Below are 57,201 nucleotides of genomic sequence, written 5' to 3'. Positions count from 1 at the left end.
ATGCCAAAGTCACGCAAAGCAACGACAAAAACACCCTGCAATACGCCCTGCTTTCTTTGCAAAAATTGCTTAACCAAAATATCGCGCTAGATTCTTTAGAATCCTTGCGCCCACAGGATTTAAACGCGCTAAATTTTGAGCGCGCAAAGTTAGAAGATTCAATGTTGCACTCACGCTCGGAATATCTGTATTTATGCGCGCTTTTAGATTCTTTGCAATATGAAAAGAAAATCGCGCAAGGTGCATATTTGCCAAAGTTTGACGCTACCTTTTCGCGCCTTTGGTATAGTAATGATGTAAGCACGCTCAATCGCCTCGGCACAAACCTGCAATCGCAAGCAAAACTTAGCATTACATGGAATGTTTTCAATGGCTTAAGCGATAGGTATGTTATAGAATCTAAGCATTTTGAGATTCTCTCTGCCCAAAGTCGTTTGGTGGATTTGAAGCGTGAGCTAAACTTGGCACTTGATAAGGCGCTAAGTGATTTAAATATCGCAAAAGAACAATATGAAGTCTCTAAAAATGCTGTGAGTTTGGCGGAAGAGAGCTATAAAATCGTGCAAAATCGCTACAAGCAAAATATTGAGACTTCAAGGGAATTGCTAAACTCTGAAGTCGCGCTTTCTCAAGCAAGATTGCATTTCAATCAATCCGAGCACCGCATAAATCTTGCTTTGGCAAACTTAGAGCGCATCGTGCAAGATTCTCTAAATAAAATCTAGCGCAATAACTTTTTAAGAGAATTTGCCCTATAATTGCGCCTTTTTAGAACGCAAAAAAGCATAAAAACAAAGGAGAGCAAATGAAAATTCTTGTCATTCAAGGTCCAAATCTCAATATCCTAGGGCATCGCGAGCCACACATTTATGGCAATATTAAGCTAGAGCAAATACATGAAAATCTCAAAGCTCAAGCAACTCAAAATAACGCACAAATCGAGTTTTTTCAAAGCAATTTTGAAGGCGAGATTATCGATAAGCTCCAAGAGTGCATAGGTGGGGAATATGATGGCGTGCTGATTAACCCAGCGGCGTATTCTCACACTTCAATCGCAATTGCAGATGCGATCGCTAGCTGTGGCGTGCCGGTGGTGGAAGTGCATATTAGCAATATCCACGCGCGCGAGGATTTCCGCGCTAAAAGCCACACAGGGCGCGTGTGCGCGGGCGTGATAACAGGCTTTGGCGCGTTTGGCTATCATTTGGGCTTAATTTCACTTTTCCAAATCATTAGCGAAATCGCGCACCTAAAAGCCCAGCAAGAGCAACAAGCGCAAAAGGCGTAGATTCTAATGAAAGCAGAATCTTATTTTGTGCTGTCCCAAAGCGCGCAGTATTATGAATGCGGGTTTGACTGCGATAATGCTATCGTGCTAAAAACGCCAGAATCTAAGTTTTTTTTCACCGATATGCGCTATGTTTTGGAAGCGAAACAAAATATTGCGAAAAATTTCGAGCTGGTAGAATCTCAAACAACAAGCCAACATTATAGAATCCAAGATTCTAAGCAACAAAGCAAGGCAGAGTGTGTGCGCGAAGCGGAGCCGAAGCGGAATTCACTTCCGCGAGGCGATACAATTGAAGTAGTGGATTCTGCGGATTTATGCGCTACTTTGGCACAGGCGATTAAAAAGCTCAAACTCACAAAATTAGGCTTTGATTCTTTAGAAGTCTCGCTTGATTTTTATCACTCTCTTTGTAAGCATTTGGAAAATCTAGGCGCAAAATGCGAGCTTGTCGCAATGCCAAATTTTCATCAGCATTTGCGCGTGTGTAAAAATGAGGCGCAAATCGCGCTTCTCAAACAATCTCAAAAACTCAATAAAAAGGCTTTTAAGAAGTTTGCAAACTTCGTAGCAAAGGCAATTGCGGATAAAAAGCCAATGAGTGAGCAGAATCTGCATTTTTATGCCAGCACATTTTTAAGCGCGAAAGGAAAATATGAACTAAGCTTTAATCCAATTGTCGGGCTTAATGCCACAGGTGCGAAGCCTCACGCCCTGCCAAGTGCAAAAATTAACTTAGCCAAAAATGATCTTTTGCTTTTTGATGCGGGGATAAAATTTAAGCATTACTGCTCGGATATGACGCGCACCGCGCGCGTGGGCGAAAATATGGATTTTAGCAAGAATCAAAAGTTTAAAAACAAAAAACAGCAAAAAATCTATGACATCGTAAGAAAAGCCCAAGAAAACGCCATCACAAAAGCACGCGTGGGAATGAAAGCAAAAGAGATCGATTCTCTTGCGCGCAGTGTTATAGAATCTGCTGGCTATGGGGAGTTTTTCGTGCATTCCACCGGGCATGGCATAGGGCTTGATATACACGAGCTTCCGCGCATTTCTGCACGCAGTGAAATGGTGATAGAAGAGGGCATGGTGTTTTCTATTGAGCCCGGGATTTACTTAGGCGATGAATTTGGCGTGAGGATTGAAGATTTAGTCGTTATGCGTAATGGCGTCGCTGAGGTGTTATGAATCTTTCTGAAATCCTGCATACAGGCAATTTTGCGCGCTTAGATTCTTATATGAGTGCGACTTTTGCGCGCAATATGGCGTTTTTTAGCACACTTAATCCCCGCTTGTTTGCACAGCTTCAAACTCCGCCCACAACGCATAATCTCTACTTTGATGGCAAAGAGCTAAATATTCTCAACCTTAGCGATGGTGCGTTTGTGTATAAACAAGGCGAAATGCTAGCCTTGCAACGCGCCCTAGCGCTAAATCCGCTCAATAACACAAGCTATGAGCTTTATACAAATAATCTCACACTCCAAAAGTTAGATGAAGAGAAAATCCCGCTAACTGCGAAAGTTTGCAATAATCTTATTGATCTTATGTTTGCTTCCCCTTGTCAAAAAGAGTTTCTTTTGAGTGCGAGTTTTTTACCAAGCCTTACGATTTTTGGTGCGTTGGGCGGGATATTTTTGCAGATTCTCTTAGAATCTGGCGTGTATTTTCACTCACTACTACTTTTTGAAGAATACCTTGATATGTTTCGCATTATGCTGTATTTTGTGGATTTTGAGTTGCTTTTTGCGCGCGTTGGGGAAAAGTCGTGCTATTTGTTTGTGGAAAATCTCATCAACAAAGAGTTTGTCAATAGCTACTTTAGCACGCATAAGATTACGAATAATTTTTTGCGCCTTGAGCTGTATTTGTATGAAAGCCCTAAGATTGCCAGCGCGCGCAGTATCGTACATGAGGCGTATAAAATCAATGCGCGCGGGTGGGGGAGCTTTGATGATGAGATGATAGGCGTGAAAAATAGCGTGAAAAATTTTCATGCAAATTTTGGAATCCTAAACCTTCCAAAGCGTGTGAATGTGCCAATTTGCGTGGTGGGAAATGGGGTGAGTTTAGATTCTTTGCTTCCTTTTATTAAAAAAAACGCGCCAAATATGCTGATTTTTTCCTGTGGCACAGCGCTAAAACCGCTCAAAGCTTATGGGATAGAGCCTGATTTTCAAATCGAAATCGAGCGTATTTCTTATCTTAAAGAAGTGCTAGAGGGTGCGCCACTAGGCGACACGACGCTTTTATGCGGAAGTGTGGTGCAACCAAATGCGCTAAATCTCGCCAAAAAAGGCTTTTTGTTTATGCGTGGCGGGAGTGCGAGCGCGTATATGTTTAGGGCAAAAAGCGTGGTTGAGTTTAGTGCGCCCTATGTTGGGAATGCGGGCTTTGCGCTTGCGGCACTTTTGGGCGAAGAGGTGCTGATTTGCGGGCTAGATTGTGGCTATATCGAGGGCAAAAGCAAGCATGCGAAAAATTCTTTTTATGGGAAAGAATCTAGCGCCATTCCAGCAAATGCCTTTGAAGTGCGCGCAAATAAGAGTAAAAAAGTCTTTTCTGATGCGCTTTTTTCGCTAAGCGCGCAGAGCATTGAGCGCGCGATTAAGGTTTTTGCGCCAAATCTTGTGCTAAATTTGGGCGAGGGTGCGTATCTACAGGGAAGCAAGGCGTGTGATGTCGATGCGTTTGAACTAAGGAAAGTCAATAAGGCGCGCGCTATTAAACAAATAGAATCTTACTTCCAAAAAGACTATAACAAGGTGTTTAAAGAAAAAAAATTTGCAGATTTATACACAAAAGAGGTGCTGGAGTATAAAGATGAGCTATTAAAAGCGTTGCGCGTAAATGTGGGGAGCAAAAAAGAGCTGTTTGCGCTTGTGGATAGGGTGCATCGCTTAAGCCTTAGGAAAAGTGCGAGCGCGCCATTTGTGGGGATTTTGTTTGAAGGCTCAATCGCGCATATTTTGCATACGCTTATGGTGTGCGTGCTGCATTTAAGCAGTGATGATATTAGTGAGTTTTATACAAAAGCTTACGCGCTCATCGAGCAGGGCTTAGGCACAATGGGCGTGAGCTACCGCCTCTTTGCGATGCAAAATAAAATGGCAGAATAATAAGCAAAACTTATCATCTTTTAAGTTTGTATTATATTTTTTAGCTTATATTTGCGTTTTGGTTTGACTTTTTTATTTCAATTTTTAGGGGGAATGTATGTCAGAAATCACGCATGATTCTATCGCAAAGCTTATGGATATTTTTTATGAAAAAATCCGCAAAGACGCCAACCTAGCGCCTATTTTTAATGCCAAAATCGGGGAATCTGATGGCAAATGGCAACACCACAAAAAGCATATTGCGAATTTTTGGAAGCAAATGCTTTTGGGAGAATCTACTTTCAATGGGCAACCACTTAAAAAGCATTTGGAACTTCCGCCATTCCCGCGTGAGCGCTTTGATGATTGGCTTGCGCTGTTTGAAGAGTCCTTGCATCAAGTGTATGATGAGCCCACAAGCGCGCATATTTTGGAGATTGCGCGCGGGATTGCGGGGCGCTTTCAGATGATGATTTATGATATGCCTCACTAATGCTAGAGCTTAGGCAAAGCGCGGATTTGAGCTTTAGCGCGTATAGCGCGGAGTTTGATGAGTGCTACCATAGCTTAAAAGAGGGCGCGCTTAAAGAGAGCTTGCACAAGCACATACAGCCTGCATTTGCAAAAATCTTGCAGAATCTGCGTGCGCAAGGGGCTTTGCAAAGTGTTTCCGCAAATGGCGCTTCTGTAAATGGCGCAAATGGCGCTTTTGGTGGTGTGCGTGATAAAGCGCCAGCGCGCGAGGTTGAAGCAAGCATTAATATTTTAGATATTTGCTTTGGGCTAGGTTACAATAGCTTTGCGACTTTGCTTTATTACGCCACTTACGCGCCAAAGATGAGGCTTAAAATTTATTCCCCAGAAAAAGATTGCGCGCTTTTAGATTCTCTGCTTTCTTTTCCTTATCCGAGCGAGTTTAGCGCGCTTGCTTTAGATGAAATTTTGCACACGCTTATAAATCATGGAATCTATAAAGGCAAAAACGCGGATATTGAGCTTTATAAGGGTGATGCGCTAGAATATGTCAAAAGTCTGCAAAATGCGAGCTTTGATATTATCTACCATGACGCCTTTTCACCGCGCAAAAATCCCGCGCTTTGGAGCGAGGAATATTTTATGCAATGTTTTAGAATCTTAAAGCCAAATGGGATTCTTACTACTTATTCTCAAAGTGCGCAAATCCGCCAAAACGCGATAAACTGCGGATTTTTTGTCTATGATTTTAAACCACAAATTTGTGAAGGCGCAAATAAAATCCGCGGTGGCACACTTTTGCTAAAAGAGCCACTTTTAAAGCTAGAAAACTACATACTTAAAAGCATCGCAAAGCGAGGGTGAGTAATTATTTGAATTATTGGATTGCTTGAGATTTTGCAAATCCGCAATGATGAGAATCTTTGCACGCATACATAAACATTTTTTATTGATGAAACTTAAAAGATCTAAGTTAGGTAAGGAAAAGTAAGTAAGAGAGGGCTTTTAAGCGGGGGTTGCCCGCTTAAAAATTGAAAGGTTAGAACGCGAATTTTACTTCAGCGCGTGCAATGTGAAGCTTCATATCGCCTACAGTTTGTCCATACCAGCTTGTGAAAGTAAAGCGATCATTGAGCTTATAGACAAGTGAAGGTGTGATTTCCACAAAGTTTGTGTTTTTGTTGCTAAGTGATGAAAGCGTGAAGTTATTTTCGTTTCCATGAATGTTGTTTGCACCACCTACATAAGCTACATCAATGCCGAGCTTGAGCTTTTCAGTCGCATCAAGGACAAATTTCGCATAGCCTACCATGAGATTTGTGCCATTTTTACCACCAGAGCCAAACATACTTGCGCCATTTCCACCATAAATTAGCATGTTATGCCATACCATACCACCGAGGTTGAACTCACCTTGATTGTCGATTAGCGCACCATAGCTATCGCCAAAGCTTCCTGTGAAACCAGCTTTTAGCATAAAGCTTCCTTTGCTTGCATAGCTTGCTTGGATATTATACAAACCAGCATTTTTTGCTAAGCCATTATTAAATAAGCCTGCATCTGTTTTGTGGTTACCTACATTAGTAGCACCACCAAGTCCATTATACGCAAGCGCATTACCTGTTAAACCAGCATTATTAATGCTTCCATATTCACCGCTATATTTGCCAAATTGTGTGTAGGCTACTTGCGCACCGATTCTAAAACCGCTTGCGTTGTATCCTAAGTCAAGATAGGCTGCTGCATCTACCATGCGTGAAATATGTGAAAGGTAGAGTTTATAATCTAGCCCATTGCCTTCAACTGCTGGCTTTTCTACCCCAACATAAAAGAGGTTGTTTTTAAAGGAATTGTTGCCGTAGCTATTTGGGGTTGCATTGTTAGTGTAGCCATCAGCTGCTGTATAGCCACCTAGAGTTTGCATAAATGACCAGTCCATTGATGACCATGTGTCGTATGCTGCAGCTTTTAGTGTGGTATTGCCAAATTTAAAGGCTGTGCTTGCACCCACAGCTCTATCCATAGTGCCATCAGTGAAAGGAGTTTTTAAGAACATCATTCCCACTTTCGCGCTGTATTTGCCATCTTCATCAAACTTTTTGCTTAAGAATGCTTCAGACACACCAAACATATTGAGGTTGTCAGCGATACCGCCACCATTGCCTAAGTGTGAGCCACCACTGCCTAGCAAGTCGCCATGTGCGCTATTGCTAGAAGCAGAAAGAGGCATACCACTACCTTGATTATAGTAGAGTCCAAAGCCTGCTTGATAGCCTTCAAAATCCTGTGTGAGGAAGTTTAGATATGACTTAACTTGAAAGCGTGAGCCAGATGCGCGATCGGCTGCGCTTCCTAAACCTGTCTTTTCTGTATAGCGCACAAAAGTTGTGTTTGAAATGCTTGTGCCTTCTAACGCTTCTAAGAAACTCATTGCATTAGCGCTACTAAGCGCACCAAGAGCTGTCAATGCTGCTAGAGAAAGTTTGAATGTTCTGCTCATGTAGAACTCCTTTGTTTTGTTGTTTGCTTAAAGCAAGTTTCATTATAGGTTAAATTGTAAGATTTTTGTAAAGTATCGCTTTATGTCTTTTAAGAATGTTACTTTTTGCGCTATATAGTTTTTTATAGTGTGAAAATATATGCTAGAATTTGGCGTTTGTTAATCAAAATTACAAAGTAATTTCACATAAGAATTTTATTGAGGGACAGCAATGATAACACTCGCGGTAAATGGGCTTGGACGGCTTGGGCGCAATATCATATGTGCGGCGCTAAAGCGCGATGATATAGAGATAAAAGCAACGCATGATATAGCCGATGGCGCGATGCTGGCGTATTTGTTTGAAAATGACAGCGTGCAGGTGCGGGATTTTGTCAAAGTGGCATATGTGGAATCTAGCGGGGATTGTGCGGATTCTGACGGGCAATCTGATAAAGGTGTAGATTCTAACGCGCGCGCGGGCATGCTTGAGTTTGAGCTAAAAAATGGAGTGAAAAAAAGCTTTGCGCTTTTGCAAAATGTCGCGCGTGAAAATCTTAACTTTGGCGCGGTAGATGTGGTGGTGGAATCTAGCGGGAAATATTTGGATTCCCAAAGTGTGGCGATGCACTTAAAAAACGGCGCAAAAAAGGTGATAATCTCCGCCCCCGCAAGCGATGATACGCCAACCTTTGTGCTTGGAGCGAATGAAAATCTCTATAAAGGCGAATCTATCATCTCAAATGCTTCTTGCACGAGCAACGCGCTTGGGGCGATTTGTAAAATGCTAGATTCTGCGTATGGGATAGAATCTGGGATTCTCACCACAATTCATAGCTACACAAATGATCAAAATCTCCTTGATAACGCGCATAGGAGCGATAAAAGGCGTGCGCGCGCTGCGGCGCTTAATATAATCCCAACAAGCACAGGCGCGGCAAAGGCGCTATATAAGGTGCTACCAAATTTAAAAGGCAAGTTTCACGGGCATAGCGTGCGCGTGCCGGTGGCTGATGTGTCGATGATTGATATAAATTTGAAACTAAAAAAAAGCGTGAGCGCAGAAGGAGTCAATGCGCTTTTTACAGAATCTACTAAGGGCGCACTAAGCGGGATTGTGGCGATTGATAAGGAATATAAAGTAAGCAGTGATTTTATCGGAAATAGTCATAGTGCAATCATCGCGGAGGATTTGACTTTTTGCCTACCTTGCGAAAATGGCAGTATGCTAAAGCTCATGGCGTGGTATGATAATGAATGTGGCTACGCGCATAGAATCTTAGATATGGCGGTTTTCATCACGCGCACGCGCTAGGTTTTGCAAGGGGTTTGTGGCGCGCAAAAATTATACAGGGAATGAGGGAAAATGACGCATTTACTTTTGCAAAAAGCGGATTTGAGCAATCCTTGCTTTTCTCTCACGCCAAAAGAGCTAGATTGCGCGCGCAAAGTGGGAATCTCGACGCTGTATGACATTGGACTAAATCCGCCAAAAAACTACGAGCAGAAAAATTTATTGCAAACTTTGAGCGTGTTTGAAAAGCAAAATGCGCTTGAATGCGCGCTACGCGTGGAAATAACGCAGTGCAATAAAGCAGGTTTTGGCAGAAAGGCGTATTTGAAAATAAGCGCGTATAGCTTGGAATTTGATATGCCGATAAATCTTGTCGTTTTTAATCCTAAGCCTTTTATGTATGGCGCGTTTGGCGTGGGGAAAGAGTGTGTGATTTATGGGAAATTGGAGAAAAAATTTTCTCAATATTCTATGGTGCAACCAAAGATTCTCAACCAAAGCGCGGTTGAAAATCTTGGGAAAATTGAGTTGCAGTTTAAAGCGCAGGATTCTAAGAATCTGCGCGCTGTGGTGGAAATGCTAACGCAAAAAGTCTATAACATGCAGAATCTGCTTGTCTGTGGTGTGAGTGAAGCGCATGCAAGGGAATTATTAAGGATTTTTCAGCCAGATGGCGCGTTTGTGAGGGAGTTTAGAGAAAATGGCGGGTTTAGCGCGCAAAGTTTGAATGCTTTGAAGTTTAATGAGATTTTGCGCTATATGCTTATTTTGCGCTCAAAGCGTTTGGAATTTCAGGCAAATTTTGTGTGTAATGGCGAGTATGAAAGCTTTATTAACGCGCTGCCTTTTAGCTTGACAAAGGGGCAGAGGAGTGCGATTGATACCATTGCAAAGGATCTTAACTCACAAAAAGCCGCTAGACGCCTTATAATGGGCGATGTGGGCTGTGGGAAGACGATTGTAATCTTAAGCGCAGTAATGATGGCGTATCCCAAAAAAAGCGTGCTTTTAGCGCCTACAAGTGTGCTAGCAAAGCAACTCTATGAGGAAGCGCGGAAGTTTTTACCAGAATCTGTAAAGGTGAAACTCGTGCTAGGGAGCAATAAGGAATTTACGCAAGGTGCTTTGGAGCGGGAGGATTTGGAACAAGAGAGCTTATTTGCGTTTGCGGATTTGCGAGATTCTGCGGATTCCCAAAATGCGTTGCAGAATCCAAAGCAATCTACAAAAAACCTTACGCAACCAAAATGCGTTGCAGAATCTAAGAAGTCAAAAAATATCGAGTATGAACGCAAAGGTGATATATTAAAAGACATAAATCCTACAGCTACCAACGGCGTTGCAGAATCTACAAATCTAACCAACCAAAAAACGCCGAGTATGAGCGCGCAACGCAGTGGAGCGGAGCCGAGCGGAATTCACTTCCGCGAAGGTGATACAATTAATGAAATAAGCGCGCATTTTATCATCGGCACGCAAGCGCTTTTGTATCGCAATCTTGACTTTGAGGACTGCGCGCTTGTGATGAGCGATGAACAGCATAGATTTGGCACAAATCAGCGCTACAAGCTAGAAAAAATGTTTAGCGCGCAAAGTGGCGCAAATCCTAGCAAACCGCATTCTTTGCAGTTCTCTGCTACGCCTATCCCGCGCACGATGGCAATGATAAACTCGCAGTATATCAATGTCAGCAATATCACGGATTTGCCTTTCAAAAAAGATATCACAACTTCTATCATCGGCAAGAGCGAGTTTAAGGGGCTTATCGCGCATTTGCAAAGTGAGTTTGCGCTTTCTCATCAGGCGATTATCGTGTATCCTTTGGTGGAGGAGAGCGAGCATATTAATTACCTGTCTTTGAGCGAGGGGCGCAAGTTTTGGCAGAAGCATTTTGAGGGCGTGTATGTGACTTCTGGCAAGGATAAGCAAAAAGAGCGCGTGCTGGAGGAATTTAGGCAAAAAGGGAATTTGCTTCTTGCGACTACGCTTATTGAGGTGGGAATCTCACTTCCGCGCTTAAGCACGATTATTATCGTGGCGCCTGAACGGCTGGGGTTGGCGACTTTGCATCAATTGCGCGGGCGGGTTAGTCGTAATGGGCTAAAGGGCTATTGCTTTTTATACACGCATACGACAAATACCGAGCGGTTGGAAAAGTTTGCAAGCACGCTTGATGGGTTTAAAATCGCCGAGCTTGACTTGAAATATCGCAATAGTGGGGATTTGCTAAGTGGCACACGCCAAAGTGGCGATGAGTTTGTGTTTTTTAGCTATAAAGATTCTGAAATTTTAACCGAGGCAAAAAGTGCGATAGAGAATGTGGAATCTTAAAATTCCAATCAAGCAAAAAGGATAAAATATGAATGCAGAGTGTGAGCTCGTTAGTTTGTGCTGGTGTGCTACAATTTAGGAATTTAAAATCTCACAAACACTCTTAAACACACAAAGGCAGGGCGATGAAGCATTTTTGGGATTCTATATTTTTTAAAATTACTTTTTTATTTTTCTGCGCGTTGCTCGGGTTTTTTGCCTTTTCTTACTTCCTTATCAAGGACAAAATCGAGGAAGACAGCAACGCTAATCGCATAAAATACAATCAAATCGTTTCAATGATTAATGAAATCTCGCGCTTTGGCGGAGGCGTGGATATTGTGAAGCGGTATTTGAGTGATTTTGGCTTTGTGGAGGTTGAAGATGGCTTGAAAAAAGAGCGCCTGCAAGAAGAAGACAAAATCCCGCAAAACTTCCCCGGCACGATTGCTAAGGTGCGTAACACGCAACAAGGAATCTACATCCTGCTAGAATCCAACAAAGAAGCCATTTTGTATAAAGACAAGGCGTCGCATTCTTATGAGAGATTTTATTTCATCACACTTGCGGGCGTGGTGATTCTCACCTTTATTTATGTATTGCTCCTCAAAGCGCTTATCCCGCTAAATACCTTGCGCGCGCAGATTTCAAACTCTGAGCAAGACACCATTTTGCGTGTGAAAAAAAATCCAAAAGATGAAATAGAGCTTTTGGCAAATGAGTTTTATAAATTTTCAAACAAAATAAAAGCGCTCAATGAATCGCGCCTTTTGTTCCTGCGCTCAATCATGCATGAACTAAAAACACCAATCACTAAAGGCAGAATCACCGCTGAAATGGTGGAAAATCCCGTGCAAAAAGAGCGCCTTTGCTCGGTGTTTAGCAGGCTAAATGAGCTTATTGCGGAGTTTGCAAAGCTAGAGCAACTAAGCTCAAAAATGTATAAAATCACAAAAAGCGAGTTTTTGCTAGAAGATCTCATACGCGCAGCAGAACAGATTCTCTTAATTGATAAAAACGCGCCTAGCCCAATCACGCTAGAATCCCCTTATGCACTTATCAAGGCAGATTTTGAACTTTTTGTGATAACGATTAAAAATATGCTTGATAACGCCATAAAATACGGCGAGGACGGCAAAGTGCGCGTTTATACCAAAGATGATGGGCTGTATGTGGAAAATAAGGGCGCGCCGCTAAAATTCAAGCTTGATGAGTATTTTAAGCCCTATTTTCGGGATTCTAAAAAGAGCATTCAAGGCTTTGGCTTAGGAATGTATATCATCAAAAACACGCTAGATAGCCAAAATTTCAAACTTCGCTATATCAATGAGGACGGGAAAAATAAATTTATCATCAAAGGTTGTGTAGTGGATAATTTCTGCGCGCTAGAGGATAGACCAAAGCCAAAGGCGCTGGAGATTGAAAAACTCTAATCCCAAAATTTAGGAGGCAAAATGTTTAGACGCTTTAGGAGACTACGCTTAAATCCCTTAAGCAGGGAGCTTGTGCGAGAAAATGCATTGCGTGTGAGTGATTTTATTTATCCGCTTTTTGTGGTGGAGGGAAGTGGTGTAAAAAATGAGATAGCTTCCATGCCCGGCGTGTTTCAGCTTAGCATTGATATGCTTTTGAAAGAAGTTGATGAGTTGCAGAATCTTGGGATTTTCCATATCTTGCTTTTTGGTGTGCCAGAGCACAAAGATTCTTGCGGAAGCGAGGCGCTAAGCGATAGGAGCGTGACTGCACGCGCGCTAAAAGAAATCAAAAAACACGCGCCGCAAATGTTTGTAAGCCTTGATTTATGCTTTTGTGAATACACAGATCACGGACATTGCGGGATTTTGGATAAAAATGGGATTGTGGATAATGACGCGACTTTGGAAATTTCCGTGCAACAGGCAATCGTGCTAGCAAGTTGTGGCGCGGATATGATAGCGCCAAGCGGTATGATGGATGGGATTATTAGCGCACTGCGCTATGGGCTTGATAAAGCAGGATTCCCAAATCTGCCTATAATGGCGTATTCCACGAAGTTTGCAAGTGCGTATTATGGACCATTCCGCGATGTGGCGCAATCTAGCCCTAGCTTTGGCGATAGAAAAACCTACCAACAAGATCCTGCAAACCGCAGAGAAGCGATAATTGAAAGCCTAAATGATGAAAGTGAGGGCGCGGATATTTTGATGGTGAAGCCCGCACTTGCCTATCTTGATGTGGTGCGCGATATTAGGGAGCGCACGCTTTTGCCCCTTGCGGTGTATAATGTGAGCGGTGAATACGCGATGTTGCAATGTGCCAAGCGCGCGGGCGTTATTGATTATGAAAAAGTGATGATGGAAAGCCTTGTGGGAATGAAGCGCGCCGGGGCTGATATCATCATTTCTTATCACGCAAAAGAGGTGGCGGAGATTCTCAAAAAATAAAGAGATTTTAGGGCGCAAGTCCCATGCCACGCAAGCCTGTTACTACCATTTTTGTCCCCATCGCAATAATAAAAACTAGCGCAATACGCGAAAGGATATACAGCACAAGCTTGCCGAGCACGCGCTCAATCATCGCGGCAAAGTGAAAAAGTGCTAACATAAACACAAACGAGCATACAACGCTACCAAGAGCCACGATCATGCCTCGTTCTTCAGAAATCACCACAATCGTAGAAAGTGTCCCCGGACCCACGAGCATGGGAAACGCCATAGGGATAATGCTATGCTTAAAAAGGGTTTCAAAATCTAGCCCTTTGTAATGCGAGTAGTCTTTGTTGGCATTTGCAAATAAGAGGCTTTTTAGGCTCATCACAACAAGGATAAGCCCGCCTGCCACGCGCACATCATCAAGGCTGACGCGAAAAAGATAATTCATAATAAACGAGCCAGAAAGCAGGAAAATCACCACAATGCAAAACGCCACAAAAATAATATTTGCAAAGAGCTTTTGGCGCGTGGATTTTTCCACACCTTCCGTCATTGCGATAAACTGCGGAAGATTGCCAAAGGGATTTAGCACCGCGACTATGGCAATTGAAGCAACAAAAATGGCATGAAAGCTAGATTCTATCTCGCCAAACATTTTCTAAACCTTTTGTTAAAATATCACCCCGCCGCCTAGCACGATGTCTTTGTCATACACCACGAGCGCTTGTCCCTTTGCCACGCCGTAAGCTGGCTCATTTAGGCGCGCAGAGATGATGCCATTTTCCAAAGTTACTTGCGCTTTGATTGGCGTGCTACGATAGCGGATTTTGACTTCATATTCTCCACTTTCAAAGCTCGGCGCAAGGCTAAGATTCTGCGCGAAAACCTCATTTGTCTTTAGCTCCTCTTTCGTGCCTACGATAAGTTCATTACTCGCGGGATTTATGCCTGTCACATAGTGAGGCTCATGCGCGCCAAAGACCTTGAAACCCTTGCGCTTGCCGATGGTGTATTGCATGTAGCCTTTATGCTCACCGATAACCTCGCCCTGCGCGTTTTTCACAAGCCCAGCATTTTCAACCTGCTCATATTTTTTTAGCACATCGATATAATCCGTCTCAACAAAGCAAATTTCTTGAGAATCTTTGTAGGTTTCAAGCGTGCCTAAAAACGGCAAAAGCTTTAGCGCGGTGGGCTTAATATCCACTTTCAAGCTTTCTCCCAAAGGAAAAATAATAGAATCTATAGAATCTTGAGAAAGCGCATAGAGGAAGTAGCTTTGATCCTTTGTGTCATCGACTGCCTTTTGTATGCGCTTAATCCCCTTATACTCGCTAATGCGCGCATAATGCCCCGTGGCTATTTTCTCACAACCCATACTTTTAGCCTTTTCAAATGCCACGCCAAATTTAATAAAAGGATTGCAAATCGAGCAAGGATTTGGCGTTTCCCCGCGTTTATATGAGGCGATAAACTCGTTATACACGACTTTTTTAAACTCCTCTTGGGCGTTGATGACTTCAAAATTTATACCAAGCTCTTTGGCAACTTTTTGTCCGTTATTGATGAAAATCTCGTGTTTTGCTTCTTTATCGTGCAGTTTGAGGTAGATTCCCTGCACTTCGTAACCTTGATTTTTGAGTAAATACGCGCAGTATGAGCTATCCACTCCACCGCTCATAAGTAGGGCAACTTTTTGCATTTATTTTCCTATTTAGTTTGAAATTTTTTAAAGGCGCGCATTATAAGATTTTTTTAAAAACAAACAGCTTAGAAGTAAAAAAATATTTAACCAAATGAAGCTAAAACCCAAAACTTAAGCAAAAGCTAAAGAGGGGGGGGGGTAATATTCCAAAGCCAAATTAAAAATTTTTAAGGAGAAACAATGAAAAAACTTTGTCTTGTGGCGTTAGTAGGGGTATTTGTAAGTATTGGGTTTGCTGAAAGCCTTGATGAAAGAAAGGCGCAATTAGAGCGACAGATTCAGGAATTAGAGGAGCAAAACGCTAAGGAAGCACAGATTAAAGAGCTAGAGGAAAAGCTTAATAAATTACAACAAACCACCGCTAAGCAATCACAGCAAACAAACAAAAGCACGCAGAATCTGCAAACACAGCAAGCACAGAGGCTCCAAACACCACAAATACAGCCAGATTCAAAAATTGAAAGAGATGGTGCATTTTTAGCTATAGGGTTAAATATGACAGAAATAAATACTTTGGCGAGTAATTCACTATTCCTTGATGGACTTAAAATCCCATCTGCTATTTTTTTTGGTGGGCGACTAGGCTATCAAATTTTTAGCGATATTACCCCAGCACTTGGAATGCGTGTATATTTAGATGGATATACCGGAAAAGCAAAAAATGAAAATAATTCAGAAATCAAGGCATCATATTATTTAGTATCAGGAAATTTTGATTTGCTTTTAGAGGCAAACCTTCCTAATACAAACTTCTATTTTGGGATTTTTGTCGGACTTGGCTATGGAATCTATAGCTATAAAGAAACAAATGTTTATTTTAATAAATCACTTCTTGCTAAAGGATTGGTTGGCAATATGGGCGCCGCGCTTACATTTGGAGGAAAACATCGCCTTGAATTCTCTTATAAAATCCCGCCAGTTACAGAGCATGATGGTGAATTTTCATATAAAAGCTCATCATTAGTTGGCATCACATATCAACGCACTTTTTAAGCTAAAGCAACCCACCTAATCCGCCATTGTGAAGTTTGACAAATTCTTTAGCAATGCGTGGATTGCGGCTGCCTTTTTGCGTGGCGAAGTTTAGCGCGCTTTGGCGCACATTTGGCGTGCATTTGACGCCCATAGATTCCACAAGCGCGATGAACTCTTCCGCGCCCAAAGTATAAAATCCAAGCGCAATACCAAACCTATCGCTTAACGCGATAAGCTCATCCTGCGCGTCATTTGTATGCATCGTATCTTGCGGGTAGGATTCTTGTAAAAGGTGGCGCATATTTGAAGTGGCATAAATCAGCACATTTTTTGCCACAGCTTCCAAACTCCCTTCCATAAGGCTTTTTAGCGCCTTGTAGCTTTCATCATTAAGCCCAAACGCCAAATCATCGCAAAAAATAACAAAGCAAAATGGTAGCTCGCGGATAGAATCTAGCACAAAAGGCAAAATTTCTAGGCTTTTTTTAGGAATCTCAATCACGCGCAAAGGCTTTAATAACGCGCTTTCTTGCGTGTGCGCGGAGTGTGTTTGTGCGGAATGCGCTTGTGGAGAGGAAGCAAAGCGCGCAGAGTGAGAATCCGGACTTTTCAAAGGATTTTTCAGCACCTCATCAAAAGGGATTGCAACCTTTGGCGCACTCAATAAAAAATGCGTTAGCACCGCGCGCATAGATGAGCTTTTCCCACAGCCTCTAGCACCCCAAAATAGGGCATTACAAGAATCCTTACCTTGCAAAAAATTCTGGGTGTTTGTGTAGAGAATCTCCATTTGCTCTCTAATGCCAACAAACGCGCCAAAATCTACGCGCTCAAAGTCCCTAATGGCGTGCATCCCGCCACTAAAGCCCTCAAACTCCCCACGATACACGCATGCAAGCGTGCGCTCAAAGTCAATCCCCAGCATTAGAAGTTTTTTCAAGTTTGCAAATATTAACTTCCCTTACGCTAACTTCTTGAATCTTATATAAGCCCATTAGCGAAAACACAAATGAAGCGATTGCCACGCCAACCAAAAAGACGCATAGCCCGCCTATGGCTATAAGCGTAGCTGTATAGCTATCAACAAAAACAAGCATTACAGACTCTAACCTATAACTACTAAGATTTTCCAAACCTCCAAACTCACTCGCAGCCTCTAGCAACACTGACGCAAAGAGCCCAAATAATACGCCAACGCACGCCACCATTCCAATTATAGCGATGATGGAAAGCTTGAAAGAAACGATGAATTCCTTCAAATTTGTGCGCGCACTCATCTCATAAGACATAAGATAAGCCCAATAAATAATAAGCGCATAATACCCAATGGCTAAAACTCCCAATATCGCAAGCGGAATGGCACTCTCATTAAACCCGGCTAAAAATCCCAATACCCAACTTGTAATCTGAAATCCAATGCCAAGCAAAAAGCTAAAGAGAAACAAGCGAAAAACAAAGGTATTGCAAAGCTTGCTAAACTTATACAGCCCAATCATACCCACTACAAAAGAAGCGATTATCCCTATAAAAGCAAGGATATTAACAAATGGAATCACAACCACAAAGCAACAAATAATGTAACTAATAAGAGACCAAAACATAAAGTTTTTGGCACTCTGCAACTCCTGATTGTCCCTAATATTAAGTATTTGCATACAAACCTCCTAAATAAAAATAAACGCATATTATAGCCTAATTTGCTTTTTTATTTGGTGGGAATTTTGCGCTAGAAAATCCAAATCAAAGGAATTCAAGTTACGCATTAAAAATGCGTAACCCTTACTCGCCCCTTGCGTGGTGAAAAAAGCGGTGATTTAGCGTTGTCAGTAGTGACAACGCCCGATTTTTTCTAGCAAGGGAAGTAGCGAGACTCTCCCCCCGAGAGAAGAAAAGCGCGGAGCTTTTCTGGCGCGGGGGGAGTGAGGAGGGGGGAGCGACCTTTTGCGTGAAAAAACAATTTTAAAGAATCTAAAGAGTTTTGAGAAGTGAAAGCAAGAGATTCTGAAAAACAAGATAAAAAGATTCTATTTTTCAGAATCCTTTTTGTTTAGTTCAATCCTACTTAGATTCTTTGTGTTTTCTTTTTTGCAGGGGGACAAGGGGGCTTGAATTGCGAAGTCGCTCCCCTTATCCCCCTGCACCCCCAAACCCCCGACAACGCTTTTAAAGGATTATGCATTGAATGCGTAACTGAAATTCCTTTAGATTCAACGAGAAAAGCAATAAAACTTGACTTATTAAGTATGGGATTGATACAATGCCAGCGCTCACATTAGAGCGAAATCTTTTGCAAGATTTCAAAAGTGGGCGCAACTTCTACAAAAGGCAACACAATGAAAATTTACAACAGCATTACTGATATTATAGGAAATACCCCGATAGTGCGCCTTGCAGGCATTCATGAAAATGTTTATGGCAAGTGCGAGTTTCTCAACCCCAGCCATTCTGTCAAGGATCGCCCAGCGTATAGCATGATCAAACGCGGAATGGATGAGGGCAAAATCAACAAAGACACAACCATCATCGAATGCACCAGCGGGAATATGGGTATCGCGCTTGCGATGATTTGCGCGGATTTAGGGCTAAAAATCATCATCACCATGCCAGAATCTATGAGTATAGAGCGTCGCAAGATGATGAGCTTTTTTGGCGCACAGCTCGTGCTTACACCAGCGAGCGAGGGAATGAAAGGCGCGCTTAACAAATCGCTAGAATTGCTAGAATCCACGCCAAATTCTTTCATGCCAAGTCAGTTTGAAAATCCTGCAAATCCGCTTTCTCATAAGCTGGGCACTGCTAAAGAGATTTTGGAATCTTTTGGGAAAGATTTGGACTTTTTTGTGGCTGGATTTGGCACAGGCGGGACGATTAGCGGTGTGGGCGAAGTGCTAAAAAAAGAAATCCCGCATATTAAAATCATCGGTGTTGAGCCAGCGGCATCGCCTCTCATCTCGCAAGGACAGGCAGGACCGCACAAGATTCAGGGCATTGGGGCAAACTTTATCCCAAAAACGCTTGATAAGGACATTATGGATTCTATCATTTGCGTGGAAAATGACGCGGCAATCGCTATGGCAAAGAAACTCGGTAGCATTGGCGTGATGGTGGGGATCTCAAGCGGTGGCAATGTCGCAATCGCCGAAAAAATCGCCAAAGAAAATCCGGGCAAAAAAGTGCTAACAATGCTTAATGATACAGCCGAGCGCTATCTTTCAACGGATCTTTTTTCAGGATTTTAATTTGTAGCTTATCTCTCCACTTGCAAGGGGATTTTGCCCCTGCAAGCCTTGCTTTATGCGCTTATAATTTTTGCTTCATTACAAAATCTACCCAAACTTTTAAGATTCCAAAGAATCTAGCATTTTCTTTAAAGCCTCTAACTTTTCATCAACAATTTCAGCTTGAAAAAGCACAGGGCGGATTTTTGGCGGGATTTTATAAAGGCGGTATTGCTCTTTTATCTTTTTTGGCATTGCGCGAGGTGGGGGAAAATTTTTGCGCGCAATAAAAAGTAATTTTCCCACACAAGCCACCACAAAACGCCCGCCAAGCTCGCAGTCAAAGCCACTTTTGAGCACTTCTTGCCGCTGTTTAAAACTCATCACATAGCCTAGATTTTTAAGCACAAAATCCACATTGCGCATATCTTTTTGACTTTCTAAATATTGATTTTCCGCGCACTCATTTTCTAAATATTGATTTTTTGAGTTGCGCGCGCATACAAAGAGGTTATCTAAAATTTTTTCAACGCTTTGCGCGCCTTGCGAAAAAAGCGCATTTTGAGAATCTAAGATTCTAAAACTTTGCAAAATCCCTTTTGGCGCGCATTCAAGAAGCTTGTTAGAAAAATTATGACGAAAAAAATTCCGCTTAAAGCGCAAATCCTCATTGCTTGCATCATCAAAATATTTTATCCCTCTTTGCGCCACATACGCGCAAATCTCTTTCCTGCTAGATTCTAACAATGGACGCACAAGCCTAATGCCCTCAAACTCGCTCACACACTGCAGTGACAGCAAGCCCTCAATCCCGCTTCCGCGCGCTAATTGCATTAAAAACCACTCTAATCTGTCATTGAGCTGATGGGCTAAAAGCACATTTTTATAGCCCTCGTTTAAGCAGAGATTCTTAAAAAACTCATAGCGCACCGCGCGCGCGTTATGCTCGAAATTTGCGTGGATTTTTGGGGCGTTTAGAACATGGGCTTTTTTGCCATATTGCGTTGCTAGCTCTTGCGCGTAGGCGACTTCTAGCTTAGATTGCGCCCTTGTGGCGTAATTGACAATGGCTATATCAAAGCTCACGCCCAAATCTTTGAGTAAAAAAAACAGCGCGCTAGAATCCACCCCGCCAGAAAACGCCAGCAGATTCTTGCAATCCTTGAAAAGCTCTAAATGCAGTAGTTTCAAAGCATTCAAGCACAGCCTTATTTTTTGATACTGTGCATATGTGCTTGCAGCATATTTTGAGGCTTGAAAATCTCATCTAGCTCCTCTTTGCTTAGAAGTTTATGCTCTAAAGTCAAGTCATACACGCTTTTGCCAGATTCAAGCGCTTCTTTGGCGATTTTTGCGGAATTTTCATAGCCGATGTATGGATTTAGCGCGGTTACAATACCAATGCTGTTGAAAACAAAATTCTTGCAAACTTCCTCATTTGCGGTGATTCCATCGACGCATTTGCTAGCTAGTGTGCGGAAGGCGCGCTTCATCATCGCAATGGAATTAAACAAACTATACGCAATCACAGGCTCAAAGACATTGAGTTGCAATTGCCCCGCTTCAGCCGCAAGCGTGATTGTCACATCATTGCCAATGACGCTAAAGCACACTTGATTGACAACTTCTGGGATCACGGGATTAACCTTGCCGGGCATTATCGAGCTTCCGGGTTGCATTTTAGGGAGATTGATTTCATTAAGCCCTGCGCGCGGACCTGAGCTTAAAAGGCGCAAGTCGTTGCAGATTTTCGACACTTTGCTTGCGACGCGCTTTAGCACGCCACTTATTTGCACATACGCGCCGGTATCTTGCGTGGCTTCAATGAGATCGCTTGCGGTTACAAAAGGGCGGTTGGTGACTTCTTGAAGCTTTTTTTCCACCACTTTTGGATAATCTGGGTGCGAGTTTATCCCCGTGCCTATGGCGGTGCCACCGAGATTTATTTCACGCACAAGATCTTGGGCTTCTTTCACGCGCTGGATATCCTCTCCTAGCATCACTGCAAAAGTGCGAAACTCCTGCCCCAAAGTCATAGGCACCGCATCTTGAAGCTGTGTGCGTCCCATTTTTAGGATATCTTTAAATTCAAGCGCTTTTTTTTCAAAAGAATTTTTAAGAATCTGCATAGATTCTGTCAATTCAAAAAGTCTCTCATACAGCGCCACACGAAGCGCGGTGGGATAGGCGTCGTTGGTTGATTGAGAGAGATTTACATGATCATTTGGGTGGCAAAACTCATACTGCCCCTTTTTGTGTCCCATAGATTCTAACGCGATATTAGCGATGACTTCATTTGCGTTCATATTTGTGCTTGTGCCAGCCCCGCCTTGTATCATATCCACCACAAATTGTTCTTTAAACTCCCCCGCAATAATCCTCTCGCACGCCTCCACAATGGCATTTTTAATCTTTTCATCTAATAATTTTAGCTCGTAGTTTGCCAGCGCTGCAGCTTTTTTCACCTGTGCTAGGGCTTTGATGAAGCTAGGAAAATTGCTCAAGCGCTCATGGGTGATATTGAAATTCTCCACCGCGCGAAATGTCTGAATCCCATAATACACGCTCTCTTCAATCTCCAGCTCACCGATAAAATCATGCTCTTTTCTTGTTTTCATTACATTCCTCCTTGCACCTCTTTATAGATTTTAGATGTTTAGAGTATAGCTAATTTGTGCGAAAAAATTGTTAGTTCTTTGAGTAGAGTGGGTAAAATCCGAGATTTAAGGCGCAAAATGTAAGGCTCTAAGCCCTAAATCGCCATACGCACGGCATCTGAAAGTAAGTCTGCATTATGCGAAGGGACAAAAAACTGCACGCCCAAATCGCGCGCTTTAAGCATAAAATCAGAATCTTGATGCTCGGGCATAAGGATTATAAAGCACACTTTGGAATCTTTTTTGGTGACTTTGTATTTGCGGATAAAATCAAGCGCGCTGACATTTTCATTACGCCAATCCATCACTACGATATCATATTGATTCGCGCACAACTCGTTAAATGCGGGGATCATCTGCTGTTGCACTTTCACCGAAATGCAAGAATCCACTTTCAAAATAATCTGCGTGTCGCGGTGAGAATCCGCGCTAGATTCTCGGATAATTAGCACATTGCGTTTGCTTACTTGCTCCAAATAATGAAGCAAGTCAAAAAGCTCTCTACTTCGTGCGCTAAGCTTTGACTTATCAAGTCCGCGCAAAAAATAATGCAAGAAAGTTTTTGAGCTATAGCCCCCTTCAATCCCCGCATCACGGAAAAATCGCTTGATAATCTCGCTTCTTTTCGCACGCCCCCATAAAAAAGAATCCAAATCAAACGCCTTCGTATCAAGCAAAGTAATAAAATGCGTGCGGATATCCTCTTTCATAGGTTTAAACACTTCAGAAAATTCCTCTAAATGCGTGTCTCTAAATCTTTTCAAACGCTCAGTTGTCTTTACCAAAAGCTCTTTTTGCACCGCAATATATTGCAGCAAATCCACATAGCGCTTGCGCATAGCCTTTACTTCTTTTTCTAGCTCCGCCTTAGAGCCTTTGGTATTTTTGAGCGCAAATTCAGATTCTTCAAGATTCTTGCTTAATGGACGCACTTGCGCTTGAGCGTTATTGAGCGAGCTTTGCGTCATCTCAATTAAATCCTGCGCTTTCAAATACGCACTTTGGCGGTTTAGAAAGATTTTTTCAAAAGAATACTCAAGCGCATAAGAAGTTTTTTTAATGTAGTTTTCATATTCTTTGTAAAGATTTAAAATCTCCTGTCGCAAGGCTTTTAAAGCCGGATTTGCAAGTGCGCCGTCCATTTCGCACAAGTCATTATACGCAGTCAAAATAAAACGCTGTGAGCGCAAGAAATCAAGGCGCGGGTGGTTTGCGACAAATTCTTTATAATTTTCCAAAATGCTATTCTCACGCGCAAAAAATTCTAAAATGCACTCCTCCGGGCTTTTTGTCATAGGGATTTCATTAGGATCTACAGGCTTTGGCTTTGGGCGGATTTTTATCACCTCGCCCTTTTCGACATCAAATTCAATCTCTTCTTTTGCCACCAGCTCGCTTTCTTTGCCTTCCCACAATTCCAAATCAAAGAGATACTCGCGCTTATTGACAGCCTGCTGTATCTTGCCCTGCTTTTTTTGTGTATCGACTTCTAACAAAATCCCTTGCAACATTACCTTTTTCCTTTTGTGATACTTTGAAAGTTACGCGCCCATAGAGCTTGAAGTGCTTCTGCTAGTATTTGAGCTATTGCCAAAAAATCCACTTTTTGCGCTGGTGCTTTTGCTTGCGCTTGAAGTGGTGCTTTTAGCAGAATTTGAAAAGCTATTTTTACTGCGCTCATAGGCTTGTGGGGATTTGTAGTTGCGTTGGGCATTTGCTTTGTAATTTGCGTTGTTAAAAAGTTTATTGCCAATGTAGCTTCCTAAAATCGCGCCCGCCGCAGATGCCAAAATCGCGCCACCAAGTCCCAGCCCACCGCCATTTGGATTAGTAAGCTCGCTTGTGCCAGAATCTATTTTTTTCTCCTCCACCGCGATGAGACTATCAATCTCCTCTTGACTTAGCATGCGCTCGTTGCCATCTTTGTCTTTGAGCATTACGCGCGTTGTATCGCTGGGATACTCCTCCAGCACTTTATAGCTGCCATCTTGTTGCTCCTCAATGATGACAAATGCGCCATTTTTTATCGCTTGAGATTGCAAAACCTTAGAATCCTTATTGCTATCCTCACAGCCTTGCAACGCAAACGCCACAGCCACGCCTAGCGACCCTACCATCGCATAATCTTTGATTTTTCCTAGCTTCATTGTGCTTCCATTTAATGGGGATTTTAGAAAGGCTCAATTATATGTTTTTCTCTTTTTTTTGTCAATTAAAGATTTTTAGGTGCTTTGTTTAGGGCGATTTGTTTGCCTCTATTTGGCAATTTTAAGCATCAAGCCCCTTGATAATGTAGCGATTTTGTAAATCTAGCCCGATAAGATAGCATTCCGCACTTTGCAAATCTATCAAATAGCATTGCTCGCCACCCTCTATCGCAAAGCGCTCGCTCGGATACACGCTCAACCGCGCCCTCACTTCCTCTATATCCGCACACACCGCGCTAAAACCAAACATCACAAGTTTATATTTCATTTTAATTCCTTTTGATTGTATCACTCACAAGAGCAAAGCCCTTGTGAGCTCCGCTCCAGCTTCGTTACACTTCGCTTTCGCGCACATATTTTACCTTTTTTGGTTGATGAGAGTGTAAGATTCTATCGCGCTATTTGGTATTTTGAGAATCTATAGCTCTTAAATTGTATCGTCGATAATTCTTAGGTTTTCTTACAAGTGCGTTTGGGGGCATTTGAAATTAAGCGCATTATCTTGCAAAACCCCATGATAGTGCAAAGAGCATAAAAATTCTTGTATGAGTTCTCTTTTGGCAAAAATTGGTTGATTGTTTTTATCCTTCGCGCTAAGGATTCCCAAAAACACCCCATCACTGCTAAAAAATGCCCTACCATACGCAAAGTCATCATACACCGCGAGCAAATTTTGAGAATCTTGCATATCTGAAATTGCCACTTCCGCGCCTTGCACGCCACTTTTTGCCTTTGTGAAGTCACCATCTTCAAGCGCCTTTGGGACAAAGGAATAATAACTTTCCACAAAAGCATAAAAAATCGTAGAATCTTTTGCGTTATTTTCTAGCGCGCTTTTGTTTGAAGTGGTTTTGGGCGTAGATTTTTGCGCGCTCATTGTATTAAAAGAGCTTTTTTTGGCAAGTGTTGGGTTTGCAAAAATATCTACAAAATAGCGCTTTTCTATCCTGTCGTGATAGTAGCTTTTTGCGCGCACATGGCAATAATCATCAGTTGATGCGATGGATTCTAAAAGCGCGAGATTATTTTTCATATCCACAGCTTTGACATTGAGCTTGTTTGTGCAGATAAGCACGCGCGCGCTGGAATCTTGCATTTTGGTGTAAATGGTTTTTGGGATAAGCTCCTTGTCATAGACAATCTGCGCAGAAGTGATAAACAAGCCATTCTCTAGCATCGTGCCAAAGCCAACTCTCTGCGAGCCATCGCTAAAATACACCTCAATAATTGCCGTGGCATAAATCCACTTTGGTAAAGGGTGTTCTAGCATATATTGCTGTGGAAGGAGGTTTTGTGGCAAAGTGGGATTTGTAGGATTCTCATTTTCTTGCGTGGTATTTTGGGAAAAAAGCGAGCTAAGAAAGTGAGAATCTGCGCTCGATTCTCTATTTTTTTGAGAAAATTCTTGCGTTGATTCTGCATTTTTTTCAAGCCATTCAATCTCTTCTGGTTCCCCTAATTCTTCTAGCGCCACATCGCCAAACGCGTGTGTGCTAAGTAAAAGCAATAAAAAAACAATTACAGAAAGTTTTTGAAAAAAATTTTGCAAGTTTTTCCTTGTGATAAAAAATTTTAAGCTTAAATAATTGGCTATATCGGTAAAATACGCGCTACCTTTTATGACTTAAGGAATTTTATTTTAGGAGTAATCAATGGAGGCACTCAAAACCTTTGAAATCAATCAAGACGCGCTGGATAAGCTAAATTTTGCGCTTATTACGACAAGTAAGGGGCAGATTCTCATTAAGCTTTTTCCACAAGATGCACCACAAGCGGTTACAAACTTCGCAACTTTGGCAAAAGAGGGCTTTTATAATGGGCTAAATTTTCATCGTGTGATTAGCGGATTTGTCGCGCAAGGTGGCTGTCCAAAGGGCGATGGCACCGGCGGTCCGGGATATAGGATCAAATGTGAAGTTACAAACAACCCAAATCAGCACAAGCGCGGATCTCTCTCCATGGCGCATGCTGGGCGCGATACAGGCGGAAGTCAGTTTTTTATTTGTTTCGCGGATCAGCCGCATTTAGATGGTGAGCACACGGTGTTTGGGCGCATTATGCCAAATAAGCGTGAAAGTCTCAAAGTGCTAGATTCTCTTAAAATGGGCGATAAGATAGAATCTATTGAGATTTTTGAAGATGAGCCAGATGTGAAGTAAAATTTTGTGCTTTTAGGGATTTTTTGGTTACTCAAAATCCCTAAATAGCGCGCCTAAATCAACCCCACAAAGCTCTTTTTGCCCGCATTTTTCAAGCAGTCCTTGCGCACCTTGTGTTAAATCTTGGCTTGAGATTCCATGTGCGATTGAAATTTTTGCTTCCAAAAACGCGCTTAGATTATCGCAAAGCTTTAAAAATTCCCCACAAATTGGCTCAAATTTATCTTCGTTAAATTTCGCAAAAAGTTCCTGCGCGCTTGAAGGCTTATGCGGGAAGCAGTCAATTTTGTAGCGATTGCTAAATTCATCTTCTGTGAAATAGCGGATATCATCTTGTATATTATGCGGGACTTTTGAGAGGATTTTTTCGCCCACTGCTTGGGATTCTATGGTTTTGATAAATTCATCTAAGCCCTTGATTGTGTGCTTGATTGGGGAGATAATATCGCGCGTGAGGATTTCTGGCAAATCGTGGAAAAGCCCACAAAGGAAGTGGTTAATGCGCATTTGCGGACAGCATGGCAAATCATAGCTTAGTAAATACGCGCTTAGTGCGACGATGAGCGTGTGTCCTAGCACAGAAGTTGCGGGGATTCTAGGCGTTTGACTCCAGCGCTTTTGGAATCTTAGCTGCCCAAACATCGTAATAAGCTCTCTTGTGTCCTTATAAAGCATGATTTTTTTCATACCAGCCAGCTCGTAATGCTCCTCAACTTGGCGATCGATAATATCTTTAATATTTTGCACATCATACATTTCGGGGTTAAAGCGATAGATGATGTCAAATTCCCATTTTGAAGCGTAATAATGCGAGGCTTTGAGAATCTTTTTTTCCAAATTTTCCTTATGCGAGGTGAGGTATTCGCCCATTTTTGGGAAAAATTCATATTCGCCCAAATCAGATTCTAAATTTTTTAGCACAAATTTTACAAGCTCATTGTTATGCGTTTTGACAAGCTGATGAAACACCGGGGGCTTGATGTCTGTCAGCACCACGCGCTCGAAAAATTCAAAGCAAAATTGCAAAATAAGGCGCTCCCAATCAATTTTTGCGCCATTTTCTAGCTCTTCATAGCGGGCTAAAAGATAGGCAATGACGATTTTATGCGCTTGTTTATCAAGCTCGACAAATTCAACCGGCGTGGCTTGATCATTCCATCGGCGGATACTTGCAGCGATAAAAATCTTGCGCAAAAGCGCGCCTTTTAAGCGCGGGGATTTTAGCTGATTTGGCGGTGTGGTAGGCATTGTAGATTGTGACATAAATTAGACTTTGTTTTAAGCTTAAAGATTTTTAGGAAATTACTTTCTGTAATAATCCCCGCTTACATTGACGCACTGCTGCTGGCATTCTCCTTTAGCGCAGATTGTTTGGCATTCAAGCGCTTGATATGAGCCTACAGGCTTTGGCTTCCCACACGCGCTAAAAGCAAAGATTCCACAAATGCTAAAAATCCCTATGATAAAAAGTTTTTTCATACATTTTTCCTTAGATTCTAATAGATTTTATAGAATCTCCTAGCATTTTTAGTTCCATAATTTATAAGAATTTAAAATGCCTTTTCCCACTCATACGCACTTTTGATGATGAAGGCTAAATCATCAAATTGTGGCTTCCATGAAGTAAGACGCTTTATTTTGCTATTATCTGCTACTAAAGTCGCTGGATCGCCCGCACGCGGGGCAGAATCTATGACTTTGAAATCCACCCCGCTCACCTTTTTCACCATTTCTACCACTTCGCTCACACTATAGCCCCTGCCATAGCCGACATTGAAAATCTCGCTTTGCTTGGTGGATTCTAAAAATTCTAACGCGCAAAGGTGGGCGCTGGCTAAGTCATCGATATGGATATAATCGCGCACGCAAGTGCCATCTGGCGTTTTGTAGTTTTTGCCAAAAATGCTCATACCTTCTCTTTTCCCGCTTGCGCATTCACAAGCTACCTTGATGAGGTGCGTAGCGTTTTTGCTCCTTTGTCCTAAACCGCGCTTAGATTCTAAAAGCTCTTGTGTATTCGCACTGCTCGCACCTGCAACATTGAAATATCGCAAAATCGCGTAATTAAAGCTCGGATTTGCGATATGCGTATCCATAAGCACGCGCTCGCTCATCATTTTGCTTGCACCGTAGGGATTTATTGGCGCGAGTGGGGCAGATTCTGTAATTGGGATAAGTTTAGAATCCGGCTCGCCATACACCGCAGCAGTCGAGCTAAAGATAAATTTTTGGATTCCATGTTTTATGCAAAGCTCGATTAAAAGCGTGGTATTAAGCGTGTTGTTTTTGTAATACACCAACGGAAGGCTCACAGATTCGCTCACAATGAGTGACGCGGCAAAATGCACCACCGCGCTAAAATTATACTTTGCAAAAAGAGAATCTAGCTTTGCAAGCTCGCTTAAATCGCCCTTTACAAATTCCACGCAGTTGGGGAATATAGACTGCAAGTATTCGTAATTTTGCGCAAAACCCGTGCTTAGATTATCATAAATGACAATTTTACACTCATCTATATTGCGCAAAAACCAAAACGCGCTATGAGAGCCGATATAGCCACTCGCACCGGTAAAAAGAAAGGTTTGCATACTAGAATCCTTTGAAAATAAAGATTTGAAGGTAAAGTTGCAATTTGCAAAAAAGGCATATTGTAGCAAAAATCTAGCTCATAATCACTTGCAGCTGCTCTAAAGTTTTGCTAAATTCCCACTTTTGCTTTAAATCTTGAGTAAGAAAATCCTCCATCAGCGCCTTTTTACTAAGCGCTTCATCAAGCTCGGGATCGCTTCCTTTTTGATACGCGCCGATGCGGATAAGCACTTCATTTTCTTTTAATAACGCATACAAGCGCCGAAACTTCCGCACAGCTTGTAAATGTGCGGGGCTGACAATATCATTTAAAAGCCTTGAAGCAGAAGAGAGAATCTGAATAGGCGGATAAATCCCAAAATCCGTAAGTTCGCGCGAAAGCACGATATGTCCGTCCAAAATCGAGCGACTTTGATCCGCAATCGGATCGCTTAAATCATCGCCTTCAACCAAAATCGTAAAAAATGCCGTGATTGAGCCCACACCTTCTTCCTTGCCCGCGCGCTCCATGAGTTGAGGCAAAAGTGTGAGGGTTGAGGGCGGATAGCCTTTGCTTGTTGGTGGCTCACCGAGGGATAGTCCAATTTCTCTTTGCGCCATTGCAAAACGCGTCACAGAATCCATAATAAAAAGCACATCATTACCAAGTTGCTTGAAATACTCCGCAATCGCCATCGCGCTAAAAGCGCCGTATTTTCGCATAAGCGGGGAATCATCACTTGTAGCAACGACGATAATAGTATTTGTCAAATCATTGCCGAGATTTTTTTGCACAAATTCTGGCACTTCTCTTCCGCGCTCGCCAATAAGCGCGATAACCTTAATTTGTGCTTGCGCGCCTTGCACGATCATTCCCATAAGGCTAGATTTCCCAACTCCTGAACCTGCGAAGATTCCCATCTTTTGCCCTTTACCACAGGTGAGCAAACCATCGATACTTTTCACCCCAACGCTAAAAATCTCATCTATCACACCGCGCTTCATTGCGCCTATGGGCGGACGCATAAGCGGCGTAGTGTCGGTTGTGAGAATGGCGCCTTTGTTATCAATTGGCACGCCTAGCGGGTTAATAATGCGTCCTTTGAGCGCATCGCCCACAGGGATTTGCAAGCCCGGATTCACAATCCGCACGATATCCCCGCTTTTGCGCCCTTCCACAAAGGAAAATGGACTTATCAAAAAAGAATCTTCTTCAATCGCGCTCACCATTCCTAATTCTCTGTCTTGTTCTCTGCCTAATTCCCCGCCTTGCCCTTTTTGGTGGCTTTGTACTTGAAAGTCTTCATTTTGAGAATCTTTAGAGATAAATTCCACGATATCGCCTACACTTGGGCGGATTCCATGTGCGACAATCATATTTGGCATGACTTTTATCACATTGCCAAAGCTGGGGGAAAGATTGATATTGTTTTTGAGTTTTTGGCGGATTTGTGAAAGTGGCATATATGCGTCCCTTTGTAACAATAATCTAAAATTTAAGAATCTTTTGCTAGAATGCGCGCGCATTATACTTCATAACTCATTAAGGAAAGATATGGATTCTACAACTTCTACTATCAACACGCAAAAACACAACTCCGCAAATGCAAGCGTGAGCGGGAATATCTCCAAAAAGACTTTGGAAGAAAAGATTGAAGGTGTGATTAAAAAAATCGCAAAAAACATAAAGCTTGATGGATTCAGAAAAGGTAAAGTGCCAAAAAACCTCATTCAATCGCGCTACAAAGAGCAAATCGAGCAAGATTCTAAGCAAGAGGCGATTCAGGATTTACTCACAGAGGGCGCGAAAAAATTAGGCATCTCGCACACGCAGATTCTAGGGAATCCAGCGATTACAAAGTTTGAGGAAAAAGACGGACAAATCGATGTAGAGATAAAAATCTCACTCACACCAGAATTTAGCGTGGATAAGGCGCTTTCTTGTGTGCCAGAAGTCAAACTTCCAGCGGTGAGCAAAAAGCAAATTGATGAGCGCTTAGAAGAAATCGCAAAATCGCGCGCACCGCTTAAGGAAATGCCAAAAACACATGCACTTGTGAAAGACGATGTAGCGACAATTGATTTTGAAGGCTTTATTGATGGGAAGGCGTTTGAAGGTGGCAAGGGAGAGAATTATAATCTTAGCATTGGCTCAAATCAGTTTATCCCCGGTTTTGAAGATTCTCTTATTGGTATGAAAACAGGGGAAAATAAGACAATCAAAGTGACTTTTCCAAAAGATTACAACGCAGCGCATTTAGCGGGCAAAGAGGCGGAATTCAAAGTCAGCGTGCATAAGATTTCACAAAAAGAGTTGCCAAAGATTGATGATGCGTTTGCAAAATCTGTGCTTGGGGATTCTGGCACATTGGAAGGGTTGAAAGACGCAATAAAAGAGCAATTAGAAGTGGAAAACAAAACAAATGCTTATAATAAGGAGTTGAAAGAAAAGCTCTTAAATGCGCTTATTAAGGAGATTAGCTTTGATTTGCCAGAGCTTATTGTTGAGCAGGAGATGGATATTTTATTCCGCAATGCACTAAATGCCATCGCGCCAGAAGAGTTTGAAGAGATTAAAAATGATGAGAAAAAAGCCAAGGCAAAGCGCGATAGCTTCAAAGAAGAGGCACAAAAAAGCGTGCAGGTAACTTTCATCATGGACGCACTTGCAAAGAAAAATAACATTGCCATTTCAGATAATGAAGTGTTGCAGACAATTTATTATGAATCTATGATGATGGGGCAGGATCCAAAGGCGATGATGGAGTATTATAAGGCAAATAATCTTTTACCAGCGATTAAAATGGCTATGGTTGAAGATAGAGTGCTAAACTTCTTGCTTGATTCTAAATTAGAAGATTCTAAGAAAGCTAAAGATTCTAAAACTTCACAAGAGGATAAAAAAGAAGCGCAAAAAGAGGGGCAAAAGCCAAAAAGCGCGCCAAAGACGACAAAAGATTCTTAAAATAGATTTAAATTTAAAGATAAAAAGGACGGATTTATGACTTATATTCCTTATGTGATTGAGCGCACAGGCAGAGGAGAGCGCAGTTATGATATTTACTCGCGGCTTTTAAAAGATCGCATTATTTTGCTAAGTGGTGAGATAAATGATCATGTGGCAAGCTCGATTGTGGCGCAATTGCTTTTCTTAGAAGCAGAGGATCCAGAAAAAGATATAAATTTTTATATCAATTCCCCCGGAGGCGTGATTACAAGCGCATTTAGTATTTATGATACGATGAATTATATCCGCCCAGATATTTGCACGATTTGTATCGGGCAGGCAGCAAGCGCAGGCGCATTTTTGCTTAGTAGCGGGACAAAGGGCAAGCGTTATTCCTTGCCAAACTCGCGCATTATGATTCACCAGCCATTAGGCGGTGCGCAGGGGCAGGCGACGGATATTGAGATACAGGCGAAAGAGATTTTGCGCTTGAAAAAGATTCTAAATGAAATCATGGCAAAAAACACAGGGCAAAGCATTAAGAAAGTTTCGCAAGACACAGAGAGAGACTTTTTTATGAGTGGCGAGGAAGCAAGGGAATATGGGCTAATCGATGAGATTTTAAATAAAAGCTTAAAATAAAGGCAAAAGATGCTAGACAACAACAATGATTTTTTTGGGAGTTTGGGGCTAGAGCTTGAGAGTGATACGCCAGCAGACAAGGTAGAAACTGATACAGAAAGCCTAGCTAAAGAGCATTTGAGAGATATTTCCAAAAAAACTATGCAGATTCTTGAAGATGAAAACATTTTGCCATTTCCGGAAAATTTTGAAAGTATTTTTGAGCGCAATCTTAAGCGAGAAACTAATGAGGAAATCAAAAACAAAATTATCCACGCAAGGGAAGCGCGCAACTACACGACTAAGATTATCGCGCTTGAAAAGAATGTCGATAGGAGCTTTGGCGGGATAAAGCTAATATTAGAAAATATTGGCATGGTGTGCAAGAATCTAGAAAAAATCGAGCAAAAAGCGCAAGAAAAACTTACAGAAATAGAAAACATAGAAAATCCCTTTGCGAGTAAAAATGCTATTAAGATTCTCTTAAAAGATATGCAAAGCGCGTATCAAGGCGTATTTAATCAAATAAAGGGGATTGCAAAATCCTATGGCGCGACTTATGAAGAATTGCTTGATATGAAAAAGAATTCTATGTATGACACCACGCTTGGGATTTATAATAAGGAGTTTTTCCTTTCTCAGCTTGCTAAAGAATGTCAGATAGATTCTGATCTTGCGTGCAATGGCGTGCTTTGCGTGATAGAGCTAGGCGAAAACTTACTTAAAATGCTTAAGGATAAAAAATCGTTTATCACAACTATTAAGATGGTTTCAAAAATACTTCTTGACCAACTTGGCAAAAACGACAGCCTTTGCTATCTTGGGGATTCTGAATTTGGCGTGTTTATACGCAATATCACAGAATCTCAAAGTCAAGAATTCATCAAAGAAGTGCTCAATACCCTAAAAACAAGCAATGTGTATATAAACGATGAGCAGGTAAATCTCGAGGTGGTGGTTGGTATCAGCAGATTTGATACAACCTTAAGTGTAGAGCAGAATCTTGAAAATACCAAAGAAGCCTTAGAATCTGCGAAAAAAGAGAACAAACGCTTTGAAGTGTATAAGTCAAAAGCAAGCCACGAGGGCGAAGAAGACATAGACGATGATTTTGGAAATTTTGAAATATCCTAATAAGCGCTTGAAAGAAAAATCAAAGCCCGTAGAGGTGTTTGATTCTGAACTTCACACTTTGCTTGATGATATGTATGAAACGATGATTGAGCGCAATGGCGTGGGATTAGCGGCGATTCAAGTGGGCGTGGCAAAGCAGATTCTTGTTATTAACCTTCCGCGCGAGGACAATCAGCAGTATAAAGAGGATTTGCTAGAAATTATTAATCCTGTGTTTTTAAAGCAAGAAGGCGAGATTGCGTGGAATGAGGGCTGTTTGTCAGTGCCAGATTTTTATGAATCCACCACGCGCTTTTCACACATTAGCCTTGCGTATAAAGATCGCTTTGGAAATGACAAGCTTTTGCAGGCAGAGGATTTTCTAAGCGTGGCAATCCAGCATGAGATCGATCATCTTAATGGAGTTTTGTTTGTCGATAAACTTCCAATTTTGAAACGCAAAAAATTTGAAAAAGAGCTCAAAAAGCAAAAATAGCTCTCTTTAAACCCTTATTTTTTACTCTTCCACGCAAAATACACAAGACGCTTATATATAAACATATACACAAGCACAAAAAGCACGCTTATGCTAATAAGCGCAAAAGTATTATCATAAAACACACAGCTTAGCACGATGAAAGGCGCCTGCAGCGCGCAAATACTCATCGAAGTCAAAGGATTGCTTTTCACAAAGCGTTTGAAAATGAGCATGTGAAAATGGATTTTATCAGGTTGCATTGGCGACAATCCGCGTATAAACTTTTTTCTATAGATTGAAAAGAGCACTTCCCATACTGGATATATCATAACGCTAAGCCCAAACCAAGTGCTGACATTTGCATTTTTTTGTGTCAAAAGGATAAGTAAGAATCCTGCCAAAAAGCCCAAAAAATACGCCCCGCCATCGCCTAAAAAAATTTTGCCCTTTGGAAAATTAAGCACAAAAAATCCTAAAATCGCCATAATGATGAGAATACAAATTTCAAAAATATCTTTATCTCCAACCTCAAACGCCACAAAACCAATCGCCCCAAAAATCAGCAGACAAATCCCGCTGGCAAGCCCATTAAAGCCATCTATGATATTGATAGCATTTGTAACGCCCACAAGCGCAAATATGCTAAAAAGCACACCAAGCACCTTTGGCAACTCAAATCCAAGCGACAAATCTTTGATATACACGCTCATCAAAAAGCACGCCAAAAATGCGCCAAAGCATTGTAAAATAAGCCTTATTTTGGGATTTAGCGAGGAGCTAAAATCTTCAGCCAACCCGCTAAAAAAGATGATAAACGCGCCAAACAAAAGCCCAAGCATCAACCTATCATAACCAAAAAAAAGTATATATGAACAGCAAAACGCTATGAAAATTCCCACGCCTCCAGCTCTAGAAGTATTGTCGGTGTGGAATCTTTGTGGTTTTTTTGAATTTGCAGAATCCACAAAAAAATGCAGGCGTTTTGAGGCAAAAATGACCATCACACAAAGGCAAAAACTCGCTACAAAACCCACAACACCCGAGAAAACAAGATGCTCGCTCATCATAATTCTAACTCCTTAAATAGGGCAAAAAGCGCGTATTATAATATATATTCTTTGTGTTTTGCTTTAAGGGCGACAAAGCACACTGTAAGCGCATTTATACATCATTTACTTGACGCAAAATATTACCCAAGCACCTAAACGCCTTGTATTTCACGCGTGTCAATCGCGTATCATAAAGCGCGCGGTAGATAAAGATATATTCCTTCAAACTTGCCTTATTGCAAAACTCGACATAATGGTGATTTTCAAGCAACAAGATATAGCGAATTTGGCGCTTTTTGGCTAGCGAGATTTTGTTTATACCTTTGTGAATCTTACTCAAACTGCCTCCTTGTGGTGTTTCGTGCTAAAAATTTCTAGCAAAATATGCTACAATTTTTAGATTCTAGAATCTTAAAGCGCATACAAATTATATTGAAAATCTTAAGATTTTGTTAAGAAATCCTGTATAACCGCACCAAAGGGATATTTGGGAAAAATATAAGATTGAAATGTGCTCTTTTCAATCTTTCGGCGTAAAAGCAAAAAGCTTCAGGCTATGCAACCAGATAGCCTGCATTTGCATACCTTGCTTTTTAGTAGGCTTTCAAAACGCACACAAGCTTCATCTTTTAAAAACGCCCAAACTTCACTTTTGCTTTGGATTTGCAACGCGCCTTTTATTGTCCTAAGTTGCGCGCTGTATCAAAATACACTCGCACTCATTGCTCTAAGCGTGGGTTTTATGGTGCTGTATAGTTTTTGCTACATCTTTTTAAGACGCAAAGTGTGATTCTAAAAGTAGCGCCCCAAAGATAAAAAGCTTCGCGCAAATCCCAGCCACAAGCCCAGCCAACGCATCATCGCCAACCACGCCAAATCCACCTTTCACCTCTCTATCGATTTTGCCAATAAATGAGGGCTTGAAAATATCAAAGATTCTAAAAAGTAAAAAACTAGTAAAAATCCCGCCACACAGCCAAAAGAGCGATTTATCTAAGAGCTCGTGGGGATTGAGAAAACTTAGCGCTATCCACATACCCACAAGTTCATCAATGACGATACTTTTATCATCGTGCGCGCCACCATTTTGCTCGAAAATATCAATCTGCTTTGTCGCAATCACGCCAACCAAAAGCGCACATAAAAACAAGCTTTCTTGAGAAAAAAACAAAATCGGTAGCGCAAAAGGCAAACTTGCTAGCGTGCCAAAAGTGCCGGGCGCTTTTTTGATATTCCCCACATATAAAAGGCTTAGAAACGCCCACCTTGCATTGTTTTTCATTTTTAATCCTTACTTAAATAAGCCCTTAAGAAGCTTTTTGCTCCCTTCTTGGATTTTTTGTTTGGTTTTTTCATCTTCTAGGAGTTTTTCAACCTGTTTGCCAACTTCTTTTTGCGCGCTTTGGATAAGCAAATTTTTTGCATCAAGTCTTACGCTTGGCTTGCTAAGGGCATTTGTGAGATATACATCAACTTTATTTTCCTTGATTCCTACAGAAATCTTAGAATCTATGCTCTCTTTTTCCAAATCAAGCTTCGTGCGCTCACTGCTTATCGTGGTGTTTTTGCTCGCAAGGCTAAAGGCAGAATCAATCACCGCCTCATCGATATTCGCACTTAGTGTAATGTCCTTATACACCTCGCCTGTCATATCAAAATTAAGATACCGCTTGATATTTTTTGTTAGTTCATTTTCTAGGATTCTGCCTTCTTTCATACTTGCTTTTAGCGTGCCTTGCGAGATTTTGGTATCATAGACAAAGTCGCCAAAAAGCGTTGAGCTAAAGATTTGATTGACATTTAGCATTTTAAGCAAACTTAGCGTATTGACAGAATCGAGCTTTGCGCTAATTTGAGAATCTTTAAGCTCGCCTCTAATATCCCCGCCTAGGCTTTGTGTGTGGAAATCCGCAAACAAAGAATCTGCAAAGCTAAATTTTCCTTGCGCTAAGATTTTGCCAACGAGTTTGAGTTTGGTTGCAAATTGAAGCTTGCCTAAATCCGGGAGCGTGAGCGCATAAGGCGCGCTAAAAGTGATTTTTTCCAAATCTAGCGTTATAGGCTTTGCTTCCAAAGTCGCTAATGGCGAGCTAAAAAGCGCGTTTGCATTGCCTTTAAGCTCTTTAATATCTGCGCTTATATCAAGCGTAAAAGGCGTTTTTGGCATATCAAGCTCAAACTCTTTTTTCATCACCGCATTTTCCGTGCTGCCCTTTATTTGCGCGTTTATCGTGGCGTTTAGCTTGTTAGCGAGATTTGATGCGTCAATGTCTGTTGTAAGCGTGCCTTTGGCATATTGAGGCATATTGAGAATCCAAAGTGCTTTGTGAATCTGCAAATCCTTAATCCCCAAAGTTGCGGTATTTGGCGCAAGATTTTTGAGATTGAGCGCGTAGCTTGTTTTAGAATCTGCCACATTGCTAACGCCTTGAATGTCAAGATTTTGTGTAATCGCCCCAAGCGCGTTTCCCTGCGTTTTAAAATCACCCCTTAAAGGCATACCTGCTAATGGCGTAAAAAGCGCGAGATTTGAGAGATTGACGCTATAAGTGCTGTTTGTGAAAAGATTTTCAAGCGTTGTTTTGCCTTCAGATTCTATCACGCCAGCATTTGAGCTAAATTGCAGAGTGTGGGCGACTTTATCCATATCAAAGATAAGGGCGAGCGTGTTTGTGAAGTTTATTTTTGGAATCTCCGCGCCAAAATCTTTTTTGATAAGATTTTGCGAAAGCGCGCCTTGCGTGATTTTGACATCTGCACGCCCGTTAAATTCTAAGTTTTCATTTCCTTTTATATCTGCTTCAACGCCCAAAAGTCCGCTTGCATAAGGCTTTTGTCCCACCATTGCGAGTGCTTCTTGAATCTGCAGATTTCTAATATCTACCTTTATGGATTCTAAGCTAAAATCTTTCACAAACGCGCTAATAAGGCTAAAAGAGCGTGCAATATCGCTTGAGATACGCACACTAAGATTATGGATATTGCCTTGCGCGAGGGCTTCTAGCGTGAAACTTCCGCTTAGTGGCGTTTCCACAAGCTCGCCAAAAATGCTAATATCCCTCGCATCGACTTTGAGTGCTAAATCCACATCTTGCGAAAAAAGCGAAAAATCCCCACCCAAAGTGATGATGATATTTTCTTCATTCCTCATAAGCACATCAATAGAGTTAAAGCGCAGTTTGAAAGTCTCAAGCTCTAATTTTAGCGGCGCGTATTTGTCAATTTGCGCTTGCAAAAGTGGCTTAAATAGGTTATTGCCAATGGGCGTAAAAAGCGCGACAAAAAGCAACGCCACAAGCGCAAAAATAATCCCAAAAAGCCAAAGTAAAAATTTTTTCATTTTTTGTCCTTTTAATGTATGCAATTTATGAAAACTCGAATTTATTAAGGTTGCTTAGATTCTAAGATTTTAAATAAGCGCGCTATTGTAGCAAAATTTGCGCTTTAACATTAATTAAGGCTTATGTGCGCGCGTGCAACTTATTTGGGTTGTAAATATTAGGATTTGTTAGCGCAAATTTTCATTTCATTTGCCAAAATTTAACTTTTATTTTTATAATGCGCGCAAAAGCTATTTAATTAATAGGAATAAGAATGCAACAATTTACACAGGATTTAAGGGCGAAAAATCTTAAAATCACGCCACAACGCATTGCGATGCTTAATGAAATCAAAAAAAATGGACATATGGATGTCGATGAGATTTATGCGCATATAAGAGACTTTTACCCTTCTATCTCGCTTGCGACTATTTATAAAAATATTAGCGCGCTATGCGAGGCAAATATTTTGCGCGAAGTCAAAGCTCCTAGTCAAAAGCAAAAATATGAGCTTGCTTGTGATAGACATATCCATGTGGCGTGTGAAAAATGCGGGAAGCTAGAAGATATTAAAATCGATACAAGTGCGCTAGAAGCGCTAGGTGCGGAAAAAAGCGGATATAAGCTTTATGATACTTCAGCGGTGCTTATTGGCATTTGCCCAGAGTGCGCGAAAAAGGCTAATTAGCCTATAATAAGCGATAAACTCGCTTACTTTTTTAATAGAATCTAAAATAGAATCCCCCCAAGTCCTCCAAATTTCTATCCCCCTATTTTTTAATAGTTTTTAAAATTTGTCGTACTTTTTTGCTTTTTCCGTAAAAACCCCCTTGACAAACACTAAGTGTCAGCATTTATAATTTCACTTCCTATAAATACAAAAGGAGTGAAAATGAAAATTTTACAATACAAGAAAAATTCATTATGTGCGCTATTTGTAATATTTATCTTAAGTCTTTGCGGGAGTGTGGCGCAGAATTTCAAAGGTGTGAAAAATCTTACTTTTCCACAAGATTATAAAAATGGCGTGCTTTATACGAGTATCACGCGAGGTGGCGTTATTGAGGATATTTACGCGCAAGAGGCAGATATACTTGCATTGCAAAAAGAGGGCAAACTCCCTGAATTAGCCACAATTACGATGGAGGAATATGCCAATAATAATGGCACACACGGGAATCTTAATCGCTATATTATCATGCAAAAACATGGCAAGCAGTGGAGATTTGAAGCGTTTAACGCGGATAAAAGTATCAATGTAAAAGAAAATACCACACGCTGTTTGAACTGCCATGCAAGTGCGATTGAAGGCGAGGATATTGTTTTTACGCTAGATTCTCTGAAAAAATTTCCTTTGCGCTAAAGCCATGAAACAGAATCTTTTTTCAAAACAAAGGAAACGCACACCAGCATTTATTCTCTATACTCTTTCGTTTGGTGTGTTTGCGGTCATTAGCTCTTTACTTGGCATTATGGGGTTGGTCCCACTTATAGCGCAAAAATTTAACATAAGTAGCGCGCAGGCAAGCAGTATTGTCAGTATTTTTGCGCTTATTGTTACCATCGCAGCGCCCATTATGCCACTACTTTGCGCGCGTATCAAGCCTAGGGTTTTATTTATTTTTGCCTTAAGTGTTTTTAGTATTACTTCATTTTTTAGTATTTTTACAAATGATTTTGGCACTTTATTTGTGTTAAGGATTGTGCCAGCGGTGTTTCACCCCATTTTTATTGCAAATGCGCTTAGTGTTGCGGGTGATTTAAGCGTGGATAAAACCAAAAGCGCGAAGTTTGTCTCTCTAGTGTTTTTAGGAATCTCTGCTGGAATGGTGCTAGGTGTGAGTTTAGCGACATTTTTGGGCGCGCAGTATGGTTTTGAAGTGGCTATGGGATTTTTCTTTGTGCTAAATCTCATAGCATTGGTAAATGTGCTATTTTTTGTGCCGGATTTGCAACTTCATATACAAGCAGAATCTGCCCCTGTAAAGGAAAATTATTTTAACCTTCTAAAAGTGCAACTTTCAATCTTTAAAAGCCCTGTTTCATGGACTTCTTTAATTGGGACGGTATGTCTTATGGCAGCAATGTATGGGTTTTATAATTTTCTCTCGACTTTCTTGCATGAAAGCGCTGGGCTTACATTTAGCATTATTTCTTTTTTGCTTTTTGTTTATGGTGGGGCAAATATTATTGGCAATTTCCTTGCTGGTAGGCTCCTTAGTAAAAATGCGTATTTGGTGATAATGCTTGTGCCTTTGCTTATGATGATGGCATTTGCTGGGATTTTTATTTTTGAATTGCATATGGTTTTGATGGGAGCACTACTTTTTATACTTGGAATCTTAGCTGGCATTACACATAATAGCGCGCAATTTATGCTAAGTGTGCCATTCCCACAAGCTAAGATTCTTGCAAATGGGTTATATGTCTCTAGCTCAAATCTTGGAATAAGCCTTGGTGTGGCACTTTGTGGGATTGTGATTGTATTTATCGATACAGCTTTAAAGGCTCATGTTGCTAGTGTTAGCGCATTGTTCAATAATGCGGTGGAATCTATTTGCTTTGTAAGTATTTTTTTGCTTGTTTGCGCGATTGTAAGTATTTATATGCGTGAAAAGTTTTTGTTACATTGATTTGTATTGTCTCGCAGGAGTAAATCCCGTTTCGCCTTCGCTCTAGCTTCGTTACACTTCGCTTTCACGCACATATTTTACCTTTTTTGGTTGATGAGGTTGCAAGATTCTATCGTGCTGGCTAAAATCTTTGAGACTTTAAAATACAAGGAGTAATTAGGCAATTTTGGCATATTTATTGCTTTAGGCTAGGGAGTTATTGAGAAGTTTTAAGGAGAAAAAATGAGCTTAATCAAAGATATTTCAAAAGTCTATCCGCTCACTTACGAAGCCCTTAGTTTCCGCTCGCTTAGGCAGGATTTGATTTCTTCAAATATTGCAAATGTCGATACGCCATTTTATAGACCAAAAGATATTAATTTTGAGCAATACCTTGCAAAGAGCGCAAACAAGGTGTTTAAGAAAGATAAAAATACAGAACTTCCGCTTACTCAAAGTGAGGACTCGCATTTTGATGGGAAGCAAAGCTTGTTAAATAAGGCGACGATGTTTTTCCGAGACGGGCATTTAGCGCGCAATGATGGCAATAGCGTGGATTTAGATGTGGAAACGAGCGAAATGGGTAAAAACTCTACAATGTATCAAGCCCTCACTTCCGCGCTCAAGCGCCATAAGGGAATCTTTAGCTATGCGATAGATTCTGGAAAAAATCTTAACTAATTTTAGGAGCAAAAAATGTCTTTTCTCTCTAGCTTTGATATCAGTGGCTATGGGCTTTCTGCGCAACGCGTGCGCACAAATATCATCTCTTCAAATATCGCAAATGCCAACACTACGCGCACTGATGAGGGCGGACCATATAGACGCAGGGAAGTGGTGTTTCGCGCGTTTGATTTTAATAAGGTGCTAAATGAGCGCTTAGGCACGAAAAATAATCAGCTCAAATATGAAGATCCGCTTGATGAAGGAGATTTTGGAATCGAGCCAAAACCTGCTATAATGAGCGTTTATATTCACAAAATCGTGCGCGATGATAGACAGCCATTGATGAAATACGATCCGAGCCACCCAGATGCGAACTCTGAAGGCTATGTGGCGTATCCAAATGTTAATCCAGTCGTGGAAATGGCCGATTTAATCGAAGCAACAAGGGCGTATCAAGCCAATGTTAGCGCATTCCAAAGTGCGAAAAATATGGCAACAAACGCCATTAGTATGTTTCAAGCGTAGATTTAGGTGAAAAGTTAGGAGAAAAAAATGGCAGATATTCAATTTGGCGTCATCAAAAGCGACATACTTCATACTGATGTCAATAGTATTTCAAGCGCTGGAAACAAAGCCAGTGGCGCGAAATATGATGGACCTGATTTTACCCAAACGCTCAAACAAACGATTGATGATGTTAATACCTTGCAACAAACCTCTGAAAAGGCGCTTGCGGATATGGCGACAGGGCAGATTAAAGATTTGCACGATGCGGCAATTGCTATTAGCAAGGCTGAAAATAGTATGAAAGTTATGCTAGAAGTGAGAAATAAGGCAATCAACGCGTATAAAGAGATTATGAGAACGCAAGTGTAATAAAGTAAAAAAATACAAAGCAAGCATAAAATTTGGGCGCAAATTTCTGCTTTTTACAATTTTAATCACCCATATTTAGAATCAAATATTTTTAGGATTTTTGCGCGCATAATGCCAAAAGGAGTATCTTGCAAGAGCGAAAAGTAGCGGTTATTTTAAGCGTGTTTTTCTTTCTATCGCTGTGCTTTGTGGCATTTCTAGGCATTATTTATGTCAAAATCATCACCCCGCGCAAACTTCCAACGCTTGAGGTTACTAAAATCGACACCGCCTTGCGTGGTTCGATTTTTAGCTCTGATAATTTCGAGCTAGCCGCAAGTTCAAAGCTCTACAAAGCAAGTATTAATACCCAAAGCATCGATCCGCAAAAAAGAGAATTGTTTGTGAATCTCTTTTCGATTTATAGCGGGATTCCCACAAGTGAAGTGTATAAGAAGTTCCAAGCGCAGGGCAATGTCGTGCTTTCCTACCGACTTTCGCCAAGTGTGGCGACAAATTTACGGCGCTTAAATCTCATTTTATTGCGCTATGATGTGTTTAGGGAATATGAAAATGCCAAGGGCGTGGTGATCCCAAAGCAAGGGCTTACAATCCAAGTCAGCGGGATCAATCGCAGTTATCCTTACTCAAGCGTGCTTGAGCCACTCATCGGCTATGTGAAAAAAAATGAAATCGATGGAATCACGCGTGTGTATGGGCTTAAAGGTGTTGAAAAATATTACAACGAGATTCTAAGCTCGAAGCAAGATGGGCTTATTAGCGGGAAGCGCGACATCGGCTTTAATGTGATTATGGATAAAAGCGCGGTGAAAAAACTGCGTCAAGATGGCTTTAATATTACTTTAAGCATTCCTTTGCGCGTGCAGCATAAGCTGGAGATGATTTTAGATAGGGCAAAGGCGCGCTATAATGTGCAGGAAGTGATTGCGGGCGTTATGGATTCTCAAAGTGGGCGCTTTTTGGCTCTCGGTAGCTCAAATCGTTTCAATCCAAACACCTTGCGAAGTTTGCAGGATTATTCTGTGCTAAATTTGAGCGCGATTGAGCGTGTGTATGAGCCCGGAAGCACGATTAAGCCCATCATTTATTCTATTTTGCTTGAAAAAAATATGATAAATCCAAAGCAGGTTTTTGACTTAGAAGGCGGTGTGGTGAAGATTAAAAACTACACGATCCGCGATAGCACACTTGTAAAAAACGCCACGCCAGAAGAGATTTTATTAAAATCTAGCAATATCGGTATGGTGAAGCTTAGCGCGTCGCTAGATTCTCAAAGTCTGCATACTGCGCTAAAGGCGTTTGGATTTTCGGATATTACGGGCATTGATTTGCCTTATGAGAAAAAAGGCTCGCTCCCAAGTGTGCGGCGGCTCAATATCGAGGAAGCCACAAAGGCGACTTTGAGCTATGGCTATGGTTTGCAGACGACTTTTATTCAGATTATGCGCGCGTATGCGAGCTTTAGCAATGGCGGGTTTCTCATCACACCGCGCGTGACGCAATACATTAGCGCGCCAAGCACAGAGCGCTATATCGCGCCGACACCACAGCCTTTGCAGATTCTCTCCCCTCATAATGCGCAAAAAATGCAAGAACTTCTCATTGATGTCGTGCAAAAAGGCACAGGCAAGCCCGCATCAGTGGAAGGTGTCATCGTAGGCGGGAAAACAGGCACGGCAAAAATCGCAAAAGATGGAAGCTACATTGACAAATACAATGGCTCGTTTTTTGGCTTTGCAAAAGATTCTCAAAAAACCTACACCATAGGCGTTGTCGTCTTTGAATCTCATATCCAAAACGACTACTATGGCTCGCGCACAGCTGCGCCGATTTTCAAAGAAATTGTCGAAATGCTTGTAAATGAAGGATATCTAAAGCCTCAAAACGCGCAAAATGCCCAGAGCGCGCTTGAAGTGCAAGATTCTTGAATTTTTTTGGCGGGATGATTAAATCACAGCCCCAAATATGCCTTTGTTATCACGCCATCAACGCCAAAGCTCGCAAGCGTTTTTATCGCGCTCAAATCCTCAACCACGCATAAAAGCTTAGAATCTAGCAAATAGGTATCGATGATTTTTTGATATTCCTCCGCGTGGGAATCTACCAGCAAATAGCGCGGGCTAAAGTGCGCGCACAGCATAAAATCAATAACATTCTCCACCATCACCGCACAGGGAATCTCAAATTCTTTGCAATGTTTTAGTAGCGCAAAACTCTCATCATGCCTAAACCACACGATACTATCACTCGGGCTTGTTTGAATGTTTTGAATATTTTCTACGCGCCTAAAATAGGGCATTGTAATATGTGAATGTCCAAAAATTAGCATTTTGTCGCCTTTTGCAAGCATTCTTGCGAGCAGTAAAAAACCTCGCCTTTTTGCAACGCGTCATTTTGCGAGACAAAACTTCCACAAAGCGCACATTCTACCATCATTTCACCTTGCAATCTTTTGGAATCTGCGCGCTTAGATGTTTCCACATTTGGTGATTTTTTGAGCTTTGGGCGCAAAAGCACAAACCACACAAACGCCACCACACCGACTAAAACTAGCAAATACTTCACTTCTCACTCCTTAAAAATCAAAAGAATTTTTTGTGTAAAAATAGATTCTATCATTTCTTGTAAAACACTCATTTTGGCTTGCATTTGGGATTTCTTGCTTGAGATTTGCGCCAAATTGTGAGCCCTTAAAAAGCAAAAAATAGCCATTTTTACTCAAAAATCCGCGTGCCATTTTCATAAGTTTTGAAGCTGGCATTACCGCGCGTGAAGTGATTAAATCAACCTGCAGCGGGGAATTAGGGAATAGAGCATTAAGAGATTCTAAGCGCGCTTTATACACGCTCACATTTTTAAGCCCCAGCTCACAAATCACATTTTGCAAAAATGAAAAGCGTTTCGCGCGTGGCTCAAGGAGGCTAAAAGTCGCATTTTGGCGCGCAATGCTTAGAGAAATAGCCGGAAATCCCCCGCCACTGCCTATATCAAGCGCACTTTTAAAACTTTGCAAAAAATGCAAGGGACACAAAGAATCTACGATATTTTCGTGCATTCCTTCTATTGTGCGCGCCCCGCTGAGGTTGTGCGTTTCATTCCAGCGTAAAAGAAGCGCTGTGTAAGATTCCAAAAGTGCTATTTGCGCAGAATCTAGCGTTATATTATTTTCGCACAAAAGCGTGTTTAAGTCCCTAGTTTGCGGATTTTTCACATTCATAGGATAAGCATTCCATCGCCAAAGGAATAAAATTTATAACCTGCCTTTTTTGCCTCCTCATACACGCGTAAAGTCTCTGTCCGCCCAATGAGCGCGCTTGTTAGCATTAAAAGTGTGGATTTTGGAAGGTGGAAATTTGTTAAAAGCCCAAACTTTGCGCGCGGGGGATTGTGTGGGTGCAAGAAAAGCTCGCATTCACCGCTATTTTTGCCTTCCCTCGCGTATGTTTCCACCACACGCGCGGCGGTTGTGCCAATGCAAAGAAGCGCGCCATCATTGAAATGTTTTTGTAAAATCGCCTCGCTTTGTGGCGGGATAAAAAAAGATTCTGAATGCATTGTATGTGCTCTAATGTCCTCGCTCTCCACGCCTTGAAATGTCCCAGCGCCCACATGTAGCGTCACAAAGCAGGTTTGAAAGCGTTTCTGCAATGCGCTAAAATCCTCCGCACTAAAATGCAGGCTCGCCGTAGGTGCAGCCACAGCGCCTGCATGCTTTGCAAACACACTTTGATAATCGTGCTCATCTTGCGCGTTCGCCTCGCGCTTAATGTAAGGTGGCAGGGGCATAGCGCCGTGATTTTCTAAAAGTTGCAAAACTTTAGAAAAATCTAAAATCCCACCATTAGAATCCTGAAACTCCACCACGCGCAAGCCATTAGAGAGAATCTCACAAATCCGCACCTCCACGCCAGAATCTAGCACAATACAATCCCCGCACTTCACCTTTCCGCGTATTTGGACTAAAAAGCGCGGTGTAGATTTGTCGGGCGCAGAGGATTTGTTGGTTGAAATTTGAGAATCTAGTTTATTAGAATCTAACTTTTTAGAATCTAGCTTCTCACAGCCCCCAGATTCCAAAGGCTTGTGAAAAAAGATTTCATAGAGTTTAGAATCCGCGTTTTGATAATCCCCACTAATTTTGCGTCCAAAAAGGCGTGCCTTAAGCACTTTTGTATCATTGCACACAAGGATACTCTCACGCGGGATAATATCGCAAAAATCGCTAAAATGAACATGCTCAATGCTTTTTTGCGCTCTTTTATACACAAGGAGTTTTCCCGCGCTTCTTGGCGTTGTGGGCGCATAGGCGATGAGCTCTTTTGGCAAATCATAATCATAAGATTGCAGAAAAAAATCCTTTCGGGTTGGTGCTTGCAATGGTAATCCTCGTAGTAAAAGATTTTTTAATTTTGCTAGAGATTTAATCACTCTTTGGAATCTGGCTTTTCTTCCTCGTCCTCATCTAAATCTTCAGCCTCTTCTTTTGCGGGATTTACCATTTTTGCAATAAGGATTGAAATCCCATAAAGCCCAATAAGCGGAATTGCCAAAAAAATCTGCGAAATCACATCAGGTGGCGTGATAAGCGCTGCGATGACAAAAATAATCACCACCGCATATTTAAAAAAGCTCTTCATCGACTTGTCTGTAATCATTCCAACGCGCGCGAGAAAATAGCTAAGCACCGGCAGTTCAAAAGTAATCCCAAAGCCAATCACAAGCCTTGTAAAAAACATCACATAATTATCCGCGCTAATGCTTCCTTCAAACTTATCATTCCCAAAAAGCAAGACATTTTCAATCACCACAGGTAACACAAGATAATACGCAAACGCCACGCCTACAAAAAACATAGCGCTTGCAAAGCCCACAAATGGCAGGACGATTTTTTTCTCATGCTTATAAAGTCCGGGCGCGACAAAAAGCCAAAACTGCCAAAAAATAACCGGCATCGATACCACAAGCGCGGCAAAAAACGCGACTTTCAACGCGACAAATACGCCCTCTAATACGCTAAGTGTCGCAAGGTGCGCGTTTATGGTGTCATTACTTAGCGCTTTATTCATAGGCGCTGCGACAAAGTCAAAGAGCAATTCCCAAAAGCTAAAGCACGCACCAAACGCCACAAGTAGCGTAAGTGTAGAGATGATAAGGCGCTTGCGCAAATCCTGTAAATGTGGTTTTAAATCTTCAAACATTGATTAAGCCTTATTGTTAGAATCTTGCGTGTTTTGCGCGCTTAGATTCTTGTCATTGTGGTTTGTTTCATTCTCTTCATTTTCTTGCTGGGCTTGTTTATTGAGCTCGGCGATTTCTTTATCGATGGCTTCACTTTGGAAGTTTAGGCTTTCCAGCGCCAAAGTTTCTGGGCTTTTTTGGATTTCGCCATTTTGCGCCTCTATTGATTCCGTCTTTTGTGATTCTGTCTTTTGAGAATCCACATTTTTTGATGTGCTAGAATCCACCTCATCTAGGCTTTTGGTGATTTCATTTGTGAGATCTTTTGGTATAGAAGTTAGAGAATCCACGCTTTGGGTGATGTCTTTTGTCAGCGTTTCCTTGTAGGAAAGCGCTTCTTTTTTAAGCTCGCTTAGGCGCACTTCGTTGTCAAAGGTTTCTTTTGCGTCATTGATGGTTTTTCTAAGCGCACGCATAAATTTAGCAATATCCACGGCTGCTTGAGGTAGTTTATCCGGTCCTAAAAAAATAACCGCCACTATCAAAATGACAAGAATCTCAAAAATGCCTACGCCAAACATTGCAAACCTTATATTTATGTGTATCAAGCTTGCAATTTTAGTGTAAAAATGATTAATTTAAACAAAAATTTTAATCGGAATAAAAAATGCTTAAGACTTCATATCTTAGGTAAATGCCTAGCTATGGAGAATCTGAAAATGATAGATACAAAATTGCTTTTAAATGATTTTGAATTTGTGGCGCAAAAATTGCAGATTAAAAAAGTGAGCAAAGAGCTGCTGCAAGAGCTTTACACCATTGCTTGTGAGTATAAAGCCCAAAAGCAAAAGCTAGAGGAATTGCAAGCTTTTAAAAATAGCGCGTCAAAAGAGTTCGCCACCTTGCGCGCGCAAAATAAAGACACAAACGAGCTTAAAGCAAAGCTAGATTCTAACAAACAAGAAATGCAAGAGGCGCAAAAAAAGCTTGAAAAAATAGAATCCGCACTTACAAAAATAAGCTATACAATCCCAAATTTGCCCGATAGCAAGACGCCAGAGGGCGAAGATGAGCACGATAATGTAGAGATAAAAAAAATCTTAGAGCCTAGGGCGTTTGATTTTGAGCCAAAGGAGCATTGGGAGCTGGCAAACAAAAATGGCTGGATAGATTTTGAAGCGGGCGTGAGGCTGGCAAAAAGTCGCTTTAGCGTGCTACGCGGAATGGGTGCTAGGCTTAATCGCGCGCTTATAAATTTTATGCTTGATTACAACCAAAAAGCGGGCTTTGAAGCGGTGGTGACGCCGGTGATTGTGAATAAAAACTGCCTTTTTGGCACAGGACAGCTTCCAAAGTTTGAATCTGATATGTTTAAAATTGGCAATCAAGACTTTGAAGAGCTAGATTCTACGAATTTGCAAGCGCATGAGCTCTATCTTATTTCAACTTCTGAAATCACTCTGACAAATCTTTATAATGACACTATTATCCCAAAATCCGAGCTTCCTATAATGCTAACCGCGCAAACGCCATGCTTTCGTAAAGAGGCTGGAAGTGCGGGCAAAGATACACGCGGAATGATCCGCCAGCATCAATTTGACAAAGTCGAGCTTGTGGCGATCACAACGCCTGAACAAAGCGATTGCATGCAAGAAAAAATGCTTCAAACCGCAAGTGGAATCTTGCAAGAATTAGGCTTGCCTCACCGCTTTATGCAGCTTTGTGGCGGGGATTTGGGCTTTAGCGCGAGCAATACCATTGATATAGAAGTGTGGCTTCCGGGGCAAAAATGCTATCGCGAGATAAGCTCGATTTCAAACACGCGCGATTTTCAAGCAAGGCGCGCAAAAATCCGCTACAAAGATGAGAAAAAAAATCTCCTTGCTCACACGCTCAATGGCTCATCACTTGCGGTGGGGCGCACGCTTATTGCGATTATGGAAAATTATCAAAACAAAGATGGGAGTATTGAAATCCCACAAGTGCTTCAAAAATACCTTTAATAGTGGCGCGCCATGGCAGATGATTTACAAGAAGTAGATTTAAACGACCCAAAGAGAGATTCTCAAACAGAATCTAACACCACGCAAGAATCTACGCAGGAAAATGCGCAAGAATCCACACAAGAGGGCGCACAGGAAAATACGCAAAGCGCAAAAAGTGGCTTTAAGGCGAAGTTAGAATCCTTGCTTGCGCGTGTTAAATCCCTGCCTGCGTCTTTAAAAAATCCTAAGCAAAACAAAAAAACATTTTTTGTTTTTGTAGGCGTTGTGGTGTGTGTGGTGGTGATTCTCGCGCTTGTGCTGGTGTTTGCGCTTAAAAGTCCAGAACCACAAGAGGAAGAGGCTAAAGTCCTGCCACCTAAAAAAATCCAAACCCCACCCATCGTCCAAACCCTTAGCAGAGCTGGAAGTATCGATGATGACGCATTAGATGAAATGATAAAAAAAGCAAATCTCTTGTATGAGCAAGGCGATAAAATGCAAGCACTTGATTTGTTTGAGCATATCTCAATCTTTTCTCAATCGCTTGCAAGCTACAATCTAGGCGTAATCAAGCTCAAAGAAGGGCAATACAAACAAGCCATCGCGTCATTTGACAATGCTATCGCTGCTGGCGAAGATGTCTCTGTAAGCGCGCTCAATGCAGCCTATGCGGCGTATAAGTTAGGCGATCCCGCCCTTTCGCAATATTATCTTGGCTTGAGCGCTTCGCATTTGTATGATGCGAGCAAGCAACCACTTTATTCCTATGTGTATGCGCTTATTAACACCTACAAGGGCTTTTATTTTGAATCTCTCTCTCCGCTTTTGCACCCAAATTCTAAACTCTATCAAACCCAAAATAATAAAATCGCTGCGCGCACATTTGTGCTTTTTAATGATGATTTTAACGCGCTTAACACGCTCAAAAAAACGCCTTCAAAAAAAGATAATCTCGCAATCGCGCTTTTGCACGCACGACTTGGCGAGTATGACAAGGCGCGCTCTTATATTTATGAGTATCTCTCCTATTTTCCAAAAGATCCAAACGCGCTCACTGCCTTGCAACTTATTGAGATTAAGCTTGGGAATTTTAAAGAAAGTGCGACTATTCTCAATCGCTTTGTGCGCGAAGATGAGCATAATCCGAAGCTAGAGACTTATCCTATTCGTATAAAGTTAAAAGAGGATTTGTTTAATGTCAATATCGCGCAGGAAAATTTTTGGAATCGCAAGTTTGAGCACCAGCAGATTCTGAGTTTTAAGATTTTATATTTTTATGCGCCACTGCGCGTGTTTGACGCCAAAGAGGCACTAGAGGCAATTAGAGAGGGCGGGATAAATGCTAAGATTCAAAATATTGAGATTGCTAAAAGTGGCTTGAGTGAAGGAAGTGGGATTGCAAAGGTAAATCAAAATATTGTTTTGGGCTTAAGAGAGGCGTATAAAAATAACTTAAGAAAAGCCAAAGAATATATGCAAAAGGCTATTGCAATTTATCCAAATCATTCTATTTTGCATTATAATCTAGGCGTTTTGTTTGCGCAAGAAGGGGATTATGACAATGCTTACACGCATTTTTTACGCGCTTATCATTTAGATACAAGCGATATTTTATCCGGGCTTTTTGCTGTGATTGCCGGCAAGCTCACTTATAGGAATACTGATAGAATCTTAAGCTCGATACGAGCGGATTTTGCAGATATTGAGTTTGAAGATAAGACAAAAGAGGTGTTTTTGCTTTCTTTATTGCGCTATCTTAATAGCGTGCCAATTGATGATTTTAGCTGGATTGAGCAAAGCGAGCAAAAACTGCCAATTTATTACGCCTTGCAAAGTGTGTATGCAATGGCAAAAGATGATCCAGCCTTTGCAATGAGCTCTTTTAAACATTTGCAAGAACTCTATCCGCGCGATGTGGTGTCAAATATCATGTATGAGCTTGCGAGATTCTATAAAAAAGATTTACAAAGTGTCGCGCTAGAACTCAACGCAAATCTTTCAGAAAAGAATCTTGATAAAACAAGTATTTATTTTGGACCAGCGCTTGCGAGGGAATTATTTGTGTATGTGGGCTTTATCACCGGCACACTTTCAAGCCTTGAGCCAGAGTTAGAGCGCAAGCTTTTGAGCGAACATGAGAATCCAGCGGGCATTTTACAACTGCTAGGACTTTTAAATATTTACAATAGCAATTTTGAAAAGGCGTTTGTGTATTACAACACGCTTATTGATGATTTGAAAGAAGATGACGCGCATACGCGATTTTTGGGCGCGGTGGCAGCACTTGGCGCAGGCAGACATGAAAACGCCGTAGCACTTTTGCAGATTTCAAAATTAGAATCCGTGACAAATTTAGAAGCAAAATTTGCCCTTGCTTTGCTCTATCAAGAAAATAAAAACTTCAAAGCCGCCGCAGATCATTATGAAAAAGTGAGCAGCTCGGATTTTGTGTCAGAATATTTTGACTTTGATATCAATACACAAAAGTTGATAGAGTAATTTACCCCGCGCCAAAACTGCTAAGAATCTTTTACAAATTTTTTACAAAAGCCAAAAAATCATTTTACAAGCGCTTTTTATAATTTGCTCGTTTCAAAATACAAACAAGGAGCAAACAATGAAAAAAGTGTTTTTAGGTTTATTAAGTGCGTATGTGTTGGGCGCTGGGAGTGTGGCGCTGGGAGCAGAGGCGATTTATCCTATTTCGCGTGAGATGGGTTCAGGCACAAGGAGCGCGTTTGTAGAGATTTTTGGTATTCAAAAAGAGCATAATGGCAAGAAAATTGACGCCACTACCAAAAAAGCAGAAGTTACAAACTCTACAGGTGTGATGATGACAACGATTGCAAATTCACATAATACAATCGGCTACATTTCGCTAGGCTCGCTCAATGACACGGTAAAAGCCATCAAAATCGATGGAGTTGCGCCAAGCGTGGAAAATATCAATAACAAAAGCTATAAAATCTCGCGTCCATTTAATGTCGTAATAAAAACAAAGAATCCGCTTATCGAGGACTTTTTGGCTTACAGCATAAATGCAAAAAGTGTGATTGAAAAAGCGGGCTATATCGCAAGCAAAAGCGCGAAATTCACTTCCAAAAAGCCAAGCGGTAAGCTTATCATCGCTGGATCTAGCTCAGTTACGCCACTTATGGAAAAGCTCGTGGAAAGTTACAAAACAATCAATCCAAACGCGGATATTCAGATTCAGCAATCAGATTCTACAACGGGTGTAAATTCCGTGGTTGAGGGCATTGCGGATATTGGTATGGTTTCACGCGAAGTGAAATCAAGCGAGCTTGAAAAGGGAATCACTTCTCAAGTGCTAGCAATTGATGGGCTGGCTGTGATTGTCAATAAGTCTAATGCGATAGAAAATCTCTCAAAAGAGCAGGTGAAAAAAATCTACACAGGCGAGATTACGACTTGGGATTTGCGCTAAGAAGCGGTTTTTAAGGAGCAAAGATTCTATCCTGCAAAGGCTTAAGGACATAAATGAAATACTTTAAAAAATTTTCTCTCTCTAACTTCAAAGAGCGCGCATTTCAGGGGCTTTTTGCCCTTTGTGCGCTTATTTCTATTTTCGCAGTGGGTATGATTTGCTTCTTTTTGTTTGCAAATACAATCCCCACAATCGCGCACATCGGCTTTTTTGACTTCATTTTTGGAATGGAATGGTATCCAGAATACGAAATTTTTGGGATTTTTCCTATGATTGTAGGGAGCTTGTATGTGAGCGCCTTAGCCATCGCTTTTGGCGTGCCTATCGGGGTTTTAAGCGCGGTGTATTTATCAAGATTCTGTTCTCAAAGGTTAAAAAAGTTTCTTTTGCCAGCTGTTGAGCTTTTGGGGGCGATTCCATCAGTGGTGTATGGATTTTTTGGGCTTGTGGTGCTTGTGCCTTTTGTCGCAGGCACTTTTGGGGGCTTTGGCAAAAGCGTGCTAAGTGCTGCGCTTGTGCTTGCTATTATGATTTTGCCAACAATTATTTTGGTTTCAAAAGCCGCCATTGACTGCGTGCCAAATAGCTACTATGAAGGCGCGTTGGCGTTAGGTGCGAGCAAAGAGCGCGCGATATTTTTTGCCACACTGCCTAAGGCAAAATCTGGGATTCTAGCTTCTGTGATTTTAGGCGTGGGAAGAGCCATAGGCGAGGCAATGGCAGTTATCATGGTAGCGGGGAATCAAGTGCAGATTCCAAGCTCGGTGCTTGAAGGCGTGCGCACATTGACGACAAATATCGTGCTTGAAATGGGCTACGCGCAGGGCTTGCAAAAAGATGTGCTTATCGCAAATGCGGTGGTGTTATTTGTGTTTATTTTAGGCATTAATCTTTCTTTTAGCTTGCTAAAAAAAGACAAACATTAGGGGAGGAGCGGGACATGAAGCGAAGTTTGAAATATTTTATTTTCAAAAATTTTTCCTCTAAGATTTTAGATTCTGAACTTTTTGCGCTCAAAGACGCCACTTCTTTGGTGCTTTTTTGCATTATGCGACTTGCGATTTTTAGCACTTTGGGCGTTTTTGCCATTTTGATTGGGTTTATTTTTATCAAAGGCATTCCGCATTTAAGCCTTGATTTATTCTCTTGGAAATACACAAGCCAAAATGTCTCAATGCTTCCCTCAATCATCAATACTTTCAATATGATGCTGCTTTCACTTGCTATTGCCATGCCACTTGGAATCTTTGGGGCGATTTTTTTGAGCGAATATGCAAACTCAAAAAATATGCTAATTGGGCTTATTGGCATTGCGAGTGAAACGCTTGTGGGGATTCCATCGATTGTGTATGGGTTGTTTGGATATTTGGCGTTTGTGATTTATTTTGGCTTTAGGGTGAGCTTTTTGGCTGGGGCATTGACACTTTCAATTATGATTTTGCCTTTAATCCTTCGTAGCTCGCAAGAAGCACTAAAAGCAGTGCCTCTAAGCCTTAGAGAAGCAAGCTTTGCACTAGGCGCTGGGAAACTTCGCACCATTTTTGCCATTATCTTACCAACCGCAACGCCCGGAATCCTAGCTGGTGTGATTTTAAGCATTGGTAAAATTGTCGGAGAATCTGCGGCGTTGCTTTATACTTCTGGCTCAGTAGCGCAGGTGGCTGGAGTGTTTGATTCTGCAAGGACTTTGAGCGTGCATATGTATGCGCTTTCATCTGAAGGACTGCATATTAATCAAGCCTACAGCACCGCCATGGTGCTAATCCTCATGGTGCTTGGGATAAATTGCGCCTCGAATTTCATCGCAAAAAAACTCACAAAGGAATAACAATGAATAAAAAAATTTGCTTTAGTATTAAGGATATGAATCTCTTTTATGGCAATTTTCACGCGCTAAAAAATATTAATATGGAGATACAAAAAGGCGAAGTGAGCGCGTTTATAGGACCTAGCGGGTGCGGGAAATCTACCTTTATAAAAAGCCTCAATAGAATGAATGATTTGGTGGAAAATTGCAAGATTAAGGGCAAGATTCTGCTTTTTGGGGATAATATTTACAAAAAATACAATGTCAATGCCCTGCGCAAAAAAGTTGGAATGGTGTTTCAAAAGCCAAATCCCTTTCCTATGAGCATTTATGACAATATCACCTTTGGTCCCAAAACGCATGGGGTAAAGGGGAAAGACAAGCTAGATTCTATCGTTGAGGAATCGCTTAAAGATGTTGGGCTGTGGAAAGATTTAAAAGATAGATTAAAGCAAAGCGCGCTAAGTCTAAGTGGCGGGCAGCAGCAAAGGCTCTGTATCGCGCGCAGTATCGCGGTAAATCCGGAGGTGATTTTGATGGACGAGCCAACAAGCGCACTTGATCCCATCTCTACGCTCAAAATCGAGGAGCTCATCTCAAAGCTTAAGAAAGACTACACCATTATCATCGTCACGCATAATATGCAGCAAGCACATAGAATCTCGGATAAAACGGCGTTTTTCCTTCTCGGCGAGATGATAGAGTTTGATGAAACGCAAAAGATTTTCACTAAGCCAAAGGATAAAAAAACGCAAGATTATATCAATGGGAAATTTGGGTGAGTATTATTCCTTTTAATTGTATCGCCTGCGCGGAAGTGAATTCCGCTTTGGCTCCGCTACCTATTCCTTCAAATATATCACTCACAAGAGCAAAGCCCTTGTGAGCTCCGCTTCGCGCACATACATAACCTTATTTGGTTGATGAGATTCTTTAGTTTCTGTTGCGTTGGTTAAAATCTCTAAAAATTACTAGTATGCGTATAAAGTCAGTCCCTAGCATTAGAAGTTTTTTCAAGTTTGCAAATATTAACTTCTCTTACGCTGACTTCTTGGATTTTATACAAGCCCATCGCCAAAAACACAACCGCAGCAATGCTTACGATAAATAGCACAACCACTGAGATAAGCGCAGCTTGCTGTCCTAGCAAAAACAATAAAAGCCAAGGCACCGACAACATGCCAATCGCCCAAATAAGACTGAGCTTAAAAGAGGTGATGAATTCCTTCAAATTTGTGCGCGCACTCATCTCATAAGAAACAAGATAATACCAATAAAACACAAGCACACAATACACAATAGCTAGAATCACTAATATCACAAGTGGCACAGGATTCTTAGTAACCTGAGTTAAAATTATACATGTCATCCCTACGATAAAAAGCCCAATCCCAAGCAAAAAGCTAATAAGAGTCAAGCGGAAAACAAAGGTATTGCAAAGCTTGCTAAACCTATACAGCCCAACCATACCCGTTACAAAAGAAGCGATTATCCCTATAAAAGCAAAAAAATTGACAAATGGAATCCCACAAACAAGACAGCAAATAATGTAACTGATGAGAGACCAAAACATAAAGTTTTTCGCACCCTGCAACTCTTGATTCTCATTAATATTAAGCATTTGCATACAAACTCCTAAATAAAAAATAAACGCGTATTATAGCCTAATTTGCTTTTTTATTTGGTGGGGATTTTGTGCTAGAAAATCCAAATTAAAGGAATTCAAGTTACGCGCTAGCGTAACCCTTATTCTCGCCCCTTGCGTGGTGAAAAAAAGCGGTGATTTAGCGTTGTCAGTAGTGACAACGCCCGATTTTTTTCTAGCAAGGGAATAAGCGAGGCTCTCCCCCCGAGAGAAGAAAAGCGCGGAGCTTTTCTGGCGCGGGGGGAGTGAGGAAGGGGGAGCGACCTTTTGCGCGAAAAAACAAACTTTAGAGAATCTAAAGAAGTTTGAAAAGTGAAAGTAAAGGGATTCTGATAAAGTAAGACAAAAGGATTCTAGAAAATTAAGTCATTGCGAGCATAAGCGAAGCAATCCATTTTAGAATCTTATAAAAACTTTGCGAGATTCTAGATTCTGCAATTTTCTAATTTCTAAAATTTTCTTTTTGGAATCTTGTTTTATATTTTTAATTCCTTTAGAAGATTCTGTTTATCAGAATCCTTTTGTTTAGCTCAATCCCACTTAGATTCTCAAAAGTTTCTTTTTGCAGGGGGACAAGGGGGCTTGAATTGCGAAGTCGCTCCCCTTATCCCCC

At 41.4% G+C, this 57,201-nt stretch carries 56 protein-coding genes and 1 pseudogene (1 of these 57 only partly in view); 31 read left to right on the top strand and 26 right to left on the bottom strand.

The features are described from left to right. From CQA49_RS02600 to CQA49_RS02575, 6 genes are all read left to right on the top strand, one after another. Positions 1–725, top strand: the 3' portion of a protein-coding gene (locus CQA49_RS02600; RefSeq protein WP_115574410.1) for a TolC family protein. Its footprint begins 529 nt before the window's first position; only the last 725 of its 1,254 coding nucleotides appear in the window; its start codon lies off the left edge, out of view; its stop codon occupies positions 723–725. A gap of 80 nt (positions 726–805) precedes the next feature. After that, positions 806–1,288 (top strand): type II 3-dehydroquinate dehydratase, encoded by a 483-nt coding sequence (gene aroQ / locus CQA49_RS02595; protein WP_115574409.1) that lies wholly within the window; start codon positions 806–808, stop codon positions 1,286–1,288. Between the two features lie 6 nt (positions 1,289–1,294). Beyond that, the gene (locus CQA49_RS02590; RefSeq protein ID WP_115574408.1) at positions 1,295–2,479 is read left to right on the top strand and encodes a M24 family metallopeptidase; all 1,185 of its coding nucleotides are present in this window, start codon (positions 1,295–1,297) and stop codon (positions 2,477–2,479) included. Then, positions 2,476–4,410 carry a 6-hydroxymethylpterin diphosphokinase MptE-like protein gene (locus CQA49_RS02585; RefSeq protein WP_115574407.1) on the top strand — a complete coding sequence of 645 codons (1,935 nt, stop codon included), beginning with the start codon at positions 2,476–2,478 and terminating at the stop codon, positions 4,408–4,410. The genes CQA49_RS02590 and CQA49_RS02585 overlap by 4 nt, the downstream gene beginning before the upstream one ends. Before the next feature lie 97 nt (positions 4,411–4,507). Continuing rightward, positions 4,508–4,882 (top strand): group III truncated hemoglobin, encoded by a 375-nt coding sequence (locus CQA49_RS02580; RefSeq protein ID WP_115574406.1) that lies wholly within the window; start codon positions 4,508–4,510, stop codon positions 4,880–4,882. Next, positions 4,882–5,727, top strand: a complete 846-nt coding sequence (locus CQA49_RS02575) for a tRNA (5-methylaminomethyl-2-thiouridine)(34)-methyltransferase MnmD (RefSeq protein WP_115574405.1) — start codon at positions 4,882–4,884, stop codon at positions 5,725–5,727. Before CQA49_RS02580 ends, CQA49_RS02575 begins: the two co-directional genes overlap by 1 nt. Positions 5,728–5,902: 175 nt before the next feature. Here CQA49_RS02575 and CQA49_RS02570 read toward each other — a convergent pair whose 3' ends face one another. Continuing rightward, positions 5,903–7,363 carry a hypothetical protein gene (locus CQA49_RS02570; RefSeq protein ID WP_115574404.1) on the bottom strand — a complete coding sequence of 487 codons (1,461 nt, stop codon included), beginning with the start codon at positions 7,361–7,363 and terminating at the stop codon, positions 5,903–5,905. Between the two features lie 211 nt (positions 7,364–7,574). Between CQA49_RS02570 and CQA49_RS02565 the strand changes: the two genes are divergently transcribed. The 4 genes from CQA49_RS02565 to hemB all read left to right on the top strand — a co-directional run bounded on the left by CQA49_RS02565 (position 7,575) and on the right by hemB (position 13,369). After that, complete coding sequence (locus CQA49_RS02565) at positions 7,575–8,657, top strand: type I glyceraldehyde-3-phosphate dehydrogenase (RefSeq protein ID WP_115574403.1); 1,083 nt, start codon at positions 7,575–7,577, stop codon at positions 8,655–8,657. Between the two features lie 51 nt (positions 8,658–8,708). After that, complete coding sequence (locus tag CQA49_RS02560; protein WP_115574402.1) at positions 8,709–10,967, top strand: DEAD/DEAH box helicase; 2,259 nt, start codon at positions 8,709–8,711, stop codon at positions 10,965–10,967. Between the two features lie 125 nt (positions 10,968–11,092). Then, positions 11,093–12,379: an ArsS family sensor histidine kinase gene (locus tag CQA49_RS02555; RefSeq protein ID WP_115574401.1), complete on the top strand. Its 1,287-nt coding sequence runs from the start codon at positions 11,093–11,095 to the stop codon at positions 12,377–12,379. Between the two features lie 21 nt (positions 12,380–12,400). Beyond that, positions 12,401–13,369, top strand: a complete 969-nt coding sequence (gene hemB / locus CQA49_RS02550) for a porphobilinogen synthase (RefSeq protein ID WP_115574400.1) — start codon at positions 12,401–12,403, stop codon at positions 13,367–13,369. A 7-nt stretch (positions 13,370–13,376) separates the two neighbouring features. On the opposite strand, the gene CQA49_RS02545 is transcribed toward hemB, so the two are convergent. After that, the gene (locus tag CQA49_RS02545) at positions 13,377–14,012 is read right to left on the bottom strand and encodes a MarC family protein (protein ID WP_115574399.1); all 636 of its coding nucleotides are present in this window, start codon (positions 14,010–14,012) and stop codon (positions 13,377–13,379) included. 15 nt (positions 14,013–14,027) lie between these two features. Next, positions 14,028–15,059, bottom strand: coding sequence for a tRNA 2-thiouridine(34) synthase MnmA (gene mnmA / locus CQA49_RS02540; RefSeq protein ID WP_115574398.1), 1,032 nt, complete (start codon positions 15,057–15,059; stop codon positions 14,028–14,030). Positions 15,060–15,242: 183 nt separating this feature from the next. Between mnmA and CQA49_RS02535 the strand changes: the two genes are divergently transcribed. Continuing rightward, positions 15,243–16,055: an outer membrane beta-barrel protein gene (locus tag CQA49_RS02535; protein WP_115574397.1), complete on the top strand. Its 813-nt coding sequence runs from the start codon at positions 15,243–15,245 to the stop codon at positions 16,053–16,055. Between the two features lies 1 nt (position 16,056). On the opposite strand, the gene CQA49_RS02530 is transcribed toward CQA49_RS02535, so the two are convergent. After that, a complete protein-coding gene (locus tag CQA49_RS02530; protein ID WP_147288646.1) occupies positions 16,057–16,977 on the bottom strand; it encodes a DUF815 domain-containing protein in 921 nt (306 codons plus the stop codon). Beyond that, the gene (locus CQA49_RS02525) at positions 16,949–17,692 is read right to left on the bottom strand and encodes a hypothetical protein (protein WP_115574395.1); all 744 of its coding nucleotides are present in this window, start codon (positions 17,690–17,692) and stop codon (positions 16,949–16,951) included. Before CQA49_RS02525 ends, CQA49_RS02530 begins: the two co-directional genes overlap by 29 nt. A gap of 678 nt (positions 17,693–18,370) precedes the next feature. Between CQA49_RS02525 and cysK the strand changes: the two genes are divergently transcribed. Beyond that, a complete protein-coding gene (gene cysK, locus CQA49_RS02515) occupies positions 18,371–19,276 on the top strand; it encodes a cysteine synthase A (protein WP_115574394.1) in 906 nt (301 codons plus the stop codon). A 99-nt stretch (positions 19,277–19,375) separates the two neighbouring features. Here cysK and tilS read toward each other — a convergent pair whose 3' ends face one another. The 6 genes from tilS to CQA49_RS02485 all read right to left on the bottom strand — a co-directional run bounded on the left by tilS (position 19,376) and on the right by CQA49_RS02485 (position 25,668). Beyond that, entirely contained in the window at positions 19,376–20,455 is a 1,080-nt protein-coding gene (tilS, locus tag CQA49_RS02510) for a tRNA lysidine(34) synthetase TilS (protein WP_181882588.1), read from the bottom strand. 8 nt (positions 20,456–20,463) lie between these two features. Further along, positions 20,464–21,873, bottom strand: a complete 1,410-nt coding sequence (gene aspA, locus CQA49_RS02505; protein ID WP_115574392.1) for an aspartate ammonia-lyase — start codon at positions 21,871–21,873, stop codon at positions 20,464–20,466. A gap of 134 nt (positions 21,874–22,007) precedes the next feature. Then, positions 22,008–23,423: a hypothetical protein gene (locus tag CQA49_RS02500; protein ID WP_115574391.1), complete on the bottom strand. Its 1,416-nt coding sequence runs from the start codon at positions 23,421–23,423 to the stop codon at positions 22,008–22,010. Positions 23,424–23,453: 30 nt separating this feature from the next. Next, a complete protein-coding gene (locus CQA49_RS02495) occupies positions 23,454–24,059 on the bottom strand; it encodes a UPF0323 family lipoprotein (RefSeq protein WP_115574390.1) in 606 nt (201 codons plus the stop codon). A 121-nt stretch (positions 24,060–24,180) separates the two neighbouring features. Beyond that, entirely contained in the window at positions 24,181–24,387 is a 207-nt protein-coding gene (locus CQA49_RS02490) for a hypothetical protein (protein WP_115574389.1), read from the bottom strand. Between the two features lie 192 nt (positions 24,388–24,579). Continuing rightward, positions 24,580–25,668: a hypothetical protein gene (locus CQA49_RS02485; protein ID WP_115574388.1), complete on the bottom strand. Its 1,089-nt coding sequence runs from the start codon at positions 25,666–25,668 to the stop codon at positions 24,580–24,582. A gap of 103 nt (positions 25,669–25,771) precedes the next feature. Here CQA49_RS02485 and CQA49_RS02480 point away from each other — a divergent pair, with 103 nt between their 5' ends. After that, positions 25,772–26,278 carry a peptidylprolyl isomerase gene (locus CQA49_RS02480; protein ID WP_115574387.1) on the top strand — a complete coding sequence of 169 codons (507 nt, stop codon included), beginning with the start codon at positions 25,772–25,774 and terminating at the stop codon, positions 26,276–26,278. Positions 26,279–26,305: 27 nt separating this feature from the next. Here the strand turns inward: CQA49_RS02480 and CQA49_RS02475 are convergent, their stop codons facing one another. The 4 genes from CQA49_RS02475 to fliI all read right to left on the bottom strand — a co-directional run bounded on the left by CQA49_RS02475 (position 26,306) and on the right by fliI (position 30,310). After that, positions 26,306–27,541: an HD domain-containing protein gene (locus tag CQA49_RS02475; RefSeq protein WP_408938901.1), complete on the bottom strand. Its 1,236-nt coding sequence runs from the start codon at positions 27,539–27,541 to the stop codon at positions 26,306–26,308. A gap of 39 nt (positions 27,542–27,580) precedes the next feature. Next, positions 27,581–27,757, bottom strand: coding sequence for a hypothetical protein (locus tag CQA49_RS09985; RefSeq protein WP_181882587.1), 177 nt, complete (start codon positions 27,755–27,757; stop codon positions 27,581–27,583). A 71-nt stretch (positions 27,758–27,828) separates the two neighbouring features. Then, a complete protein-coding gene (gene galE / locus CQA49_RS02470; RefSeq protein WP_115574386.1) occupies positions 27,829–28,866 on the bottom strand; it encodes a UDP-glucose 4-epimerase GalE in 1,038 nt (345 codons plus the stop codon). A gap of 73 nt (positions 28,867–28,939) precedes the next feature. Then, entirely contained in the window at positions 28,940–30,310 is a 1,371-nt protein-coding gene (fliI, locus tag CQA49_RS02465) for a flagellar protein export ATPase FliI (RefSeq protein WP_115574385.1), read from the bottom strand. Between the two features lie 91 nt (positions 30,311–30,401). Between fliI and tig the strand changes: the two genes are divergently transcribed. From tig to def, 4 genes are read left to right on the top strand one after another with little or no spacing between them, the layout of a single operon-like run. Then, positions 30,402–31,811 carry a trigger factor gene (gene tig / locus CQA49_RS02460; protein ID WP_115574384.1) on the top strand — a complete coding sequence of 470 codons (1,410 nt, stop codon included), beginning with the start codon at positions 30,402–30,404 and terminating at the stop codon, positions 31,809–31,811. Positions 31,812–31,847: 36 nt separating this feature from the next. Further along, positions 31,848–32,435, top strand: a complete 588-nt coding sequence (gene clpP, locus CQA49_RS02455; RefSeq protein WP_115574383.1) for an ATP-dependent Clp endopeptidase proteolytic subunit ClpP — start codon at positions 31,848–31,850, stop codon at positions 32,433–32,435. 9 nt (positions 32,436–32,444) lie between these two features. Continuing rightward, the gene (locus CQA49_RS02450; RefSeq protein ID WP_115574382.1) at positions 32,445–33,548 is read left to right on the top strand and encodes a diguanylate cyclase domain-containing protein; all 1,104 of its coding nucleotides are present in this window, start codon (positions 32,445–32,447) and stop codon (positions 33,546–33,548) included. Next, on the top strand, positions 33,520–34,023 hold the full coding sequence (def, locus tag CQA49_RS02445) for a peptide deformylase (protein WP_115574381.1): 504 nt from the start codon (positions 33,520–33,522) through the stop codon (positions 34,021–34,023). Before CQA49_RS02450 ends, def begins: the two co-directional genes overlap by 29 nt. A gap of 14 nt (positions 34,024–34,037) precedes the next feature. Here the strand turns inward: def and CQA49_RS02440 are convergent, their stop codons facing one another. After that, complete coding sequence (locus CQA49_RS02440) at positions 34,038–35,072, bottom strand: glycosyltransferase family 4 protein (protein ID WP_258864161.1); 1,035 nt, start codon at positions 35,070–35,072, stop codon at positions 34,038–34,040. 94 nt (positions 35,073–35,166) lie between these two features. Next, the gene (locus CQA49_RS02435; protein ID WP_115574380.1) at positions 35,167–35,394 is read right to left on the bottom strand and encodes a hypothetical protein; all 228 of its coding nucleotides are present in this window, start codon (positions 35,392–35,394) and stop codon (positions 35,167–35,169) included. Positions 35,395–35,610: 216 nt separating this feature from the next. Here CQA49_RS02435 and CQA49_RS02430 point away from each other — a divergent pair, with 216 nt between their 5' ends. Next, positions 35,611–35,844 (top strand): hypothetical protein, encoded by a 234-nt coding sequence (locus CQA49_RS02430; RefSeq protein ID WP_147288645.1) that lies wholly within the window; start codon positions 35,611–35,613, stop codon positions 35,842–35,844. Here CQA49_RS02430 and CQA49_RS02425 read toward each other — a convergent pair. Next, a complete protein-coding gene (locus tag CQA49_RS02425; RefSeq protein WP_115574378.1) occupies positions 35,827–36,336 on the bottom strand; it encodes a phosphatidylglycerophosphatase A in 510 nt (169 codons plus the stop codon). The two genes, CQA49_RS02430 and CQA49_RS02425, sit on opposite strands and share 18 nt — an antisense overlap. Before the next feature lie 9 nt (positions 36,337–36,345). Beyond that, complete coding sequence (locus CQA49_RS02420; RefSeq protein ID WP_115574377.1) at positions 36,346–38,394, bottom strand: hypothetical protein; 2,049 nt, start codon at positions 38,392–38,394, stop codon at positions 36,346–36,348. 254 nt (positions 38,395–38,648) lie between these two features. Between CQA49_RS02420 and CQA49_RS02415 the strand changes: the two genes are divergently transcribed. From CQA49_RS02415 to CQA49_RS02385, 7 genes are all read left to right on the top strand, one after another. Next, positions 38,649–39,062, top strand: a complete 414-nt coding sequence (locus CQA49_RS02415) for a Fur family transcriptional regulator (protein ID WP_115574376.1) — start codon at positions 38,649–38,651, stop codon at positions 39,060–39,062. 204 nt (positions 39,063–39,266) lie between these two features. Next, the gene (locus CQA49_RS02410; RefSeq protein ID WP_115574375.1) at positions 39,267–39,737 is read left to right on the top strand and encodes a cytochrome P460 family protein; all 471 of its coding nucleotides are present in this window, start codon (positions 39,267–39,269) and stop codon (positions 39,735–39,737) included. 4 nt (positions 39,738–39,741) lie between these two features. Then, the gene (locus tag CQA49_RS02405) at positions 39,742–41,007 is read left to right on the top strand and encodes an MFS transporter (protein WP_115574374.1); all 1,266 of its coding nucleotides are present in this window, start codon (positions 39,742–39,744) and stop codon (positions 41,005–41,007) included. A gap of 222 nt (positions 41,008–41,229) precedes the next feature. After that, complete coding sequence (flgB, locus tag CQA49_RS02400; protein ID WP_115574373.1) at positions 41,230–41,667, top strand: flagellar basal body rod protein FlgB; 438 nt, start codon at positions 41,230–41,232, stop codon at positions 41,665–41,667. 15 nt (positions 41,668–41,682) lie between these two features. Continuing rightward, on the top strand, positions 41,683–42,177 hold the full coding sequence (flgC, locus tag CQA49_RS02395) for a flagellar basal body rod protein FlgC (protein ID WP_115574372.1): 495 nt from the start codon (positions 41,683–41,685) through the stop codon (positions 42,175–42,177). Positions 42,178–42,204: 27 nt separating this feature from the next. Continuing rightward, entirely contained in the window at positions 42,205–42,528 is a 324-nt protein-coding gene (fliE, locus tag CQA49_RS02390; RefSeq protein ID WP_115574371.1) for a flagellar hook-basal body complex protein FliE, read from the top strand. A gap of 128 nt (positions 42,529–42,656) precedes the next feature. Next, a complete protein-coding gene (locus CQA49_RS02385) occupies positions 42,657–44,456 on the top strand; it encodes a penicillin-binding protein 2 (RefSeq protein ID WP_258864160.1) in 1,800 nt (599 codons plus the stop codon). 23 nt (positions 44,457–44,479) lie between these two features. Here CQA49_RS02385 and CQA49_RS02380 read toward each other — a convergent pair whose 3' ends face one another. The 6 genes and pseudogenes from CQA49_RS02380 to tatB form a co-directional block, all read right to left on the bottom strand. Further along, positions 44,480–44,857 carry a hypothetical protein gene (locus CQA49_RS02380; protein ID WP_115574369.1) on the bottom strand — a complete coding sequence of 126 codons (378 nt, stop codon included), beginning with the start codon at positions 44,855–44,857 and terminating at the stop codon, positions 44,480–44,482. Beyond that, on the bottom strand, positions 44,851–45,093 hold the full coding sequence (locus tag CQA49_RS02375; RefSeq protein WP_115574368.1) for a PP0621 family protein: 243 nt from the start codon (positions 45,091–45,093) through the stop codon (positions 44,851–44,853). Before CQA49_RS02375 ends, CQA49_RS02380 begins: the two co-directional genes overlap by 7 nt. Positions 45,094–45,103: 10 nt before the next feature. Next, on the bottom strand, positions 45,104–45,745 hold the full coding sequence (rsmG, locus tag CQA49_RS02370; RefSeq protein ID WP_115574367.1) for a 16S rRNA (guanine(527)-N(7))-methyltransferase RsmG: 642 nt from the start codon (positions 45,743–45,745) through the stop codon (positions 45,104–45,106). Beyond that, positions 45,742–46,905 (bottom strand): tRNA preQ1(34) S-adenosylmethionine ribosyltransferase-isomerase QueA, encoded by a 1,164-nt coding sequence (gene queA / locus CQA49_RS02365; RefSeq protein ID WP_115574366.1) that lies wholly within the window; start codon positions 46,903–46,905, stop codon positions 45,742–45,744. The genes rsmG and queA overlap by 4 nt, the downstream gene beginning before the upstream one ends. A 47-nt stretch (positions 46,906–46,952) precedes the next feature. After that, a complete protein-coding gene (gene tatC, locus CQA49_RS02360) occupies positions 46,953–47,726 on the bottom strand; it encodes a twin-arginine translocase subunit TatC (protein ID WP_115574365.1) in 774 nt (257 codons plus the stop codon). Between the two features lie 362 nt (positions 47,727–48,088). Beyond that, positions 48,089–48,287, bottom strand: a pseudogene (tatB, locus tag CQA49_RS10680) (Sec-independent protein translocase protein TatB); the annotation flags it as partial. 138 nt (positions 48,288–48,425) lie between these two features. On the opposite strand from tatB, the gene serS reads away from it, so the two are divergent. From serS to pstB, 6 genes are all read left to right on the top strand, one after another. Further along, on the top strand, positions 48,426–49,709 hold the full coding sequence (gene serS / locus CQA49_RS02350) for a serine--tRNA ligase (RefSeq protein ID WP_115574363.1): 1,284 nt from the start codon (positions 48,426–48,428) through the stop codon (positions 49,707–49,709). A 12-nt stretch (positions 49,710–49,721) separates the two neighbouring features. Then, positions 49,722–52,190 carry a tetratricopeptide repeat protein gene (locus CQA49_RS02345; protein ID WP_115574362.1) on the top strand — a complete coding sequence of 823 codons (2,469 nt, stop codon included), beginning with the start codon at positions 49,722–49,724 and terminating at the stop codon, positions 52,188–52,190. A 118-nt stretch (positions 52,191–52,308) separates the two neighbouring features. Further along, entirely contained in the window at positions 52,309–53,136 is an 828-nt protein-coding gene (locus CQA49_RS02340) for a substrate-binding domain-containing protein (RefSeq protein ID WP_115574361.1), read from the top strand. Between the two features lie 53 nt (positions 53,137–53,189). Beyond that, on the top strand, positions 53,190–54,062 hold the full coding sequence (pstC, locus tag CQA49_RS02335) for a phosphate ABC transporter permease subunit PstC (protein ID WP_115574360.1): 873 nt from the start codon (positions 53,190–53,192) through the stop codon (positions 54,060–54,062). A 122-nt stretch (positions 54,063–54,184) separates the two neighbouring features. Beyond that, positions 54,185–54,964 (top strand): phosphate ABC transporter permease PstA, encoded by a 780-nt coding sequence (pstA, locus tag CQA49_RS02330; protein ID WP_258864164.1) that lies wholly within the window; start codon positions 54,185–54,187, stop codon positions 54,962–54,964. Positions 54,965–54,966: 2 nt separating this feature from the next. Beyond that, positions 54,967–55,725 carry a phosphate ABC transporter ATP-binding protein PstB gene (gene pstB / locus CQA49_RS02325; protein ID WP_220271718.1) on the top strand — a complete coding sequence of 253 codons (759 nt, stop codon included), beginning with the start codon at positions 54,967–54,969 and terminating at the stop codon, positions 55,723–55,725. Positions 55,726–55,931: 206 nt separating this feature from the next. Here the strand turns inward: pstB and CQA49_RS02320 are convergent, their stop codons facing one another. Next, complete coding sequence (locus CQA49_RS02320) at positions 55,932–56,570, bottom strand: hypothetical protein (protein ID WP_115574358.1); 639 nt, start codon at positions 56,568–56,570, stop codon at positions 55,932–55,934. Positions 56,571–57,201 lie beyond the last annotated feature (631 nt).

The organism is Helicobacter sp. MIT 00-7814, assembly GCF_003364115.1.
Lineage (GTDB): Bacteria > Campylobacterota > Campylobacteria > Campylobacterales > Helicobacteraceae > Helicobacter_F.
This window is presented reverse-complemented; position numbering and strand designations above follow the sequence as displayed.

What these genes read in the sequence shown, in the direction of transcription:
- aroQ (WP_115574409.1), top strand. Translation starts at nt 806, where the DNA reads ATGAAAATTCTTGTCATTCAAGGTCCAAATCTCAATATCCTAGGGCAT.
- CQA49_RS02590 (WP_115574408.1), top strand. Translation starts at nt 1,295, where the DNA reads ATGAAAGCAGAATCTTATTTTGTGCTGTCCCAAAGCGCGCAGTATTAT.
- CQA49_RS02585 (WP_115574407.1), top strand. Translation starts at nt 2,476, where the DNA reads ATGAATCTTTCTGAAATCCTGCATACAGGCAATTTTGCGCGCTTAGAT.
- CQA49_RS02580 (WP_115574406.1), top strand. Translation starts at nt 4,508, where the DNA reads ATGTCAGAAATCACGCATGATTCTATCGCAAAGCTTATGGATATTTTT.
- CQA49_RS02575 (WP_115574405.1), top strand. Translation starts at nt 4,882, where the DNA reads ATGCTAGAGCTTAGGCAAAGCGCGGATTTGAGCTTTAGCGCGTATAGC.
- CQA49_RS02570 (WP_115574404.1), bottom strand. Translation starts at nt 7,363, where the DNA reads ATGAGCAGAACATTCAAACTTTCTCTAGCAGCATTGACAGCTCTTGGT.
- CQA49_RS02565 (WP_115574403.1), top strand. Translation starts at nt 7,575, where the DNA reads ATGATAACACTCGCGGTAAATGGGCTTGGACGGCTTGGGCGCAATATC.
- CQA49_RS02560 (WP_115574402.1), top strand. Translation starts at nt 8,709, where the DNA reads ATGACGCATTTACTTTTGCAAAAAGCGGATTTGAGCAATCCTTGCTTT.
- CQA49_RS02555 (WP_115574401.1), top strand. Translation starts at nt 11,093, where the DNA reads ATGAAGCATTTTTGGGATTCTATATTTTTTAAAATTACTTTTTTATTT.
- hemB (WP_115574400.1), top strand. Translation starts at nt 12,401, where the DNA reads ATGTTTAGACGCTTTAGGAGACTACGCTTAAATCCCTTAAGCAGGGAG.
- CQA49_RS02545 (WP_115574399.1), bottom strand. Translation starts at nt 14,012, where the DNA reads ATGTTTGGCGAGATAGAATCTAGCTTTCATGCCATTTTTGTTGCTTCA.
- mnmA (WP_115574398.1), bottom strand. Translation starts at nt 15,059, where the DNA reads ATGCAAAAAGTTGCCCTACTTATGAGCGGTGGAGTGGATAGCTCATAC.
- CQA49_RS02535 (WP_115574397.1), top strand. Translation starts at nt 15,243, where the DNA reads ATGAAAAAACTTTGTCTTGTGGCGTTAGTAGGGGTATTTGTAAGTATT.
- CQA49_RS02525 (WP_115574395.1), bottom strand. Translation starts at nt 17,692, where the DNA reads ATGCAAATACTTAATATTAGGGACAATCAGGAGTTGCAGAGTGCCAAA.
- cysK (WP_115574394.1), top strand. Translation starts at nt 18,371, where the DNA reads ATGAAAATTTACAACAGCATTACTGATATTATAGGAAATACCCCGATA.
- aspA (WP_115574392.1), bottom strand. Translation starts at nt 21,873, where the DNA reads ATGAAAACAAGAAAAGAGCATGATTTTATCGGTGAGCTGGAGATTGAA.
- CQA49_RS02500 (WP_115574391.1), bottom strand. Translation starts at nt 23,423, where the DNA reads ATGTTGCAAGGGATTTTGTTAGAAGTCGATACACAAAAAAAGCAGGGC.
- CQA49_RS02495 (WP_115574390.1), bottom strand. Translation starts at nt 24,059, where the DNA reads ATGAAGCTAGGAAAAATCAAAGATTATGCGATGGTAGGGTCGCTAGGC.
- CQA49_RS02490 (WP_115574389.1), bottom strand. Translation starts at nt 24,387, where the DNA reads ATGAAATATAAACTTGTGATGTTTGGTTTTAGCGCGGTGTGTGCGGAT.
- CQA49_RS02480 (WP_115574387.1), top strand. Translation starts at nt 25,772, where the DNA reads ATGGAGGCACTCAAAACCTTTGAAATCAATCAAGACGCGCTGGATAAG.
- CQA49_RS02475 (WP_408938901.1), bottom strand. Translation starts at nt 27,541, where the DNA reads ATGTCACAATCTACAATGCCTACCACACCGCCAAATCAGCTAAAATCC.
- CQA49_RS09985 (WP_181882587.1), bottom strand. Translation starts at nt 27,757, where the DNA reads ATGAAAAAACTTTTTATCATAGGGATTTTTAGCATTTGTGGAATCTTT.
- galE (WP_115574386.1), bottom strand. Translation starts at nt 28,866, where the DNA reads ATGCAAACCTTTCTTTTTACCGGTGCGAGTGGCTATATCGGCTCTCAT.
- fliI (WP_115574385.1), bottom strand. Translation starts at nt 30,310, where the DNA reads ATGCCACTTTCACAAATCCGCCAAAAACTCAAAAACAATATCAATCTT.
- tig (WP_115574384.1), top strand. Translation starts at nt 30,402, where the DNA reads ATGGATTCTACAACTTCTACTATCAACACGCAAAAACACAACTCCGCA.
- clpP (WP_115574383.1), top strand. Translation starts at nt 31,848, where the DNA reads ATGACTTATATTCCTTATGTGATTGAGCGCACAGGCAGAGGAGAGCGC.
- CQA49_RS02450 (WP_115574382.1), top strand. Translation starts at nt 32,445, where the DNA reads ATGCTAGACAACAACAATGATTTTTTTGGGAGTTTGGGGCTAGAGCTT.
- def (WP_115574381.1), top strand. Translation starts at nt 33,520, where the DNA reads ATGATTTTGGAAATTTTGAAATATCCTAATAAGCGCTTGAAAGAAAAA.
- CQA49_RS02440 (WP_258864161.1), bottom strand. Translation starts at nt 35,072, where the DNA reads ATGATGAGCGAGCATCTTGTTTTCTCGGGTGTTGTGGGTTTTGTAGCG.
- CQA49_RS02430 (WP_147288645.1), top strand. Translation starts at nt 35,611, where the DNA reads ATGCAACCAGATAGCCTGCATTTGCATACCTTGCTTTTTAGTAGGCTT.
- CQA49_RS02425 (WP_115574378.1), bottom strand. Translation starts at nt 36,336, where the DNA reads ATGAAAAACAATGCAAGGTGGGCGTTTCTAAGCCTTTTATATGTGGGG.
- CQA49_RS02420 (WP_115574377.1), bottom strand. Translation starts at nt 38,394, where the DNA reads ATGAAAAAATTTTTACTTTGGCTTTTTGGGATTATTTTTGCGCTTGTG.
- CQA49_RS02415 (WP_115574376.1), top strand. Translation starts at nt 38,649, where the DNA reads ATGCAACAATTTACACAGGATTTAAGGGCGAAAAATCTTAAAATCACG.
- CQA49_RS02410 (WP_115574375.1), top strand. Translation starts at nt 39,267, where the DNA reads ATGAAAATTTTACAATACAAGAAAAATTCATTATGTGCGCTATTTGTA.
- CQA49_RS02405 (WP_115574374.1), top strand. Translation starts at nt 39,742, where the DNA reads ATGAAACAGAATCTTTTTTCAAAACAAAGGAAACGCACACCAGCATTT.
- flgB (WP_115574373.1), top strand. Translation starts at nt 41,230, where the DNA reads ATGAGCTTAATCAAAGATATTTCAAAAGTCTATCCGCTCACTTACGAA.
- flgC (WP_115574372.1), top strand. Translation starts at nt 41,683, where the DNA reads ATGTCTTTTCTCTCTAGCTTTGATATCAGTGGCTATGGGCTTTCTGCG.
- fliE (WP_115574371.1), top strand. Translation starts at nt 42,205, where the DNA reads ATGGCAGATATTCAATTTGGCGTCATCAAAAGCGACATACTTCATACT.
- CQA49_RS02380 (WP_115574369.1), bottom strand. Translation starts at nt 44,857, where the DNA reads ATGCTAATTTTTGGACATTCACATATTACAATGCCCTATTTTAGGCGC.
- rsmG (WP_115574367.1), bottom strand. Translation starts at nt 45,745, where the DNA reads ATGAATGTGAAAAATCCGCAAACTAGGGACTTAAACACGCTTTTGTGC.
- tatC (WP_115574365.1), bottom strand. Translation starts at nt 47,726, where the DNA reads ATGTTTGAAGATTTAAAACCACATTTACAGGATTTGCGCAAGCGCCTT.
- serS (WP_115574363.1), top strand. Translation starts at nt 48,426, where the DNA reads ATGATAGATACAAAATTGCTTTTAAATGATTTTGAATTTGTGGCGCAA.
- CQA49_RS02345 (WP_115574362.1), top strand. Translation starts at nt 49,722, where the DNA reads ATGGCAGATGATTTACAAGAAGTAGATTTAAACGACCCAAAGAGAGAT.
- CQA49_RS02340 (WP_115574361.1), top strand. Translation starts at nt 52,309, where the DNA reads ATGAAAAAAGTGTTTTTAGGTTTATTAAGTGCGTATGTGTTGGGCGCT.
- pstC (WP_115574360.1), top strand. Translation starts at nt 53,190, where the DNA reads ATGAAATACTTTAAAAAATTTTCTCTCTCTAACTTCAAAGAGCGCGCA.
- pstA (WP_258864164.1), top strand. Translation starts at nt 54,185, where the DNA reads ATGCGACTTGCGATTTTTAGCACTTTGGGCGTTTTTGCCATTTTGATT.
- pstB (WP_220271718.1), top strand. Translation starts at nt 54,967, where the DNA reads ATGAATAAAAAAATTTGCTTTAGTATTAAGGATATGAATCTCTTTTAT.
- CQA49_RS02320 (WP_115574358.1), bottom strand. Translation starts at nt 56,570, where the DNA reads ATGCAAATGCTTAATATTAATGAGAATCAAGAGTTGCAGGGTGCGAAA.